The organism is Ruegeria sp. BC1 (assembly GCF_056539305.1).
On sequence record NZ_JBQFUT010000008.1, the window covers coordinates 55,177 to 111,585 of the forward strand.

Sequence of the window (56,409 nt, forward strand, 5' to 3'; positions counted from 1 at the left end):
CGCGTCCACATGGCCCGCCTGCTGAAAGAGGGCGGCAACGTCCTGCTGCTCGACGAACCGACCAATGATCTGGACGTCGAAACCCTGCGCGCGCTGGAAGACGCGCTGGTCGATTTCGCCGGCTGCGCCGTCGTCATCTCACACGACCGCTTCTTCCTCGACCGGATTTGCACGCATATTCTGGCGTTTGAGGGGGATGCCCATGTGGAATGGTTCGAGGGCAACTTCGAGGATTACGAAGAGGACAAAAAGCGCCGACTGGGACCGGATGCGTTGGAACCCAAGCGGTTGAAGCATAAGAAGTTTGCGCGGTGATCAGGCAGAAAGCTCACAGGAAAACCGAGTAAATTGCCGCACCCAAGAACGACTTGTTCAGGTTCTGGAAGGATGTTATGGGTGATTCATTCTCTTGGGCGCCTTTTGGCGCCCTAAATCTATGAGGACGTAATTATGACCGGAAAAACACCTTCTGACTGGGACCAGGTCAAAAAAGCCAGAGACGCTGCGAAATCCAACCCGGAATATAAGCGGATTGGCTCTAACCGTGTGCCCGAAGATGATCCGTTTTACAATGAAAGCCCAGAGGCAATACCAGCGCGCATTTCGTACATCGTACAACATTCCCTAATGTGAATTTTAGATCCAAGAAATATAAGAGTCATTTGTGACCAACGGCCTAAAGACAAGACTCGCGATTTATCTGCGGGAGCCCGATAACCTTCGAGGCGAGCTAGAGATGCGAGCAGAAGAAGTGGCGCATAGTTTCGATTGTGGGCCACTTGTAATCAATGATGACGGGTTCAACCGCGCAATCGCTTCTTTTCAAAGAAATTGCAGAAACTACTGGAAAGGTTTGGGAGTGGACACTCCAAGCCACCTGAAAGTTTTTGGCTCCCTGCTGTTTGCACTGACGCAATCCGATGGCGAATCTGGCGAAAAGCCTTGCTTTTTTGGTTTGTTGCCGGAGGAATCAACCCCTCTCGAGCAACCTAATCAGTTTTTTGTCGATTTCTTTCACGAATATTGCTGTTTCGTTATCGTCTATGAGATGTTGTGTAGCGCGCAGAGGCAGCGAAAAGAAGCACTCAAATTCGATCCGCTGAAACCGCCCACAAATCCAAGATTCTCGCGAAGCATGGTCGACTATATTCGCGATTGGGAAAGCGGCCCGCTATCAGGGCAACGCACACCTTTCGATTTTTACATGGTCTTCAAGGCGATGGACCTTTTCGGAGTCGAAGCATCCTACGCGGACTAAAACATAGGATCGGCTGAAACCGCAAATCCTCTGTTTTGGCGCAAAGTCTACTTTCACTCTACCCTTGCCACGTCCCCAACCGAATGCCATATCTACAGCGCTAACGTTTTTCTATTCGACCTACTGTCTCCTTCACCGGCGCTCAGTCTATCGATCCAGACAACGACGCCAGGCTGCCGCATCCACGTGGGCAGCACCTATCAGGAGACAACGGATATGCCCGCAGGCACCGTAAAATGGTTCAACACCACCAAAGGCTACGGCTTCATCGCACCCGAAGATGGGGGCAAAGACATCTTCGTACACATCTCGGCCGTCGAACGCTCGGGCCTGACCGGTCTGGCCGACAACCAGAAAGTCACGTACGAGCTGCGCTCGGGTCGTGACGGCCGCGAAAGCGCCGACAACATCGAGCTGGCATAAGCTTTTGAAAGGGTGAGGTGATTTCCTCACCCTTTTTCGTTTCACCATCAGGCCCGGTTCGGCCTGTGTGGCACGCAGAATACATCACATTTCAGTTATACATTCCCGACGATTGACCAAATCGGCTATCATTTCGAAACTATAGTCAAAAGTTCATTGGTCTTTGGAAGGGACGCAATATGTTTACTCGCCGCGCTTTTGTGGCCGGGACAGCCGTATGTCTGTTGCCCGGCATAGCCAGCGCCAAGAAAGCGGTCGAATATGACCCGACGCCGCAGTTTGTACGCATCAAGAAGCAGTTTCAGCCGGGTCAGTTGCTGGTCGCGCCGCGCTCATTCTACCTGTACTACGTGACCGAGCCGCGCAAGGCGATCCGCTATGGCGTTGGGGTCGGCAAGGCCGGGTTGGAGTTTACCGGCACCGCAACCATCGACGTCAAGAAAGAATGGCCGACCTGGCGTCCGACTGACGAGATGATCGAACGCGAACCCGTGACCTATGCCCGGTTCAAGGACAATGACTATGTCCAGCCCGGCGGCGGTGACAATCCGTTGGGAGCCCGCGCGCTGTATCTTTTCCAGAATGGCGTCGACACCTATTTCCGCATTCACGGAACCACGCAGCCGCAGACCATCGGTCATGCGGTCTCAAATGGGTGTATCCGAATGCTGAACGCGCATGTGATCGATCTGTATGAACGCGTGCCGATTGGAACCGTCGTGACCGTTGTCTGATCACTGCCGGGTGGCGTTCACAAGCTCCAACACAAGGGGCCCTAGGGATTCGACGATCAACGCCACACCCTCGGCATTCGGATGGATGCCGTCCGGCTGCATGAAGTGTCGGGCTGCATCCGGATCGCTTTCAGCGGTTAAACCGGCAAAGAAGCTCGAGGCGTAGCCCGTTTCATAAGCCGTAGCCAATTCTGGGTATATCGCGTCAAAGGCCGCTTTGTAGTCAGGCCCGTAATTTCCCGGCGCTTGCATCCCAATCAGCAAAACATCAACATCCGAGGCTTCGGCAGCTTTGACTATTGCCTCAAGATTGGCACGCGACACCGTCGGGTCGATCCCCCGCAGCAGGTCGTTTCCACCCAGCGCAACGATCATCCCGTCCACATCGGGTGTCAGCGTCCAATCCACTCGAGCGGCTCCTCCGGCCGTGGTATCGCCGGAAACACCAGCGTTGATCAGGCGCACATCCGCACCCTGCGCTTTCAGCCACCGGTCCAATTGCGGAACGAACCCGTCTTGTTCCGGTAACCCGTAGCCTTGGGTCAGGGAATCCCCCAATGCGGCGATCACAACCTGTTCGGCTGTGGCCGCAAAGCCGCAGCAGACAAACAGCACCGACATCAAAGCCTTGCGCAACATCTGAACCGCTCCATATCCCAAATGACCGCCCTCGTTTGGAAAGACCTATGACAACACCTGTTCTTGCACTCCAAAATGCTGCTTTATCCCTGGAAGGCAATGCCGGGCGGGTAGATATCCTGCACGATATCAACCTGACCGTAACAAAGGGCGAAACGCTAGGGCTGGTTGGGCCGTCGGGATCGGGCAAATCTTCTCTACTGATGCTGATGGGTGGGCTTGAGCAGGCAACAGCGGGCAGAATTACCGCACTTGGCCACGAACTGACCGCCATGGACGAAGACGGGTTGGCCTTGTTCCGGCGCGACGCCATGGGCGTGGTGTTCCAGAACTTCCATCTGATCCCGACAATGACCGCACTGGAAAATGTAGCCACACCATTGGAGCTGGCCGGTCACAGGGACGCGTTTGATCGGGCCGAAGCGGAACTGGCCTCGGTAGGGTTGTCGCATCGAAGGGATCATTACCCGGCACAATTGTCGGGGGGTGAGCAACAAAGGGTGGCACTGGCGCGGGCATCCGCGCCGCGACCTCAGATTCTGCTGGCAGATGAGCCAACCGGAAATCTGGACGAGAAGAACGGCGCCGCCATCATCGAGCTGTTGTTCGGCCTGCGTGACAAACACGGCGCGACATTGGTTCTGGTCACGCACAGCCACTCTCTGGCCCGGAAATGCGACCGGGTCGTGAGGCTGCGGGATGGGCGCATTGCCGAGAACACCCGGCAGGAGGCGGCGGAATGAGCCTGCGCCTGGCCGGCCGTCTGGCCCGCCGAGAACTACGCGGCGGCTTGCGCGGTTTTCGAGTGTTCCTCGCCTGTCTGGCGCTTGGGGTTGCGGCCATTGCTGCCGTCGGATCTGTGCGCATGGCAATTCAGACCGGTCTGGCGCAGGAAGGTGCGGCACTGTTGGGTGGGGACGCGCAACTGGAGTTCACTTACCGTTTCGCCAGCGCCGAGGAACAGGACTGGATGGATCAGATCGCAGCGGAAGTCTCCGAAGTGGTCGATTTCCGCTCGATGGCCGTTGTTCGACTGGGGGAGGAAACCCGGCGCGCATTGACACAGGTGAAATCGGTGGACGCGACCTATCCGTTACTGGGTGTTCCGGTCCTTGAGCCCGAGCAGACGCTTGCCTCAGCTCTGGATGGTCAGGACGGTCTGCCGGGTGCCGTAATGGACCCGTCTCTTGTGGACAGGCTGGGTCTGTCAATAGGAGACCGTTTTGCCCTTGGCACGCAGGATTTCGTCCTGACGGCTGCTTTGATCCATGAACCGGACGGGGCTGCAGATGGATTTGGACTGGGACCGCGCACGTTGGTTCTAACCGAGGACCTGCAAGAATCGGGCCTGTTGGCACCGGGCACATTGTTTTCCACCAAGTACAGGTTGAAACTTCCCGCACATACCGATCTTGAAGCTTTGTCCGCTATGGCAAAGCAGAGTTTTGAGGGCACCGGCATGCGCTGGACCGACGCCCGCAATGGGGCACCGGGAATCGCGGAATTCGTCGCTCGCCTTAGCTCATTTCTGGTTCTGGTTGGGCTGTCCGGTCTGGCGGTCGGTGGCATCGGGGTCTCGGCTGCTGTTCGCGCCTATCTGGCGCAAAAAACAGAAACCATCGCCACTCTGCGGACGTTGGGGGCGGATCGGGCAACGATCTTTCAGACCTATTTGATCCAGATCGGGGTTCTGTCTGGGGTCGGCATCACGCTTGGCATTGTCCTGGGTGGGTTCATTCCCCTGCTTCTGGCTCCGTTGATTGAGGCCCGCCTGCCCGTCCCGGCGGTCTTTTCAATTTATCCCCGCCCCCTTGCCGAGGCCGCGCTGTACGGAATTCTCACCGCGTTCCTTTTCACGCTCTGGCCTCTCGCCCGGACCGAAGAGGTACGTGCCGCAACCCTGTTTCGCGATGCGCTGTCATCAGCCCGCGCCTTTCCGCGACTGGTGTTTGTCGTGGCCACGGGTATTGGGTTGGCGCTGTTGATAGCGTCGGCTGCATTGTTCAGCGGGTCGACCCGTCTGACGCTCTGGACCGCTGGAGGGCTTATCGGCGCGCTGTTCTTGCTGTCCTTCGCAGCCATCGCTATTCGCAAGCTGGCGCGTGTCAGCGTACCCTCTGCCCGCGGTCGCCCCGCATTGCGGTGGACTTTGTCCGCCATCTCGGACCCGCGCGAGGGGGCAGTCTCGGTTGTTTTGTCTCTTGGCCTCGGGCTTTCGGTTTTGGCTGCTGTAGGTCAGATCGACGGTACCCTGCGCAACGCGATCTCCGGTAACTTGCCGGATGTGGCACCTTCCTATTTCTTTGTCGATATCCAGAAAGATCAGATGCCCGGCTTTACTGACCGGTTGGAAAAAGACCCCGCCGTCAGCCGGATCGAAAGCGCCCCGATGCTGCGCGGGATCATCACTCAGATCAACGGCCGCCCTGCGCGTGACGTTGCTGGTGACCATTGGGTGTTGGACGGAGACCGGGGCGTGACCTATTCCGTCAATCCGCCCAAAAACACCCGCATCACGGCAGGCACGTGGTGGGGTGAGGAGTACACCGGTTCGCCACAAATCAGCTTCGCCGCCGAAGAAGCGCAGGAAATGGGTCTGTCCTTGGGCGACGAACTGACCGTGAACATTCTGGGCCGGGACATCACTGCTGAAATCACCTCCCTGCGCGAGGTCGATTTCTCGACCGCCGGGATGGGGTTTATCATGTCGATGAATCCCTCTGCGCTGGCTGGCGCCCCACACAGCTTTATCGCCACCGTCTATGCCGAAGAACAGGCCGAAGCCGCCATTCTGCGCGATCTGGCCGGGCAGTTTCCCAACATCACTGCGATCCGTGTGCGCGATGCGATTGACCGCGTCTCGGGCCTGCTGGCCGGGTTGGCAGCGGCGACGTCCTATGGTGCTGGCGTGTCACTGCTGACCGGTTTTCTGGTTCTGATCGGAGCCGCCGCGGCGGGTGAGACCGCGCGACGATACGAAGCCGCAATTCTCAAGACGCTGGGTGCTGACCGGCGGCGTATTCTGTTCAGTTTTGCCTTACGCTCAGCCCTGTTGGGCGCGGCAGCGGGTGGTGTCGCCCTGCTGACAGGAATTTTGGGCGGTTGGGCCGTCGCCACCTATATCTTTGACACAGGGTTCACGGTCATTTGGGCGTCGGCCCTAAGCATCATTCTGGCCGGAATCCTTGTGACATTGGGCGCGGGCTTAATCTTTGCCCTGCGCCCATTGAACGTACGCCCGGCCCGCATCCTGCGGGCCGCCGACTGATTTCAGCGAACGCAGGCGACCGGTTGCAGTATCTTCAACAACTGGTCGTTGTCGCAAACCAATGCGTCCAGCGTGATCTCATCCAGCGAGGCATAGAACACCTCGGCAGCATCGCGCAGCGCCAATCGCAACCTGCAAGCGTCCGTCAGCGGGCAGGTGTTATCCGCATCGGCAAAGCACTCGGCGATCGGCAGATCCCCCTCGACATGCCGAAACACTGACCCAATGCGGATCTGATCCGCCGAACGGGCCAGTGACATGCCTCCGTTCCGGCCCCTTTGCGTACTGAGGTAATTCAATTGGCTTAGTTGGTTGATTACCTGCGCAAGGTGGTTTTCCGAGATATTGCACACGTCGGCAATCTCGGATTTGGTCACCAGTCTGTCCTGATGCGCAGCACAATACATCAACAACCGCACCGCGATATTTGTCCGTTTGGTAATCCGCATATTGGCCTCCCAAATTTCAAGATGCGATCTTATTGCATGTCGGGCAAAAAAGCGGTTTGACATACATCAATCGTTCAATAGGAACTGTAAGGCGCATGGCAGACCCATATTTCTTTGGCTATGGCAGCCTCGTGAACCTGGCGACCCACGATTTTCCCGATCCTCATCCGGCGCGTTTGAAAGGCTGGCGTCGTGCCTGGCGTCACACCGATCTGCGTCCGGTTGCCTTTCTGACCGCCATCCCGGACGCCGATTCCGAAATCGAGGGCATGATCGCCCACGTCCCCAAGAACGATTGGGCCGCGCTGGACGAACGGGAATGGGCATATGACCGGGTGCTTTCAACACAAGCCGTTACGCACCCATTGACACATGACGTCGAAATCGCCGTCTATGCAGTGCCTCATGGCCGCCACACCGAACCGAGCGACCGACACCCGTTGTTGCTCAGTTACATAGACGTGGTGGTACAGGGGTATCTGCGCGCCTTTGGCGAAGACGGAGCAGACCGGTTCTTCGCCACTACCGATGGATGGGACGCCCCCATTATGAACGACCGGGCCGCCCCGCGGTATCCCCGCCATCAAGAATTGAAGTCCACCGAAACCGAATTTGTAGACGACCGCCTAAACCGGCTGTCCGTGTCGCTTGAACTGCCAGATTAAGAGACACCGGTGCAATCTGCGTAAAAGATCTTATCCAAAGCATCTAACGGCTTTCAGTTTTCCGAGACGTTTTTTTCCACCCGATAACGTATCTGAATGTAGTCACTGGGGCAGACTACAGCGCGCGCATCCGTCAGGTTTACATCTTTGAGTGTCTTACCGAATAGTGGCTTTCCCTCACCGATCAGGATTGGCAATTGCGTGACGAAAATCTCGTCCAGCAAATTTTGATTTATGAAGGCCTGAATGGTGGTGCCTCCGTCAATATAGGCATGCCGATGGCCTGCAGCTTCCAGCTTGCTCAAAAGCGTCTGCAGCTCACCTGAATAGATCTCAACCTTTTCCTTCAGGTTGTCCGGGGGCGTCTTGACGGTTTTGCTCAACGTAATGATCTTTAATTTACCATAGGGCCATTGAGCTGGTGCAAGATTGAAGCTGCTTATCTTCTCCATGGATTTGCGACCCATGATCAAACAATCCACGGAAGCCAAGTAGGAAGGAAAATCGATATAACCTTCACCCACCCCAGCCTCTGGTCTGCCCGCAGTTTCCAGCCAATCGATACTATCGTCCGCCCTGGCGATAAAACCATCGGCACTTGTGGCGATATACGCAGAACACTTCATTCCAGGCTCCTCCTTCCCCAGTAAGTTTCGGGTCAACGATCAGGACGCAACAAGACTGCAGATCTCGGTGCAGTTGGTTTGAACAGCGCCACACTGCGCATAACACACTTGGGCCGTCCGACTATGCGAAAGAAGCTCCCGAACTAACTCGGGAGCTTCAGATTGGCCTTTGCCAAGACTTTGATTTTTTGAACTGGCAATCCCTGGGATCAGCCCCGGGCGCGGATCACCTGCAGCAGCGGCATCAGGGCCGCCATTTCCGGCCCGCGTTCCATGCCGGTCAGTGCCTTGCGCAGCGGCATGAAAAGACCTTTGCCTTTGCGGCCCGTGGCCTCTTTCACCGCTTTGGTCCATGTGCCCCAGGTTTCACCGTCGAACGGGCCTTCCGGCAGCAACGCCACGGCCTCAGCGATGAACGCCTGATCTTCGTCTGCGATCAAAGGCTCGGCCCCGTCGCGGCACAGCTCCCACCAGCCTTTCAGGTCGGCCAGAGTGGTGATGTTCTCGCGCGCCATTGCCCAGAACGGCTCGGCCAGATCAGCGGGCACGCCAGCGTCGGCCACTGCTTCAGCCACATCCGCCAACGGCAGCGACTGCAGATGCTTTGCAGTCAGCGGGAACAGGTCCTGCACGTCAAACTTCGTGGGCGCGGCACCAAAGCGGGTGACATCAAAGCCTTCGATCAACTCGGCCATGTCCGAGCGCAGCTCGACCGGATCAGAGGACCCAAGCCGCGCCATAAGACTCAGCAAGGCAGCGGGCTGAACGCCTTGTTCGCGCAGGTCGCGCAGGGCCAGCGTGCCCAGACGCTTTGACAGCGCCTCACCCTGCGGGCCGGTCAGCAACGAGTGGTGCGCAAAACGCGGGCAGGAGCCACCCAGTGCTTCTATGATCTGAATCTGGGTCGCGGTGTTGGTCACGTGATCTGATCCGCGCACAACATCGGTCACACCCATCTCGGTGTCGTCCACCACAGAAGCGATCGTATAGAGAACCTGACCGTCAGCCTTGATCAGAACCGGATCGGAAACCGAGGCCGCATCAATCGAGATGTCGCCCAGAATGCCATCTGTCCACTCGATCCGCTCGTGATCCAGCTTGAAGCGCCAGACGCCATTGCCACGTTCAGCCCGCAGCGCGTCTTTCTCGGCCTCCGACAGATTCAGCGCCGCCCGGTCATAGACCGGAGGCTTGCCCATGTTCAGTTGCTTCTTGCGCTTGAGGTCCAGTTCAGTCGGCGTCTCGAACGCCTCATAGAACCGGCCCATTTCACGCAGCCTGTCGGCGGCTTCGGCATAGCGGTCCAGACGGTCGGACTGACGCTCGACCCGATCCCAATGCAGGCCCAGCCATTCCAGATCCTGTTTGATGGCATCGACATATTCTTCTTTCGACCGCTCGGGGTCGGTGTCGTCGATACGCAGAATGAACGTGCCGCCAGCCTTGCGGGCGATCAGGTAATTCATCAGGGCGGTGCGCAGGTTGCCCACATGGATGTAACCGGTGGGCGACGGGGCGAAACGGGTGGTGGTCATGGGTGTCTCCTGTTGGCGCGGCTCTTGTCACAGGATTGGCCAATTGTCCAGCCGAACGGATCGCGGCGGACCGGGGTTGCAGAATAATCCAACAGGAGTTTCAGGTCGGCTCGACCTTCCAATACTGGCTAAGATCCTTCAGCCCGGCGAGGATAAGTTCGGACAGGGCATCCTGATCGATATCCGCCAGCTTGTTCACATACAGACAGGACTTGCCAAGCTTGTGCTTGCCCAGGCGGGACAGGATATCCCCAAAATCCGCATACCCAGGCATAATATAGATCGAAAGGGCGGCCTTGCGCGGGGAAAATCCGGTTGCCAGAAAGTCCCCCTCGCGCCCGGATTTATAGCGATAGTGGTAGCGGCCATAGCCAACAATCGACGGCCCCCACATCACCGGCGCAAACCCGGTTGTTTCCCGGAAACGAGCATCCAACACGCGCGCGTCTTCGGCTTTAGCCGCCGGTTCAACGGTGGACAAAAACGCCTCAACGCTTTCACTTGTGGGTACAGTTTTGTTCCCGTATCGCGACATAAACAAAATTTAACACGTAAGTTTTGCTCACGCAGCCCATATCCTTGCAGTCTATACTGGCAAGCAACTCGCGCCGACCTATTTCATCGATTGGAGTTCGGACAGGGAGAACCAAAATGACATTTAAACTTACACGCCGCGCGGTTTTGGGCTCTGCTGCGGCTTTGCCATTCGCCACAGCCGCAACGCCATTGCTGGCCGCAGGCGCTGAATCCAAAGCAAATTCCACCATCGCCAGATCGTTCAAGCTGGGTGATTTCACGGTTACCACGCTGCTCGACGGCAGCGCACCACGCGACGACGTCAAAGAGATGTTTGGCGACGGCGTACCAGATGAAGAATTTGCCCGGGTCTCGTCTGAGAATTTTATCTCGCCGGATAAGGCTTTGTTGCCCTTTACTCCAACGTTGGTCAACACGGGGACGGAACTTGTTCTGTTCGACACCGGACTTGGACAAGGCGGCATTCAGGCTGCGCTCGCGGATGCGGGTGTGAGCCCGGATCAGATCAACGTCGTTGTCATCACCCACATGCATCCCGATCATATTGGCGGAATGACCACAAACGACGCACCGACCTTCCCGAATGCACGCTACGTCACCGCAGCCGCCGAATACGATTTCTGGTCAGCGCAAGAGGCCGGCAATCGAGTGGGTGATATAGTCGCCGCCAAGGTCACCCCACAGGCCGAAAAGATGAGCTTTATTGATGACGGCGGCGAGGTCGCCTCGGGCATTACCGCGATGACCGCCGCTGGGCATACGCCGGGACATACGGTGTATCATCTGGAAAGCAACGGTCAGCGGCTGGTGCTGACTGCAGATTTGGCCAATCACTATGTCTGGTCATTCGCCCATCCAGAATGGGGGTTCAAGTTCGACATGGATAAGGCCGCCGCCACCGCATCAAGGCGCAACGTGCTGGGAATGCTGGCAGCGGATAAGGTACCGATGGTCGGTTACCATATGCCCTTCCCGGCAGCAGGCTTCGTCGAAACTCGTGGCGACGGGTTCCGCTTTGTGCCCGTCAGCTATCAGATGATGGGTTAACCCTAATATCCTGGATCCGGCCGTACCTTGGAGCCATCCGTGAAACGGGACAGGCGAAAGGCGGTCGGATCGACGCAAGGTGTCGTTTCGGCGACCAGATCAGCCATCAGACGACCTGCCGCCGGACCGATTCCAAAGCCGTGACCGGAAAACCCGGTTGCAATATACATCCCCGGCATGTCCTCGACGCCCGAGATGACAGGCAAGGCATCCGGGGTGACATCGATCATCCCCGCCCAGCTTTGAACAATTTCCGCTTGCTCCAACACCGGAAACCCTTTGCGCGCCGCAGCCCAGGCCCGCCGAAGTGCCTTGCGTGACGGCTCGGGGTCGAGCACACGGCATCGTTCAAACGGTGTCACATCGGTCGGCAGCCACTTCCGATCCTGCCGCACCTCGGCTCTCCAGCGATCCGATAGCCGGAACCGAAGGGACCGCCATTCCTGTGCGAAGGCGGGCAGAAACTGCCGGCCCAACCTGAAAATGTCGGGCACGACATCCACGGTGTTTTCCTCGCCCGACGCGATCGAATAGCCACCATCTGCCCGCTTGCGAATCGCAAAGTCATCGGACCAGAGCGCCGTCTCTGGCCCCTTAACCGGTGAAGTCCGCAAAACCGTGCTCAGAACCTTAAGCTGCGGCAGCTCTATCCCCGCATTCCCGGCAAATAGACGCGACCAGGCGCCCCCGGCCAAAACGACATAACGGCAAGCCACACGGCCCCGCTCGGTGATCACTCCTGAAATGCCATCACTTTCGGATTCGACACTCCGCACGGCGCAGTTGGTCATCAAGACCGCGCCCCTGTCTCGGGCGGCCTCGGCGATTGCGGGGGCGGTCCATTGCGGCTCTGCCCGACCGTCTAGCGGCATGTGAAGCGCGCAGTCGAACGGCGTCTGATTGCCTAGTAGCAGGGCATCCAATTCCGCCCCGTTGATCAGCTTTGCACCCGTCTGCAACCCGTCCACATGGCGCATCCATTGTTCCAGATGCCCCCGGTCGCGCTTGCCGGACGCGCCAAACAGAATGCCAGAGCGGGTATAACCGGTTTTGCGCCCGATGCGCTGATCTAGATTCCACCAGATTCGCAGAGCCTCTTGCATAAGCGGGATTTCCCTCGGATCACGCATTCCCAGACGCACCCACCCCCAATTGCGAGAGCTTTGTTCACCGGCAATCTGGCCCTTTTCGCACAACAGAACCGACGCGCCACGCTCGACCAACTCCAACGCGGTTGACGCGCCGATGATCCCTCCGCCAATCACGACGACATCCACGGATTTGGGCAGGTGTAAATCTGGCTCGACAAAGGTTGGCTTTGGGCCTGGCATCAATTGCTCTTACTTCATGGCTTTGATCGCCATGAAGGCGCGAAGCAAGCATGCAGACAACACGTCTTGTACCGCAAGGTTTACAATTTTTAGGAATTGTGGCCATCACGCCAACAGACGCAAAATACGCGCCATCTCACCTGAGAATCTCGGCTGTTTATGCTGCGCCGCGCAACTCGGCCCATTTCTGGCGCAACGTCGCCGCCAAGCCGGAATCTTTCGTTTCGCCCTCTTCATCCATCTCAGCCTGATCAGGCAGTTCAGGAAAAGCCGGAGGAGTTTTCACATAGTCCACAGGGGGCTCGGGCTCTTCGGGCTCCTCATCCCGCAACAGATCGGCAATTGCCGTATCCAGCGTGGTTTCATCCAGAACCTTTGCCTCGGATTCCATAGACTTGTACCTCAGAGGCGGATGAAGCGGTTTATCGTATCCTTCATACATAATAACACCAAACCGTTAACTCAGAATTCGAAATTTAGTAGTGCCACACAACGGCACTGTCGAAATTAGACTGCACCGCCCCACATGGGGCAATAATTAAGCTAAAATGTGTCAAGAAAATGGCACATCTACAAGTCTTTAGCGCCCGAGACGTCGGAATAATTAACAATCCATTTAACTTCTCGAAACAATATACGAAAGATGATGCAACTGGCCCGATACAAGAAACGTGCGACAACCGTACCCGGAAAGGTTCGGCCAGCTCAGCCCTGATCCCGCCAGCGATTCACAATTGGATACCTGCGATCCAGCCAGAAAGCCCGGCTGGTCAGGCGCGTACCCGGAGCCGATTGAAAGCGTTTGTATTCACTGATGTAGATCAGATGCTCGACACGCCGCGCGACGGCTTCATCGAACCCGGCGGCCACGCAATCGGCGATTGATCCGTCCTGATCGACCAGAATATCCAGAATAGCGTCAAGCACCGGGTAGTCCGGCAGGCTGTCGCTGTCTTTCTGGTCCTCGCGCAGCTCGGCACTGGGCGGCTTGTCGATGACGGACGGGCGGATCACTTCACCGTCAGGCCCCATCATCCAGTCGCGGTGATTGGCATTGCGCCAACGGCATGTCTCGAACACGCGTGTCTTGTACAGATCCTTGATTGGATTATAGCCGCCGTTCATGTCGCCATAGATGGTGGCGTATCCGACAGCCACTTCGGATTTATTGCCAGTGGTCAGCAACATCTCACCAAACTTGTTCGAGATCGCCATCAACAGCAAACCCCGCAGACGGGACTGGACGTTTTCTTCGGTCAAATCCGCCTCGCGCCCAGCAAACAATGGGGCCAGAGTCTCCGTCACTGCTGCCCGGCTGTCCGATATCGGAACATAGTCATAATGAACACCCAGTGCCTTGGCGACTGCCTCGGCATCGTCCAGCGAGGCCTGACTGGTGTATTCCGACGGCAGCATCACGCAGCGGACATTCTCGGCCCCAATGGCATCCACGGCAATCGCCGCGACCAAGGCGGAATCGACCCCGCCCGACAAACCCAGCAGAGCCTTTTTGAACCCGGTCTTGCCCATGTAGTCGCGCAGAGATTGCACCATCGCGCGATAGTCCTGCTCCCATTCATCCGGTTGAGGCACGATTTCGACAGGCACGATGCGCCAGCCCTCGTTGCCGCGCTCCAAATCGACATGGGTTACAGCCTCGTCGAAAACGGGCATCCGAAAGGCCAGCTCCCCGCCCGGGTTCAGGCCGAATGTGGCTCCGTCGAACACCTGATCGTCCTGACCGCCCACCATGTTCAGATAAATCAGCGGCAGGCCGGTTTCGACCACACGGGCCACCATGTGGTTCAATCGCACATCGTATTTGTTGCGGAAATAAGGCGAGCCATTGGGGATCAGCAGAAACTCGGCCCCAGTCTCTTCCAGCGTTTCGGCGACGTCGGGATGCCAGCTGTCTTCACAGATCGGGCTGCCGATGCGCGAGTTGCCAACGGAATACGGCCCGCCCAACGGCCCGGCATCGTAAAGGCGCACCTCGTCGAATACGGTTTCATTCGGCAGGTGATGTTTGAGCACTTTGCTGCCGATACGTCCGCCTTTCAAAATCAGGTAGGCGTTGTGCAGGCTGTCGCCTTCTGCCCATGGGCCACCAATGGCCATAGCCGGCCCATCCGCGCATTGGGCCGCCAATTCTTCGACCGCAGCCATTGCCGCGCGGTGAAACGCAGGTTTAACCACCAGATCCTGCGTATTGTAACCGGTTATGAACATTTCCGGGAACGCCACAAGATCAGCCCCGGCCTTGCGCGCCTGTTGCCACGCCGCCAACGCCTTGGCGGCGTTGCCCGCGATATCCCCCACTACGGGGTTGAGTTGCGCCAGAGTGATGCGGAAACGGTCGGCCATTGTGCCCTCTTGCCCTCGTCAGACTTACTGCCATTTAGCAGATCATTGCGCGAGTGAAAGGCAAATGCGGCAAAACCCGTTGCTCTGCCCCCACGGGTACCTTAGTTTTGCGCAAAAGTATGAACACCCGGCAGACAGGACCGATTATGAAAGCTCTCCGCATTACACTTGCCGTATTAGCGATAGCTCTGATCGCCTCGGGGGGTGCCGCACAGAACGGTCAGGTGATCACCAAGAATGACGAAGTCGGCGGCGTATACGAAGGCACGTTTGAAAACGGCCTGCGGCATGGGACAGGCACCTACCGTTTGCCCAACGGGTTTGAATACACGGGCGAGTGGGTGGAAGGCGAAATTCAGGGGCAAGGTGTCACACGCTATCCGGACGGCTCCACCTACGAAGGAACGTTTGCTAAGGGCAAACCTGAAGGGCAAGGCAAAATCATCTACGCCGATGGCAGCACCTATGAAGGCGAATGGTCAGACGGTGCAGTCAACGGCACAGGTGTCGCCCAGTATGCCAACGGTATTCGGTACGAAGGTGGATTCCAGAACGCCCGCCATCACGGCAAAGGCGTGATGACCGACCCCAGCGGGTACAGGTATGACGGAGACTGGGTGGACGGCGTCAAGCAGGGCAAGGGCAAGATCACCTCGACTGACGGCAGAGTATACGAAGGCGATATCAAGGATGGCCAACGCCACGGTCAGGGCAGCGAGACCATGCCAGACGGGATGACCTACGTCGGAGAGTGGAGCGAGAACCGCATTACCGGCAATGGTGTCCTGACTAATGCCGACGGAACCGTCTATGAAGGACCGCTGGTCAATGGGCGGCGTCAGGGCATGGGCAAGGCGATCTATGCCAATGGAAACACATACGAAGGTGAATTCGTAGATGATTTCCGGCATGGAAAGGGCACCTACACGGGCACGGATGGCTATGTTTACACCGGCGAATGGAGCGACGGTCAAATCCACGGTCTGGGCGAGCTGACCTATCCCGACGGATCAGTTTATGTTGGCGATTTCAAAGACGATCTGCCTGAGGGCAAAGGCCGGATCACCTATTCGGACGGTTCGACCTATGACGGCGACTGGATTGCCGGGGTGATGGAAGGCCAGGGTGCGTTGTCCTTCCCCGATGGCACGGTCTACAAAGGTCAGTTCAAGAACGCCAAGAACCACGGCAAAGGCATCCTGACCTTCGCCAACGGCTACAGCTATGATGGTGACTGGAACGACGGCTTGCGGCAGGGCACGGGCACGGCCTCCTACCCAGACGGAACTGTCTATACCGGGGACTTCTTTGAAGGGAAGCGCCACGGGCAGGGTGATATCGAGATGGCAAACGGATTCAGCTATTCCGGTGAATGGACCGAAGGGAAGATCACCGGCGACGGGGTTGCGACATACCCGAGCGGTGATGTCTACGAAGGCAGTTTCGTGGACGCCAAACGTCAGGGCAACGGCACGATGCGCTATGCCAACGGCCAGGAAGAGACCGGTGTTTGGGAAAACGATCAGATCGCGAATCCCAATGACACCTCATCCGAGGCAGCGCCCGAGCCTGCTCCCGCTGACGCTGGCGGTTCGGACGGATAAAGTCGGTAAGTTACCACGACACAGGCTTTCCCGCCCAATCGAAAAACCCTCCGGTATCAGCTGGACTCAGCTGCTGTATCACGTTCATCAGGTTCAAAGCCGCTTGATCTGGCATAACAGCAGGATTCCGGCCCAGGTATTTTCGGGTAAATTCTGTCTGGACAGTACCCGGATGCAGGGCGACGCAGATTGCCTGTTTATGGGTGCGAGCCAGTTCAATGGCCGAGGTGCGGACAATCTGGTTCACTGCCGCCTTTGACGCCCGATAACTGACCCATCCGCCTAGCCGGTTGTCCCCGATCGATCCGACGCGCGCAGAAAGAATGGCGAAAACCGCGCGCCTGTCACGCGGTAGCAGACGCGACGCATGGCTCAGGACCAATGCGGGGCCCACCGCATTCAGCGCGAACTGATCCATCATCGCCCGAGCGGAAATGGCCCGAATGGTCTTTTCCGGTTTTGCCCCGTTGATCTCCAACGCGCCGGACGCAACCAAAATCAGATCAAACGGCCTGTGAACTGCATCCAACGCACTGCGAACACGTTCAGAATCCGTCAGATCAAACCCATCGGCAGAACGCGACAGGGTTGTCACCGCCACCCCCTGTCCGTTCAGCAGTTTGCAGATCGCCCGCCCAATTCCACCGGATGCGCCGATTACCAAAGCCGTTTCCATATCGTTCCACCTAGCCGTCTGGGCTTGCGTATCAATGGGCTGCCGAAATAAAGGTCTCCGCCTCTGTTACGCTGCAAAATGGTCTTTTCATTCGCGGCGCGACCTGTATAACCTCAACCCATGATCAACCGCGCAGATATCCCTTTTGCCGACACCGCTCTTTGCGGTGCGTCGCTGCGTGGCCTACTGATCCTAATCCGCCTCTGAGCGTGCCATCCGGCGCGCCCGCTCAGAGGAGGACGCCCGCGCGCCAAAGGCTTTAGGACAGAAGAAGAAAGAGATTCCCATGACCAACGTGACCGACCAAGACCGCGTCTTGATCTTTGACACAACCTTGCGCGACGGCGAACAAAGCCCCGGCGCCACCATGACCCATGACGAAAAGCTTGAGATTGCCGAGCTGCTGGACGAGATGGGCGTCGATATCATAGAGGCTGGCTTTCCGATTGCGTCGGAAGGTGATTTCAAGGCAGTGTCCGAGATCGCCCAACGATCAAAAAACAGCCGCATCTGCGGTCTGGCCCGTGCGAATTTCGCCGATATCGACCGCTGCTGGGAGGCGGTGAAACACGCCAAAAAGAACCGCATTCACACCTTCATTGGCACCTCGCCACTGCACCGCGCCATTCCGAACCTCACACAGGACGAAATGGCCGAGAAAATCCACGAAACGGTCAGCCACGCTCGCAACCTGTGCGAAAACGTGCAGTGGTCGCCGATGGATGCAACCCGGACCGAGTGGGATTACCTGTGCCGTGTGATCGAGATAGCGATCAAGGCTGGTGCGACCACGATCAACATCCCCGACACTGTTGGATACACCGCGCCATTGGAATCCGCTGATTTGATCAAGCGGCTGATCGAAACCGTGCCGGGCGCGGATGAGGTTGTGTTCGCGACCCACTGCCACAACGACCTTGGCATGGCGACAGCGAACTCGCTGGCGGCTGTTGCCGGCGGCGCACGGCAGATCGAATGCACCATCAACGGTCTGGGCGAACGTGCGGGCAACACTGCTCTGGAAGAGGTCGTAATGGCCCTGCGCACCCGCAACGATATCATGCCGTGGCGCACTGGGATCGACACCACCAAGATCATGCATATCTCGCGCCGTGTGGCGACGGTGTCGGGTTTCAACGTGCAGTTCAACAAGGCCATCGTCGGCAAGAACGCCTTTGCACACGAAAGCGGCATCCACCAGGATGGGATGCTGAAGAACCGCGAAAACTTCGAGATCATGCGACCTGAGGATATCGGCCTGTCAGGCACCTCTTTGCCGCTGGGCAAACACTCGGGCCGGGCAGCGTTGCGCGACAAGCTGGAAACACTGGGCTATGAGGTCGGAGACAACCAGTTAAAAGACATCTTCGTGCGGTTCAAGGACTTGGCAGACCGCAAGAAAGAGGTGTTTGACGACGACCTCATCGCGCTGATGACGATGGATGACGACGAGGCCAACGACCACCTGCAACTGGTGTCGATGAAGGTCACCTGCGGTACCGGCGGCCAGGCGGAATCGACGGTCGAACTGGAGGTGGACAGCAAAGACATCATCGCCACAGAACACGGCGACGGTCCGGTCGATGCAACCTTCAGAGCGATCCGGGCGATCTATCCGAACAAGGCACATCTGCAACTTTATCAGGTCCACGCGGTCACTGCCGGGACCGACGCGCAGGCAACCGTCTCGGTCCGGCTGGAAGAGGATGGCATGATCGCCACGGGCCAGTCTGCCAATACCGATACCGTGGTGGCTTCGGCCAAGGCGTATATCCACGCGCTGAACCGTCTGATCGTGCGCCGCGAAAAAACCGGCCCCGGTGCAGACGCGCGAGAGATCAGCTACAAAGACCTGACCTGACAAACCGAGCGGCCTGCGATTGCGGGCCGCTTTTCCCTTTTTAGGTCAGGACAATCCGGCCTTTTCCACCCCCTGAACAAAATGTTGCAAGTCCTCATCGCGACCGTAATGCAAGGTCGCAACAAGGTCTTCCATTGTGGTGTCGGGCTGCGCGGTATGGATGGCCTCGACATGTTTTCGGGCCTTGGCGTCGTTTCCAAGCCACGCGTGACACGCAGCGACATAAGCGTCCTGAATGGGGTCCAGAATGGGCAAATGGGCAAAGTCGTCTATCGCCTGCTCATAGTGCTTTTCGCCGAAACGCGCCTTTCCCAGATGGCTCCAGAACCGGGGCGGATGATGCGGGTTCAACCGCATCGCTTTCTGAATCCACTCTGCGCCTTCGTCGGGTCGGCCTGACCATGTCAGCAGCTCGCCCATCTGAACGACGACCAGATCGTAGTTAGGGTTCAACGACAAAGCACGCTCCTGATGATACCGCGCCCGCCCAAGGTTGTTTCGCAGGATCAGAACCGCGGCCATCAGACGATGAACATCCGCGTCGTTGTCATCCATCGAAGCGGCCTTTTGGATCGCGTCCTCGCAGGAGGCCAGCATGGCATCGCGATCCTCGCACCACCCGTATCCCCAGGCCTGCCCGCGAATGCAGCCGCTCCAAGCATGGGCATGAGCGTAATCCGGATCAAGTTCGATGGCCCGGTCAATCAGCTTCATCGCCTCGACATTGTCCTCACATGTGCTGCGGTGGTGCAGAACTTTTGCCGCCAGCACGCATTCATAGGCCGCAAAACTCGATGGCTTTCTGCGTGTCAGCCCCTCTTGCTGCGAGGCCTCGATCCGTCCCGGCAGTGTGGCGACCACCGCCGAAGTCACCTCGTCCTGAATGGTAAAGATATCGTCCAGGTCGCGATCATATTTCTCGGCCCAGATGTGGCCATCACTCTGGCTGTCGATCAGCTGGACGGTGACACGCACCCGGTTTCCGGCTTTGCGTACGCTGCCTTCGACAATGTACTGAGCACCCAACTGCTCGCCCACCTCGCGCACATTTACCGCCTGCCCCTTGTAAACAAAACTCGAGTTGCGCGAGATCACGAACAGCTCATGCCGTCGGCTGAGTTCCGTCAGCAAATCCTCGGTCAGCCCATCTGCGAAGAATTCCTGCTCTGAGTCTCCGCTCATGTTTTCGAACGGCAAAACCGCAATTGACGGTTTGACGACCTTTGTTGTTTCCTGTCCCACCGCGCCCTGCTCAGGCTCACCGGCGGGCTGGTCCAGCCCGACCCGGTAGGCATGCACGGGCTGCGACAGGTTCTTGAGCGTCAAATCTCCCAAATCATGAAATTGCAACTCCAACCGGCTGGAGACCTGTTCATGCACAGCGCCGGAAATCAACACGTCGCCCGCTTCGGCGGCCTGCTCCAGACGGGCGGCAATGTTGACGCCGCTGCCAAAGATATCGCCGTCTTCGAAAATGATTTCATCCAGGTTAATGCCAATGCGAAACTGGATGCGCTGATTGCGCGGAACATCCGTGTTTCTACGCACCATACGGTTTTGAATCTCCGCAGCGCAGGTAACGGCATCGCAGGCGCTTGGAAATTCGACCAGCATCCCGTCTCCGGTGGTCTTGATGATCGTTCCGTGGTTCTTCTCGATCGATGGGTCGATCAGTTCGATCCGATGCGTGCGCAACCGCGCCAGTGTCCCCTGTTCATCGGCTTCCATCAAGCGGCTGTAACCCACCATGTCGGCGGCCAGAACCGTTGCGAGTCGGCGAGTCATGGCGCCCCTCCTTGCGACAATTCTAGGACTGCACATCATATTCTAACAAGGGATTTTGTTGACTCACTCGTGGCGTGTAATTGATCATCGACATTGCGCGCTCTGCCTGTGCTCAGGCTCGATCAAGCCGGGCGAATATTGCATCCAGTTTCGCGGTCTCTTCGGTCAATCCGAACGGAGCGTTCACGAAGAACATCCCTGAACCAATCATACGGTGACCTTCGCGTGCGGCCGGAAACCGAACCTCATGGCACACAGCCTTGGTCAGATTCTGTTTCTTCAGCGCATCTAACATGGGTTTGTGCCGCCCGTCCGTAAGTATCGGATACCACAGAGCAATCACTCCGACATTCCACTTGCGATGCACCTTGCCGATTATACCCGGCAGGCGATCGTATTCCGATTTCACCTCATAACTCGGGTCGATCAACAACATCCCGCGCCGGGGGGTAGGTGGCAGCAAAGAATGCGCCAGTTCGTAGCCGTCTTTTTTATAGACCTTGGCCCCATAGGACGACAGCACATTGGCCAGGGCCCCATGTTCCTGCGGATGTAGTTCGGCAAAATGCAGACTGTCCTGATCCCTTAGCAAGTTGGCTGCAATCAATGGCGAGCCCGCATAAGCCTGTGCTCCATAGCGCGCCTGCACCTTTTGCAAGGCAACCGAAAGTGGATGCTCCGGACTGAACCACCCTTCACGCTGCGCGCGTCCGATACCGGCTGACGCCTCGCCCGTGCGCACCGCCTCGGCTGCGTCCAACTGGTACAGCCCGCGCCCCGAATGCGTTTCAAGGTAGGTCAGCGGCTTGTCTTTGCGGGTCAGATAGTCCAGCACATATGCCAATAAAGCGTGCTTTTGTACGTCAGCCAGATTCCCAGCGTGGTAAATGTGTTGATAAGAGAGCATTTTGCCTTCTAAAGTCCCTTTCAATAAGGCGGAAAGGTGCTGATTGTCGCGGAATCAGCCCTTTTACCGGGCGAGATGGCACCCTATAAGACATGCGTCCCGGAACCGTCGAGTCGCGGGCAGTGGAAATTCTGACGAACGGGATCATTGAAAACATGGGAATCTTTGGCAATCTGGGCGGCCTGTTCACAGCGGACATGGCCATCGACCTTGGGACAGCGAACACGCTGGTTTATGTCAAAGGGCGCGGCGTGATCCTGTCGGAACCTTCGGTGGTGGCCTACCACGTCAAGGACGGCGTCAAAAAAGTGCTGGCCGTTGGCGAGGACGCCAAGCTGATGCTGGGCCGAACCCCCGGCTCGATCGAGGCGATCCGCCCGATGCGCGAAGGCGTCATTGCCGATTTCGACACCGCCGAAGAAATGATCAAGCACTTCATCCGTAAAGTACATAAACGCTCGACCTTCTCGAAACCCAAGATCATCGTTTGCGTCCCCCACGGCGCGACACCCGTAGAAAAACGAGCGATCCGTCAGTCGGTTCTGTCCGCAGGCGCCCGCCGCGCTGGTCTGATTGCCGAGCCGATTGCCGCCGCGATTGGCGCAGGCATGCCAATAACCGATCCGACCGGCAACATGGTTGTCGATATCGGTGGCGGCACAACCGAAGTTGCGGTTCTGTCGCTGGGCGACATCGTCTATGCGCGCTCGGTCCGTGTCGGCGGCGACCGCATGGACGAAGCCATCATCTCCTATCTGCGTCGTCAGCAGAACCTGCTGGTCGGTGAATCCACCGCCGAACGCATCAAGACCACCATCGGCACCGCCCGCATGCCTGACGACGGGCGCGGCCAGTCGATGCATATCCGTGGCCGTGACCTGCTGAACGGCGTGCCGAAGGAAATTGAAATCAGCCAGGCGCAAGTGGCCGAGGCGCTTTCGGAGCCCGTGCAGCAGATTTGCGAAGCGGTGATGACCGCGCTGGAAACCACCCCACCCGATCTGGCCGCCGACATTGTGGACCGGGGCGTGATGCTGACCGGCGGCGGTGCGTTGCTGGGCGATCTGGATCTGGCGCTGCGCGAACAGACCGGTCTGGCCGTATCGATCGCCGATGAAAGCTTGAATTGCGTGGCCTTGGGCACCGGCAAGGCGCTGGAATACGAAAAACAACTGCGCCACGCGATTGACTACGAAAGCTAAGGCGCGCACCCTTTAGGGGGCAACACTCGGGCACGAGCAGCACGGGAAGGTAACCTGTGGCAAAGGACCGATCACAGCGCGATGAATACACCACCCCCCTGCGCCGCTTGCTGTTGGGGATCGTGGTTCTGTGCCTGCTGGCGATCTTTCTGGTTTGGCGCATCGACAGCCCGCGCGTCGAACGGTTCCGCGCACAGGTGGTGGACAGGGTCGTCCCCTCGATGGAATGGGCCATGGTTCCGGTCACGGCCGTCGTAAATCTGGTGCGCGATTTTCAAAGCTACCAACGCCTGAGCGAACAGAATCAGGAATTGCGCAGCGAACTGCGCCTGATGCGGGCCTGGAAAGAGGCCGCCTTGCAGCTGGAGCAGGAAAATGCCCGGTTGCTGGACCTGAACAACGTGCGCCTGGATCCACGCCTGACCTATATTACCGGGGTCGTGATGGCTGACAGTGGGTCCCCCTTCCGTCAGTCGGTCCTGCTGAACGTGGGCGAACGGGACGGTATCACCGATGGCTGGGCTACCATGGATGGGATCGGTGTCGTCGGACGCATCTCGGGCGTAGGACCTGATACGGCGCGCGTGATTCTAATGACCGACGCATCCAGTGCCATACCAGCGACCATTCAACCATCGGGTCAAACAGCCCTGATCACCGGCGACAACACTCCGGCGCCAGTGGTAGAGTTTCTTGAGAACCGCGAACTGGTACGTCCCGGTGACCGCGTTGTGACATCGGGTGACGGGGGCGTCTTCCCCGCCGGTCTGCTGATCGGCCAGATCACCGCCGATCCGGGCGGCCGCCTGAGGGTACGCTTATCGGCGGATTTTGAACGGCTCGAATTCCTTAGGGTTCTGCGCTATCAGTCAGCCCCACCCATTCAGGACCCCGGCGGCATTGTGGGACCAAGACAGCCCGAAACCGTCCTGAACCCGATGGAGGTTGGCGATGGATAGCCAAACCTCACAGCTTTGGTCCAAGCGGGCCCTTTACCTGTTTCTGGCGGCTTTGGTCCTGTTTCTGCACCTGCTGCCGCTGGACACAAAACCGGATCGCTGGCCTTTCCCCGATCTGCTGATCGTTCTGACATTTGCATGGGTGCTGCGCCGATCCGACTATGTCCCGACATTGCTTGTGGCCATTGTCATGCTGATGGCTGATCTGTTGTTGCAACGTCCGCCCGGTTTGCTGGCGGCTTTGGTGGTATTGGGCTCAGAGTACCTCAGGACTGCCGCACCGGGTATGCGCGATACGGGCTTTTTCGGTGAATGGTCGACGGTCGCAGTGGTGATCACGGCAGTTTTTGTGTTGAACCGCGTCATTCTTGCTATTCTCTCCGTGCAACAGGCAGCCCTGGGCCCGGTGGTGATACAAGTGGTTCTGACAATTGCGGTTTATCCTCTGATCGTTCTGCTCAGCCAGAATGGGTTTGGCGTGCGACGCAAATCCGTCGCCGAAACCAACGCATTGGGTGCGCGATGATGAAGCAACGCAAACCCAAAGCCCAAGGCCTTGCCTACAAACGCCTTCCCCGCCGGGCGCTGATTCTGGGTGGGCTGCAGGCCGCCTTCATCGGCGGGCTTGCTGCACGGATGCGGTTCATGCAGGTGGATCAGGCCGACGAATACCGCCTTCTGGCCGAGGAAAACCGGATCAACATCCGCCTGATTCCGCCCACCCGTGGCCGCATCTATGATCGCCATGGGCAGGTCATCGGCCAAAACTCACCCTCTTACCGGATCGTCATGGTGCGCGAAGACGCAGGTGATGTTGACAAGGTCATCGCCAAACTGTCGGAACTGATCCCGTTGACCGAAGATGAGATCGAACGCGCAAAGACGGAAATGCGCCGCTCGGCTCCGTTTCTGCCGGTGACACTGGCCGATCAGGTCACGTGGGAAGATATTTCGAAGGTGGCCGTCAACGCACCGGCCCTGCCGGGCGTGATCCCCGAGGTGGGTCAGACCCGGCAATATCCCCGCTATGAAGATTTCGCCCATGTGGTCGGCTATGTCGGCCCGGTCAGCGACTATGACCTCAGCCAGATCGAAGACCCGGAACCGGTCCTGCGCATCCCCCGCTTTCAGATCGGCAAGGTTGGGCTGGAAGCCAAGCAGGAAATCAGCCTGCGCGGCAAGGCCGGTGCAAAACGGGTCGAGGTCAACGCCACCGGTCGAGTGATGCGCGAGTTAGACCGGCAGGAAGGAGAGGCCGGTTCCGACCTGCAGCTCTCAGTCGATGCAGATCTTCAGCAATATGCTCAGGCCCGGCTGGCCGGGGAAAGTGCCGCAGCGGTGGTGATTGACTGTGAGACCGGAGATATCCGGGCCATCAGCTCCGCCCCCAGCTTCGACCCAAACCTGTTTGTGCGGGGCATATCGGTTGCCGACTATCGGGCACTGACGCAGGACAATTACCGGCCACTGGCGAACAAAACCGTTCAGGGCACCTATCCGCCAGGCTCGACTTTCAAGATGATAACAGCGATGGCCGCGCTAGAGGCTGGTGTGGTCGGACCTGGTAACACCGTTTACTGCCCCGGCCACCTCAAGGTCGGTAGTCGCAGGTTCCACTGCTGGAAGCGCGGCGGGCACGGCACCGTGGACCTGAACCTTTCGCTGAAGCGCAGCTGCGACGTCTACTATTACGACGTGGCCCTGCGCACGGGGATCGACAGAATTTCCGACATGGCGCGCCTCTTTGGGCTGGGCGTGAAACACGACATCCCGATGTCAGCCGTGGCGGCGGGACTTGCACCAAATCAGGAATGGAAGCAGCGCGTTCACGGCGAGGACTGGCTGGTAGGCGACACCGCAAATGCCTCAATCGGACAGGGTTTTATGCTGGCCTCACCCTTGCAGCTGGCCATCATGACCGCGCGGATTGCCACCGGGCGATCGGTGACCCCGCGTCTGGTCCGATCGGTGAACGGGGTCGAGCAGCCCTCGGGCGCGGGTGAGCCGCTGCCGGTTAATCCGAACAATCTGGAACAGGTGCGCAAGGCCATGTTCTCGGTGTCGAATGATCGGCGCGGCACGGCCTATCGCAGCCGCATCATTGCCGATGAATTCCGCATGGCAGGCAAAACCGGCACCAGTCAGGTGCGCAACATCACCAAGGCCGAACGCGCTGCCGGTGTGATCCGCAACGAAGATCTGCCATGGGAACGTCGCGACCACGCGCTGTTTGTCAGCTTTGCCCCGTATGACAACCCGAAATACGCAGTCGCTGTGGTGGTCGAGCATGGCGGTGGCGGGTCCAAGGCGGCGGCTCCGGTTGCACGGGACATCATGCTGCAAGCGCTATACAACGGCACCCCGCCGCTTGAGGCCTATCCGACTGGTGATCGCGAACGCATCAAGGAACAACAAATAAAGCTCGAAGGTGACCGACGGCCCAAAGCGCGTCCTGATGAAAAGGACCGCGCATGAGCTATCTTGAATACGCCGTCAAATCCACGCCATCGGGTTTCCGCAAATTCCTGTTTATGAACTGGCCCCTGACTCTCCTGCTGATCAGCGTGGCCTGCACCGGGTTCCTGATGCTGTATTCGGTGGCCGGCGGGTCATGGACCCCATGGGCCGAACCACAACTTGAACGGTTCGGGTTGGGCATGACGGTCATGTTTATCGTTGCACTGGTGCCGATCTGGTTCTGGCGCAATATGTCAGTCGTTGCCTATCTCGGCTCAATCGGATTGCTGATTTTCGTCGAGCTTTTCGGCACTGTCGGCATGGGAGCACAGCGCTGGATTGACTTAGGCTTTATGCGATTGCAGCCTTCGGAGCTGATGAAAGTGACGTTGGTGATGCTGCTGGCGGCCTATTACGACTGGTTGCCCTCGCACAAGACGTCCCGGCCGCTCTGGGTCATAATTCCGGTCCTGCTGATCCTGATCCCAACCTTCATGGTCTTGAAACAACCTGACCTTGGCACCTCGATCCTGCTGTTGGCAGCGGGTGGCGGTCTGATGTTTCTGGCCGGTGTCCATTGGGCCTATTTCGCGGCCGTCATTGCGGCAGGTGTCGGGCTAGTCGCAACCGTGTTCAATAGCCGTGGGACGGATTGGCAGTTGCTGAAGGACTACCAGTTTCGACGGATCGACACCTTTCTTGACCCCTCTACCGACCCGCTGGGGGCGGGCTACCACATCACCCAATCCAAGATCGCGCTGGGATCGGGTGGATGGAACGGACGCGGGTTCATGCAGGGCACTCAGTCGCGGCTGAACTTCCTGCCCGAGAAACACACCGACTTTATCTTCACCACGCTGGCCGAGGAATTCGGCTTTGTCGGCGGCATCACCCTGCTCACCCTTTATGGCCTGATCCTGATCTTCTGTCTGGTCACCGCTCTGTCGACCAAAGACCGGTTTTCCTCGTTGGTCACGCTGGGCATTGCGCTGAACTTCTTCCTGTTCTTCGCGGTCAACATGTCGATGGTCATGGGACTGGCTCCGGTTGTGGGCGTACCGCTGCCAATGGTCAGCTATGGTGGCTCGGCCATGCTGGTTCTTTTGGCCGCTTTCGGTATTGTTCAAAGCGCCCATATTCATCGCCCAAGATAAACTGAAAGGCTGCCCATGCCCGTGAACGTCTTGTTTTCCGCGCGCCCTGCTCTGTGGCCCGTGTACGAACCCTTGTTGACCAAGGGCCTGACAGACGCCGCGGTAGATTTTCATCTGACCAATGATCTCCAACCGGATCAGGTGGATTACGTCGTTTATGCCCCGGATGGTGGGCTACTGGACTTCACGCCTTATACACAGTTGAAGGCGGTACTCAGCCTGTGGGCAGGAGTTGAGAAGATTGCAGGCAATGAAACCCTGACCGCACCACTGGCGCGGATGGTCGATCACGGGTTGACGCAGGGTATGATCGAATGGGTGGTAGGCCACGTGCTGCGCTATCATCTTGGGATAGACCGCCACATCACCGTTCAGGACGGTATCTGGACCCCTGACGCCCCGCCGCTTGCGCCCGAGCGTCGGGTTTGCGTGCTGGGACTGGGTGCATTGGGCGAAGCTTGCGCCCGTGCTTTGGCATCCTTGGGTTTTGCGGTCACCGGCTGGAGCCGCACGGCCAAAGACATTCCAGATGTGACCTGCCTGCATGGTGAAGACGGGCTGCGCCAGGCGTTGTCGCAGGCAGATATTCTGGTTCTTCTGCTGCCAAATACACCGGCGACGGAAAACACTCTGAACACCGAAACGCTGGCGCTGCTGACCAAAGGTGCCTGCATCATCAATCCTGGGCGCGGGCCTCTGATTGACGACGATGCCCTGCTGACCGCGTTGAATTCTGGTCAGGTCGGCCACGCTACACTGGATGTGTTCCGGGTAGAGCCATTGCCGCCCGAGCACCCATATTGGGCGCACCCGAATGTGACGGTAACCCCGCATATCGCCTCAGAAACCCGCCCCGAAACAGCAGCACAGGTGGTTTGCGACAACATCCGCCGAGGTGAGGCGGGCGAACCCTTCCTGCACCTCGTCGATCGGGGTTTGGGCTACTGACCGCTCAGGCAGCGATCAGCCCGCGCCCTTTCAGCAATGCCTCAACCCCCGGCAACCGACCCCGGAATGCCAGGTAAAGCTCCTCGGCCTCACGCGAGCCGCCGGTGGACAGGATGTTGTCCTCCAGCGCTTTGGCACGCTCCGGATCAAATGCACCCCCCGCTTCTTCGAAGGCGGCGAAGGCATCAGCATCCATGACCTCGGACCACATGTAGCTGTAGTAGGCTGAGCTATAGCCGTCGCCCGCAAACACATGGGCGAAATGTGGGGTTGCATGACGCATGCCGATGGCCTGCGGCATTCCGATTTCCGCCAAGACCTCAGCCTGTTTGACCATCGGATCGGACGGAGCTGCACCATCGTGAAACGCCAAATCAACCAAAGCCGAGGCAACGTATTCGACCGTCTGGAACCCTTGGTCGAAATTTGCCGCTTTTAGAACCTTCTCAAGCATGTTCTGCGGCATTGGCTCATCGGTATCGGCATGCGTTGCAAACTCGGCCAGAACTTCGGGCACTTCCAGCCAGTGCTCGTACAGTTGGCTGGGCAATTCCACGAAATCACGCGCCACGCTGGTGCCCGAGATACTCTCATACGTCACGTTGGACAGCATCTGATGTAGGGCATGGCCGAATTCATGAAACAGGGTCCGCGCGTCGTCATAAGACAAAAGTGCCGGATCGCCCTTGGCAAAATTGCAGACATTGATCACGACCGGGGCCTGCACCTTGGGAAACTTGGCCTGCGACCGCATTGCGCTGCACCATGCGCCCGACCGCTTGGAACCGCGTGCGAAGTAGTCGCCGATGAACACTGCAATGTGTTGCCCGTTTCGCGTCACCTCCCACGCCCTGCAGTCAGGATGATAGAGCGGTACATCCAACGGAGCGAACTCCAACCCGAACAGCCGGTTTGCACAGGCAAATGACGCCTCGATCATACGATCCAGTTGCAGGTAGGGCTTCAGCGCGGCCTCATCCAGATCGTGTTCGGCCTTGCGGCGTTTTTCTGCATAATAGCGCCAGTCCCACGCTTCCAGAGGCCCGTTGACTCCGTCCTCTTGCATCATTTGCGTCAGAATTTCAGCATCCGCATCCGCCCGTGTTTTAGCCGGTTCCCAGACCTGCATCAGCAGATCGCGTACCTTGTCAGGGGTGCGGGCCATTTCGGTTTCCAGTTTATAATCGGCAAAGCTGTCGTATCCCAACAGGCGTGCACGTTCCTCGCGCAATTTTAGGATTTCAGCGGCAATTTCGCGATTATCCGTCTCGCCCCCGTTAGCACCGCGCGCTGTCCAGGCGCGGTACGCCGTTTCCCGCAGGTCCCGACGTGGCGAGAATTGAAGGAATGGCACAATAAGCGAGCGCGACAGAGTTACGACAGGCCCGTCCGCCCCCTTTTCCGCACCCGCTGCCCGTGCGGACGCCACCACGAATTCTGGCAGCCCCTCCAGATCGTTCTCGGACAGGTCCATGAACCAATCGCGTTCATCCGCCAGCAGGTTCTGGGTGAACGATGTACCCAACGAGGCCAGCCGAGCCTTGATCGCCTGCATACGCGTGTCATCGCCGCCTTCAAGCGCAGCACCTGCACGAACAAAGCCGCGATGGGACAGCATCAGCACGCGAGCCTGTTCCTCGGTCAGGTTAAGTTCGTCCTTGCGGGTCCAAAGATCGGCAACCCTGCGAAACAGCGCTTTGTTCGACGAAATGCCCGAAAAATGCGTCGACAGTTTGGGCGAGAAGTCACGTTGCAATTCCTCGCGCGCCGGGTTGCTGTCTGCTCCGGCGACAGTAAAGAAGACTGACAACACCTTGTCCAACTGCTCTCCGGCAGCCTCCAAAGCCTCGATCGTATTGGCAAAGGTGGGTGCGTCTGGATTGGAAGCAATCGCGTCAATCTCGGCGTTATGGGCCTGCATCGCCTGTTCCAATGCAGGTGAGAAATCGTCGTCCGATATATTAGCAAAAGGGGCGATTTCGAAAGGCGTGGTCCAGGGGGACAGGATCGGATTTGTCATTACGGTCTCCTTTGACCACTGAACTAGGAATGGCGGTCGAAATGATCCAGTGCCATTGGCGGTTTTACTGCTGGTTTCCGCAAACGGGGCAATCCGAACGCCTGGACAGCGCAATCTTGCGGCTTTCGCCATATAGCGCGTCGTAGATCAGCATCTCGCCGCGCAGGGCTTGTCCAGCCCCGGTGATCACCTTGATCGCCTCAACCGCCATCATCGAACCAACCACACCGGGCAGAGGGCCGATAACTCCCGCCTCGGCGCAGGACGGGGCCAATCCGGGGGCGGGGGCCTCGGGGAAGATACACTGGTAACACGGCGCTTCATTGACTGGGTCGAAAACGCTCAGCTGGCCTTCCCACTGTGACAATGCCCCCGAGATCAGCGGTTTGCCCAGCGCGACCGCCGTCCTGTTGGCCAGATAGCGGGTGTCGAAATTGTCTGTACCATCGAGGATCAAATCAAAATCGGCAAACAGGTCAGTGGCGATCTCGTCGGTCAGGCGTCGGTGGTAAGGCAAAACGGTGACGTTGGGGTTCTGCGCCTGCATGGCCTGTTGCGCCGAAAAGACCTTGGGCATTCCGATATCGGCGTCGCGGTGGATCACTTGACGTTGCAGGTTGGCATTCTCCACGTCATCGTCATCGATCACACCAATGGTGCCGACACCTGCAGCGGCCAGATACTGTAACGCCGGGGCACCCAGCCCGCCTGCCCCAACGACCAGAACCCGCGCCCGCTTCATCTTTTTCTGTCCCGGTCCGCCCAGCTCACGCAGGACGATGTGTCGGGCGTAGCGGTCAAGTTCTGTCTCGGAAAACTGGTCGGACGGCATCGCGGGCTCCTCGGGGGTGGCTGGTGCGGCGCGATTTCGCAACGCCTTGAGCATGCGCCCATAAACCAAAACCACCACTACTGAGCCAGCCAATATCAGCCACACCGCAGCAGAGCCGCCGGTCGCCTCACGCAAGGGATGCCCATCGGGTAGGAGGAGTTGCGCAATGATAACGCCCAACAGCAGCACCGCAACCGAGGTCATGCGTGCCGATCTGGAAACCCCGGCTAGATAACCGATGCCCCACAGGCCCGCGGCAAGGATCAGAATCAGCAGCATCAGCCGCGCCCGGTCGAGCCGAACCCACCGGCGCCACGCGCCGTATCGCTAAGCGCATCTACCTGTTCGAACTTGGCCTGCACAACCGGGGCAACAACCAACTGGGCGATGCGTTCACCATGGGTGACCTCGAACGGTTCTTGCCCGGCGTTCAACACAATCACGCCCAGCGGACCGCGATAATCACTGTCAATTGTGCCCGGCGTATTCGGCAGGGTGATCCCGTGTTTCAGGGCCAGGCCCGAGCGGGGCCGCACCTGTACCTCGAACCCATGCGGAATTTCGATACGCAATCCGGTGGGCACCAAAGCGCGCTGACCGGGTTCGAGCGTGATCGGTTCGCCACCCGGCAGGTTCGCACGTACATCCGCACCGGCAGCCCCGGCTGTTTCGTAGGATGGCATCGGAATCGACGGGTCGAAACCATCCTCACGGATCACACGAATTGCAACCATCATTGTTCCTCTTGTTCAGCTGGTCAGCGCGGCGGCAATCTTTGAGGCCAGACGATCGGCCACCGCATCCTTACCCATGCGCGGCCATTCCTCGGCCCCCGCCTCCGTGATCAGGATCACTGCATTCTCGGATCCGCCCATGATGCCAGTCGCCGGGCTGACGTCATTGGCCACGATCCAATCGCAGCCCTTTCGCCCCCTTTTGGCAGTGGCGTGTTCGATCACGTTATCCGTCTCGGCGGCAAAGCCGACAACCAAAGCCGGGCGTCCGGTTTCCATTTGCGAGACGCGTTTCAGGATGTCGGGATTTTCGGCAAATTCCAGCGCCGGCATCCCGTCACGGCTTTTCTTCAGCTTCTTGTTTGACGCACTGGTCACCCGCCAATCGGCCACTGCCGCGGCAAAGACACCTGCATCAACAGGCAATGCCGCATCCACAGCATCGGACATTTGTTGGGCGGTTTCGACGGGCACAACATTCACCCCGCCCGGCGGCGACACTTCTGCCGGTCCTGTCACGAACACCACCTCGGCCCCCAGCGCCGCCAGCGCTCGTGCCACTGCGGCCCCCTGCGCCCCGGACGAGCGGTTGGCGATGTACCGCACGGGATCAATCGGTTCGTGGGTCGGCCCGGAGGTTACAAGAATTCGCTTGCCTTTGAGCGGACCGTCGCTCAGGTCCGCCTCGATGGCTGCGACAATCTCAAGCGGTTCGGACATGCGGCCCGGACCGAATTCGCCACAGGCCATATCGCCTTCGTTGGGGCCGACAAAGTGGATACCATCGGCTTGCAATTGTTTCAGGTTGCGCTGTGTTGCCGGATGATCCCACATACGAACATTCATCGCGGGCGCGCACAGAACCGGCGTATCCGTCGCCATCAGCAGAGTCGAGGCCAGATCGTTGGCCAGCCCGCCGGCCATTTTGCCAATCATGTCGGCAGTGGCAGGCGCCACGACAACCAGATCAGCAGACCGTGATAGCTGGATATGACCCATCTCGGCCTCGTCTGTCAGATCGAACATATCACGATATACTTTCTCGCCAGCCAGGGCCGACACCGACAGCGGGGTCACGAATTCCTCGGCCGCGCGGGTCAGAACCGGTGTCACGGTCGCGCCGCGTTCCTTCAGGCGCCGGATCAGATCCAGTGATTTATAGGCCGCAATTCCACCGCCAATGATCAGCAGAATGCGTTTCGATGCCAGCATGATGTGCCCTTCCCGTCCCGGTCGGTCCCGACATTAGGCAAGCGGGCCGGACAGTTCCAGCAGTTAATTCTGCGTTTCAAAAGCCAAGCATGGGTCTTCGCGCTCGATCGAAGGACTATCGACCACGGCATCGAACTCTCCTTCGACAATGCCATCTTCGGATTGCCCCAGTGCGAATACTTTCAGCCCCGGGCTCAGCCTCGACAGAAAGGTTGGAATCCCTCGGTCCTTGCGCGCATGGCCATTACCGGTGATGACGGCAACCGGCCCGCCCGTTTCCTTCTGGGCCCGCAGAATGGCCCGCGCCAGAACCGCATCGCGCAGGCGTTGAATGGCCACCAGCTGAGGCAGGGCGCTTTCGGGGATCGCATTGCAATGCGCGGCCAGTTGATCGGCTTCGCGTGCGGCTTGCTCGTCGGTGGGCAATGGCACGGTCAACCCGAAGCGTGCGGCATCCGCGCCCATAACCGTCGCCGCCCCGCGCTCCATCGCGGCGCGGGCAGCTTTACGCGGAACCATGGCTCCGTAAACCGGCGCATCCGAAGCCTCAAAAACTGGGTAGTACATGCTGAGTGGCGGCCAGCCTGATTCAAGCCATTCCAGAATGCGCGCCAATTCTTCGGGATCGGATACAGCCTTGTCGGCAAGGCGCTGCGCGCCTTCCTCGGTCACCATTTCCCACACGACAGCCGAGGGTTTGATGGATTCCAATGCCTCAGCCTGAATGACATGGTGCTGAGGGTTGTCATGGACTTCCCCCAAAATGACGACATCCGCAGAGGTCATCGCATCGGTTATGTCACCAGATATCAGGTCATCCGCCCAACCGGGCCTGACCGTAACCGCAAGTGCACACAGCAGAATCGCAATCTGTCTCATGCGATGAAGTGTTGCACCTCTCGCGATTGGGCTTCAAGGTTCTTACGCATTTTCACAAAGGCCGCTGCCTCAAGCTGGCGCACGCGCTCCTTGGACAGGCCAAGTTCCTGCCCCAGGCTTTCAAGCGTCCGCGCCGGTTCGCGAAGCTTTCGTTCGCGCACGATAAAGCGCTCGCGGTCGTTCAACGCCCGCATAGCCGTAACCAGCCATTCGCGCAGCTGCTCAGTGTCATGACTGTTTTCGACCATTTCAGCGGCCTGTTCCCGCTCGTCTTCCAGCGCATCAATCCACTCGCGCCCGTCTTCGTCCGCCGACTGGATCGCGTTCAGAGAGAAATCAGACCCCGAGAGGCGACCCTCCATCATTTCCACGTCGCGCAGGGGCACACCAATTTCAGCGGCAATCATTTGGTGAAGTTGGTGGCGATCCAAATCCATTCCGTCTGTCGCAGCTTCACGTTCCAGCCGTGCTTGAACTCGGCGCATGTTGAAAAACAGCGATTTTTGCGAAGACGTCGACCCGGTTCGTACCATCGACCAGTTGCGCATGACGTAGTCCTGAATGCTGGCCTTGATCCACCAGACCGCATAGGTGGAAAAGCGCACCCCACGGTCGGGATCGAACTTATCCGCCGCTTTCATCAGGCCTAGCCCAGCCTCCTGGATCAGGTCGTTCATAGACGCGCCATAGCGTTTGAATTTGGCCGCCATCGAAATCGCCAGCCGCATATAAGCCGTGATCAGCCGGTGCAGAGCCTGTTCGTCACGGTCGTCGCGCCAGGCATATGCCAGTTTCAATTCGGTTTCCGCGTCCAGCAATTCGGCTTTCATAGCTTGCCGGGACATCGAAAAATCACTCGCATTGTCCAGTGCCATGGAAATCTCCCCTTTTCACAGGCGCGGCCCGGTCTTGCCATGCCGTCCTGAGGTCGATACGCAGAACAAAACCGGGTGGATCACCAGAAAGGTAATTATCGTGTGGCCGGATTTAACCTTTGTGCTGGGCGGCGCGGCCTCGGGGAAGTCAGCATTTGCTGAACAACTTGTTGTTTCATCAGGAAAAAATCGAACATATATCGCCACATCACAAGTGTTTGATGATGAGATGCGCAACAAGGTTGATCGGCATTTATCCCAACGCGGAGAAGGCTGGACTACGATCGAAGCCCCCTTTGATCTTCACCCTGCATTGGGTGGTTTGACACCGGATGATATCTGCCTGATCGACTGCGCAACCATGTGGCTGACCAACCATCTGCTGGCCGAAGACGATTTGGAACAGGCTCAGACCGCCTTGTTGAACGCGCTGCAATCCTGCCGCGCGCCGGTTATCATTGTCTCGAACGAGGTCGGCCATGGGATCGTTCCTGACAATGTCCTGTCCCGTCGGTTCCGCGAGGCGCAGGGGCGCTTGAACATCGCGCTGGCAGCGCAGGCCGATCTGGTTGTACAGGTCACCGCCGGGCTGCCGGTAGTGTTGAAAGGGCAGTTGCCGTGACCCGCCTGCACCTTGTCCGCCACGGGCCGACTCATGCCAAAACCATGGTCGGCTGGTCCGATCTGCCTGCGGACCTCAGCGATCACGCCGCGATTGCGCGGCTGCACGAACACCTGCCAACAGAGGCATTGGTTATTTCATCTGATTTATCCCGCGCGGTCGATACTGCCTCGGCTATTCAGGGTACGCGTCAACGCCTGCCCCATCATCCGAACCTGCGCGAAATTCACTTCGGCACATGGGAACTTCGAGCTCACCAAGAGATTGAGGCCGAAGACCCCGAATTGGCGTTCGCCTATTGGGACAATCCCGGTGACGTGCGCCCGCCCAACGGCGAAAGCTGGAACGATGTCCGGACCCGTGTCGATACCGTAATTGACGAGTTGATTGCTGAGCATACAGGCTGCGATCTGGTCATCGTGGCACATTTCGGTGTGATCCTGACACAGGTCCAGCGTGCGCTCGGCGTTGATGCGCAAGAAGCGCTGAGCCATCGGATCGATAACCTCTCGGTCACTGATATCACCCATCACGCAGACCGCTGGTCGGTGGGTCAGATCAATCACCGTCCGTGATTATACCCCGCACAAATAACTGATTTACTGAACGGTTCCGTCGCGCCATCGTAGTGGCATGACCTATGATCTGTTTATCGGTGACCGCCTGTTTTCCAGCTGGTCCATGCGCGGCTCGCTGATGCTGGAAAAGTTCGGCCTGCCCTATCGAACTCACATGATCGGCCTCTATTCCGGGACGATGGCGGAGGATATGAAACCTCTGGCTCCGGCACGTCTTGTACCGGCCTTGCGCCTGCCCGATGGCACCGTTGTCGGCGAAAGTCTGGCTATGGCAGAGACGCTCGCCGAGCTACATCCCGACGCCGGGTTGTGGCCCGCAGATGCCTCCGCCCGCGCAACCGCACGGTGGTTATGCGCGGAAATGGTGGCCGGGTTCACGGCGCTGCGCGCGCAATGCCCTATGCAGTTGAAATACTGTTGGAAGGGCTTTGATCCGTCCTCCGAGACCCGTGCTGATCTGCAACGAATCGAGGATCTGTGGGCCCATGCCCGCGCCATTTCCGATGCATCATCCGGCCCGTTGTTCGGGACCTATTCCTTGGCGGACGTATTCTATACTCCGGTTGCCGCGCGGATCATCGGATATGGATTGCCGGTATCCGATGCAAGCCGGGATTACTGCCTTCAATTGCTTTCAGATACACCAGTGCGGCAATGGCGCGCGATGGGGCTGACCACTCAGTATGAGCCGTTTCCATACGCATTGGATTTGCCGCCAGACCCCTGGCCCATCGGCGGCGCAACCAAGGCCAGACCCGTCGAAGGCACCGCTTCGGTCAACGACTTCTGCCCGTATTCCGGCGAACCGGTTTCGCACGTTTTGGAACTGGAGGGTCAACGCTGGGGGTTCTGCAACCCATTCTGCCGCGACAAAACCGTCGCAGACCCGGGCGCATGGCCAAAATTCTCTGCAATGATTGATGCCGTTAACGAATCTTAAACCGCAACCGTGGCAGCAACGACCTGTTAACCAAAAAGGTCGTTCATGGTCGCCCGCGCCCACACTGTTGCATTCCAAGGGGTTGATGCCCGCCCGGTCGAGGTGCAATGCGCCGTATCGCCGGGTCTGCCCGCCTTTTCCATCGTCGGCCTGCCCGACAAGGCCGTGTCCGAAGCGCGCGACCGTGTCCGCAGCGCACTGAGTTCGATGGCTATCGCTCTGCCGTCGAAACGGATCACCATCAATCTGTCCCCTGCCGACTTGCCGAAAGAGGGCAGCCATTTTGATCTGCCCATCGCCGTCGCATTGCTGACCGCGCTTGAAATCATCCCGCCGGATGCTGCCGAAGGTGTGGTATCGCTGGGGGAGTTGTCTCTGGACGGGTCACTGGTGCCGGTGGTCGGTGCGCTGCCAGCCGCCATGACCGCAGCCGCCGAGGATCGCGCACTGCTCTGCCCCCACGCCTCGAGCGCCGAGGCTGCGTGGGTCGACGCTACGCAGGTGATAGGCGCTGGGTCTTTGGGCGATGTGGTGCGCCATTTCTCGGGCCAATCACCCCTGCCAGCTGCGCAGCCGGGCGAGGTCAATCTTGCTCCCAGCGCGCGCGATCTGCGTGACGTGAAAGGACAGGAACGAGCGAAACGCGCGTTAGAGATCGCGGCGGCCGGTCGCCATCACCTGATCATGATCGGCACGCCCGGGTCGGGCAAATCCATGCTCGCCGCGCGCTTGCCCGGAATCCTGCCGCCGCTCACGCCAACCGAAGCACTTGAAACATCGATGATACAATCCCTGTGTGGCTTGCTGGACGAAGGCGGCATCAGCCGCAATCGCCCATTTCGTGAACCGCACCACACGGCTTCGATGGCGGCAATCGTCGGCGGCGGAAAGGGGGCCAAACCAGGTGAGATTTCGCTGGCCCATAACGGCGTTCTTTTTATGGACGAGTTCCCCGAGTTTCCGCGCACGGTTCTGGAAACTTTACGTCAGCCCATCGAGACCGGAGAGGTTATGGTCGCCCGCGCCAACGCCCACGTTAAATACCCCTGCCGCTTCATGCTGGTGGCCGCCGCCAACCCGTGCAAATGTGGGTATCTGACCGATCCCGCCCGCGCCTGTTCCCGCGCACCTGTCTGCGGTGAAGATTATCTGGGCCGCATCTCGGGGCCGTTGATGGACCGGTTCGATTTGCGAATCGAGGTGCCACCGGTCGGGTTCACCGACCTTGACCTGCCGCCATCGGGCGACAGTTCCGCCACTGTCGCAGCCCGCGTCGAGCAGGCCCGCGCCATTCAGGCTGACCGGTTTCGCGACACGCCTGCAACCCGCCAGAATGCCGACGTCGAAGGCAATATGCTGGAGGAAATCGCCGCGCCGGACACGGAAGGGCGGGAATTGCTGTTAAAAGCAGCCGAGCGTTTTGGCCTGTCGGCGCGCGCCTTTCACCGGATCCTGCGGGTAGCGCGTACGATTGCCGATTTGGAGGACACACCGGATGTCCGGCGGCACCACGTGGCCGAGGCGCTGAGCTTTCGCATCAGTGCCAAAGCTGCCTCTTAAAACTTGGCCTCAATCGCCTGCCAAATTTTTTCAGCGATATTCACTCCGTCGAACCGCTCCAATTCCTGAATGCCCGTTGGTGAAGTGACATTAATTTCAGTCAGATAGTCGCCGATCACGTCGATCCCGACAAAAATCTGACCCTTTTCCTTCAACAGAGGGCCAATAGCAGCGCAAATCTCCATGTCACGATCCGACAGGCCTATTTTCTCTGGCCGCCCACCGACATGCATGTTTGAACGCGTCTCACCCTTGGCCGGCACGCGATTGATCGCACCCACGGCTTCTCCGTCGACCAGAATCACGCGCTTGTCGCCATTACTGACATCGGGCAGGAATTTCTGAACGATGAGAGGCTCACGAGAGAATCCGGTGAACAGCTCGTGCAGCGACGTCAGGTTGCGGTCATTTGCATCCAAACGGAACACACCTGCGCCGCCATTGCCGTAGAGCGGTTTCAGAATGACGTCGCCATGCTTTTCCTTGAAGGCTTTGATGGTCTGCAAATCGCGCGCAATGGTCGTAGGCGGCGTCAGGTCGGGGAAATCCAGCACCAGCAGCTTTTCTGGATAGTTCCGCACCCAGAACGGGTCGTTAACCACCAAAACCTGCCCGTTGAGACGGTCCAGCAGATGAGTCGATGTGATGTAGTGCATGTCGAACGGTGGGTCCTGACGCAGCCAGATCACATCAAATTCTGACAGATCAACTTCGCGTTCTGGGCCCAGTTCCGCCGGGTTACCCGCCACGCGCTGCACTGTCATATCGTGGCCCCGTGCCGTGATCCGCCCTTCCTGATAGGCCAGTTGGTCGGGGCTGTAGAAAAACAGCGCGTGCCCACGCGCCTGAGCCTCTTCGGCCAGACGGAACGAGCTGTCAGCATTGATATCCACGGCCCCGATCGGGTCCATCTGAAAGGCGATTTTCATGGCGTGTCCCTCAGTTTCATGCCCGATACATGGCCCAGCAAGACCAAGGGTTCAATGGGGATCAGCCCTGACCAAAAGCGTTTTCGATGATTTGAACTGCCCCTGTTGCATCGACCAGCGCCGCGTCAAACCGCGCATTGGTCAATTGACCGTTCGGCTCTGTTTCCAGAAATTGTGCAGCAGAGGTGTAAATCCTGTCCATCTGCCGACGATTGATCCGGGCTGCCGCACGTTCGAAACTGGTGCTTTTCTTGACCTCGATAAAGACGACCCCGTCCGCGCCGCGCACGATCAGATCGATTTCACCCCCTGCCGCACGCCAGCGTCGATGCGCGATTGAATACCCTCGCTTTTCATACTCAACCGCAACCTGCTGTTCCGCCGCTTGCCCGGCATGATAAGAAACCGAACTTCGGACGGATCGCGCTGACATGTTATTCCTTTCCCAGCTTCAGAGCCTTTTGGTAGATCGGTCGGCGCGGCAGCTTGTACATCTGAGACACCAGATCCGCCGCGTCCCGCACCGAATGGGTTTCCAATGCCCGTTTCAATGCCTCTTCTATGTCAGAATCGTTAACGGTTTCCGAATGGCCGCGGTCCACCAGCAGCACGATCTCACCTTTGACGGTCTGCCCTTGCAAATTGGTGGCCAGTTCACCCAAAGGCCCGCGCCGAACCTCTTCGAATTTCTTAGTCAATTCGCGGCACATCGCGGCTTGCCGGTCCGCGCCCAGAACCTCGGCCAGATCCGCCAGGCAGGCCGCCACGCGTTTTGGCGATTCGTAGAACACCAATGTGCCGGGTACGTCCCGCAACGCTTCGATCCGCGACCGGCGTGCCCCCTTTGCGTTGGGCAGAAAGCCTGCAAAAAAGAAGGCATCCGTCGGCAGGCCCGCCAGGGTCAGTGCCATCAGTGCGGCTGACGGACCCGGCGCACAGGTCACGATATGCCCAGCCTCCGCCGCCTGACGCCCCAGGTCATAACCCGGATCAGCGATCAGAGGCATTCCGGCCTCGGACGCATAAGCAACCGACTTGCCTTCGGCCAAGGCATCCAGAATCTTTCCGCGTGCACCCGCTCCGCTATGATCGTGATAGGCTAGTATGCGCCGCCCCTCGAGCGGGACGCCATGAATCTCCATCAACCGGCGCAGGCTGCGGGTATCTTCAGCGGCGATCACGTCGGCCGAGGCCAACACATCCAGCGCCCTGAGCGTAATATCGCGTGCCGTGCCGATCGGAGTGGCAACAAAATACAGGCCGGCGCCCAATCTGACTTTTTGGAAATTCAAAGCTGGACCCTCACAGCATGACGTTTATTATCGCGGCCTAATAGATTGGCGGTATCCCAAGCCGCTGGGACAGGGAGTTTTCATTTAGATGTTTACTGTTTGCAAGCCCGTTCGCAAACTGGCGAAATCCGCCGCCGTACTGGCCACTGCGGCCTTTTTGGCAGCCTGTGAAACTGGTGGCATTGGCGGAGGGCCGTCGATCAACACCTCGGAACCTGTTCCTGTCGCGCTGCTGGTGCCTGCGGGCTCGGGTAATTCCGGCGACGCCGAGTTGGCGCGAAGCCTGGAAAACGCCGCCCGTCTGGCTATGGCCGACCTGCAAAACGTGCAGATTGATCTACGTGTGTACGACACCCGAGGCAATTCGAACACAGCCACAGCGGTCGCACAGCAGGCTGTTGCAGATGGGGCGAAGATCATTCTTGGTCCGGTTTATGCCCAGGCAGCAAATTCCGCAGGTCTGGCCGTGCTGAGCAACAACGTCAATGTCCTCTCGTTTTCCAACAACACCAGCATCGCGGGTGGCAACGTGTTTGTGCTTGGCCCCACTTTCGACAACACCGCCAACCGGCTGGTGAACTTCGCGGGATCGCGGGGCAAGACCAACATGGTTATCGTCCACAGCAACGACGCCGCCGGGCAGCTGGGTCAGTCCGCCATTGCCAATGCACTAAACAGCAGCCGGGTGAACAATGCCGGTACGGTCGGGTATGACCGCTCGCAACAAGGCGTCATCAATTCGGTTCCGACGATCAAGGCAACCGTGGATGCGTCGGGCGCAGATTCCCTTTTCCTGACCGCCACCACCGCCGGAGCGCTGCCGCTGTATACACAATTGCTGCCCGAGGCAGGCGTGTCACCGTCAACCACGCAGTTTATCGGCCTCACACGCTGGGACATCCCGCCCCAAACGCTTGATCTGCCAGGTGTGCAGGGTGGGTGGTTCGCATTACCCGATCCCTCCAAAGCGCAGGCGTATCGTCAGCGGTACAACAATACCTATGGGGAAGCCCCGCACCCGATCAGCGGTTTGGCTTATGACGGTATTGCTGCGATTGCTGCGCTGGTCAGCCAAGGTAAAGCCAATGCACTGACGGCTTCGGCACTGACCCAGAACGCCGGTTTCCAGGGTGTTGGCGGCATCTTCCGCCTGCGCTCGAACGGCACGAATGAACGCGGTCTGGCTGTGGCCACGATCCAGAATAAACAGGTAGTAGTGATTGACCCTGCCCCACAAAGCTTCGCCGGTGCCGGTTTCTGATCTACCGGCGCTGACGCTTGCCCCCAAGGGTGAGCTGATCTGCCCGGCCGATGAAATATTCGACAGCGCTGCTGTCATGGCACAGCTGGCGGCGGCCTTCGACGAGACCTCGGACAATGCCGCGCGGCGGCATGAAACCGTTCGGATTTTGCGTGATGTCCAAAAAGCAGGTCGAAAGGCCATTGCTGACGCTTTTGCCAAGCGCCCATTTGACGCGCGACCGCTGACCCATTCTTACACCTTTTTGACCGACGGGCTGGTCCAAACCGCGATGAAAGTGGCCAGCGAAGATTTGCACCCGCTGGCAACGCCGACGCAGGGCGAAAAGATCGCGGTTCTGGCGGTGGGTGGATACGGGCGCGGGGAAATGGCACCTTCTTCGGATGTCGATCTGCTGTTCCTGACCCCCTATAAGATCACTGCCTGGGCCGAGAGCGTCATCGAATCCATGCTGTATATGCTGTGGGATTTGCGGCTGAAGGTCGGTCATTCCTCACGTACCATCAAGGATTGCCTGCGCCTTGGGGCCGAAGATTTCACCATCCGTACCGCAATGATGGAGCAACGTTATCTGGCAGGTGATACAGATCTAGCGGCCGAGCTGGAGGGGCGGCTCAAGGCCGATCTGTTCAAAGGCAGTGAACGGCAGTTTATCGAAGCCAAGCTACAGGAACGCGACGAGCGTCACCACAAACAGGGTGAACGCTATATGGTCGAGCCCAACGTCAAAGAGGGCAAAGGTGGGTTGCGCGATCTGCAGTCGCTCTACTGGATCGCAAAATACATCTACAGCGTTCAGGATGTGGCAGAGCTGGTGCCACTAGGGCTGTTCACGCAGGAAGAGTTCAACACGTTCAAACAGGCCGAGGATTTCCTCTGGGCGGTCCGCTCGCACCTGCATCTGGTGACAGGACGCGCGACCGAACAATTGACCTTTGACCTTCAGGTCGAGGTGGCCGACCGCATGGGCTATGAGGATCGGGCCGGTCGTCGCGCCGTAGAAGTGTTCATGCAGCGCTATTTCCGCGAGGCAACCCGCGTCGGAGAGCTGACCCGCATTTTTCTGACCAAGCTGGAAGCCTCGCATATGAAGGGCGAGGCCCTGCTTGAACGGATATTCCGCCGCCGTCCCAAGGTTAAACCGGGCTACAAGGTCGTGCATGGCCGTCTGGATGTGGCCGACTCGGACAAGTTCCTGGCTGACAAACTGAATCTGCTGCGCCTGTTCGAAGAAGGGCTGCGCACCGGCATGCTGATCCATCCCGACGCCATGCTGCTGGTCACTGCCAATCTGGATTTGATCGACGATGACATGCGCGACAACAAAGAAGCCCGCCGTATCTTCCTTGATCTGATGTTGAAACACGGCAACCCCGAACGCGCCCTGCGCCGGATGAACGAATTGGGTGTTCTCTCGGCCTTTCTGCCCGAGTTCGAACACATCGTCGCGATGATGCAGTTCAACATGTACCACAGCTATACGGTGGACGAGCATACCATCCAGTGCATCGTCAATCTGGCGCAGATTGAGCGCGGCGAACTGGTTGAATCGCTGCCTCTGGCGTCGTCGATCCTGAAACGCGGGGTCAATCGCAAGGTGTTGTATGTCGCCCTGTTGATCCATGACATCGCCAAGGGACGGCCCGAGGATCACTCGATCTTAGGCGCACAGATGGCCCGCAAGATCGCGCCTCGGCTGGGCTTGAACAAATCGGATTCGGAAACCGTGGAATGGCTGGTGCGCTATCACCTGCTGATGTCCGATATGGCGCAGAAACGCGATATTTCGGACCCGCGTACGGTGCGCGATTTCGCCAAGGCGGTGAAAACGGTCAAGCGGCTGGACCTGCTGACGGTCCTGACGGTCTGCGACATTCGCGGGGTAGGTCCGAATACGTGGAACAACTGGAAAGCCACCCTGCTGCGCGCCTTGCACGCCGAAACCAAACGCGCTCTGGAAACCGGTATGGAAGACCTCAACCGCGCCAATCGTGGTGCCGAGGCAAAAAAGGCGTTGCGGGCCGAGTTGTCGGATTGGTCCAAATCTGACCTCAAGGCCGAAACCGGGCGGCACTATGCCCCCTATTGGCAGGGCCTGAACCTATCGACCCATGTGGAATTTGCGGAAATGTTGCAGACGCTGGAAAATAGCGGCGATCCGGGCGGGATGGAAATTCGCCTGCACCCGGACGAGGACCGCGATGCCACCCGCGCCTGTTTCGCGATGGGCGACCATCCCGGAATCTTTGCGCGCATCGCAGGCGCTCTGGCGCTGGTCGGGGCCAACGTGGTGGACGCGCGCAGCTACACCACTAAAGACGGCTTCGTGACCGATGCTTTCTGGATACAGGACGCCGAGGGCCACCCGTTCGAAGCCAGCCGCCTACCGCGCCTGACTCAGATGATCCACAAAACGCTCAAGGGCGAAGTTGTGGCCCGCGACGCGCTGAAGTCCCGCGACAAAATCAAGAAACGCGAACGCGCATTCAACGTGCCGACGCATATCACCTTCGATAATGACGGGTCTGAGATTTACACGATCATCGAGGTTGATACCCGCGACCGGCCAGGGCTGCTTTATGATCTGACCCGTACTCTGGCTGCAGCGAATGTCTATATCGCCAATGCAGTGATTGCGACCTATGGCGAACAGGTGGTCGACACGTTCTATGTCAAGGACATGTTCGGCCTGAAGTACTATTCGGAAAGCAAGCAGCGCACGCTTGAAACCAAGTTGCGCAGTGCGATCACCGAAGGCGCAGAGCGCGCGGCCTCATGAAGCAGATCCGGTTGTTTTCAGGCCTGTTCACGGTCGGGTTCTGGACTCTGACCAGCCGGATATTAGGCTTTTTGCGGGAAATCCTGCTGACCGCCTATATCGGGCCGGGCCCGGTGATGGATGCGTTTGTTGCCGCATTTCGCCTGCCCAACATGTTCCGCCGGTTCTTCGCAGAAGGCGCGTTCAACGCCGCCTTTGTGCCGATGTTCTCGAAACGTCTTGAGGGTGAGGAAAACGCCGTCGGCTTCGCACAAGATGCGTTTAACCTTTTGGCTGTGGCCGTGCTGGCTTTGGTCGGGCTGGCGATGGTGTTTATGCCCGGACTGGTCTGGATCACCGCCGAAGGGTTCTATGGCGATGAACGGTTCGATCTGGCAGTGGATTACGGGTACGTTGTCTTTCCCTATATCCTGTTCATGTCGCTGGCAGCGCTGTTTTCCGGTGTTCTGAACGCCACCGGACGCTTTGCCGCAGCCGCAGCCGCGCCTGTTTTGCTGAACATCTTTGCCTGCACGGCCCTCATCGCAGGGGCAATAGCAGGCGGTGAGGTCATCCGTTGGCTGATCGCCGTGATCCCGCTGGCCGGTGTGGCGCAGCTTGCGTTGGTCTGGATCGCGACCGAGCGAGCCGGCATTCGTATTCGCCCCGGTCTGCCCAAACTCAGCCCCGAGATGCGCCATATGGTCCGCATCGCCGTTCCGGCTGCGTTGGCTATGGGGGTCACGCAGGTCAATCTGGTGGTGGGGCAATTGGTAGCCTCGAAAACCGAAAAAGCTGTCAGCTGGCTTTTTGCCGCAGACCGGCTGTACCAACTGCCCTTGGGCGTAGTGGGTATTGCCGTTGGCATAGTGTTACTGCCCGATCTGTCACGGCGTCTGCGCGCGGGCGACAAGAACGGCGCCCGCAACGCCTTTTCCCGTGCCGGAGAGTTCACGCTGTTGCTGACCATCCCATCAACCGTTGCCTTTGTCGTCCTGCCCAACCCTCTGGTCTCGGTTCTGTTCGAACGCGGCCAATTCAGTGCCGAGGATACGGCAGCCACCGCTCTAGCCGTGGCGATCTACGGCATCGGTCTGCCTGCTTTTATGTTGCAGAAACTGCTGCAACCGCTGTTTTTCGCCCGCGAAAATACCCGCTCTCCCTTCCACTATGCTGTGGTTGCGATGATCGTGAATGCCGGGTTGGCCTTTGGCCTATTTCCGCTGGTAGGATGGATCGCACCTGCCATTGCGGCCTCGGTCGCGGGCTGGGTCATGGTTGGGCTGCTGGTCCTTGGCGCGCGGCGCATGGGAGAAGAAGCCCGCTTTGACGATCGGTTCAAGCGGCGGGCATGGCGCATTGTGGCGGCCTCGCTGGGAATGGGGGTCGTCCTTTATGCCGCCATTCACTTGTTTGGCTGGGCGTTCCAGATGTCCGGCTGGCGCTATCTGGCGCTGATCATTCTGATCAAGGTTGCGGCGGCCACCTATTTCTTCCTTGGTCACCTGTTCGGGGCGTTTGAGGTCTCTGAGTTCAAAAAGGCCCTGCGGCGGTCGTGATCAGTCGCGACGAATGCGCCCGACAATCCGCGCCCATCCACCCGGAGCCACAATAAAGGAAAGCCCGAACCCGGTGGCAAAACCGCCCAGATCGGCCACCCAGTCGGACGTGCCGCCAAACAACAGGCCAAACACCAGCTGGATGCCCATTAGAACTGCGATTAGACTGAAGGCGCGGGATTGATTTTCACCGACCAAAGACAATTTGCGCCACAGCAACCAAGTGAAGGCCCCGATCAGACCGTAGACCGGCGGAAACCCTCCGACCAACGGATAGTTCGGGTTCAGCAGTAACGCATAGGCGAGCGCGCCCCCGATGCCAGACAGCACAAAGATCACCAGCATCTGAAACCCGCCAAAGACCTCGGCCACCATCTTGCCCATGGCCAGCACAAAGACACTGACAAAGACAGCCTGTGTAAAACTGCCCGAGACAAACGGATAGGTCACGAAACGAACGACCTGCTCGAACGGCCAGCGCCCGTTCTGTATCATCCAATCGAAGATGTCGGGTGAAAAGGAATAGGTCTGCAACGCATCCAGTCGCCAGCCAATCGCCGACGGCCCGCCGATCAGCCCGCGTGCGCCCAGGGTAAAGGCCAGTTCCACCCCCATTAGGAACAGCACCAACGCCACCACGACGGGCGGCAAAGGGTTCACTGCGGGTGTATAATTCTCACTGCTCATTGGGCTGGCCTTTCGCGGCTGTTGACGTCCCTTGGCCTCATGGGTAAGCGACGGGGGCTGATTTTTCCAGACGGGAGTTCCCTTCGATGACCGAGACCCAGTTCACACCGCGCGTGTTTTCCGGCATCCAGCCGTCGGGAAACCTGCACCTTGGCAACTATCTGGGTGCACTCAAACGGTTTGTGGATATGCAGGGGCCGGATTTCGAGACCATCTATTGCATGGTCGACCTGCACGCGATCACCGTCTGGCAAGACCCGGATCGTCTGCGAGAGAAAACGCGTGAGGTCTGTGCCGGCTTCATCGCCGCCGGCCTGGATCCGGAAAAATCTATCCTGTTCAATCAAAGCCAGGTTGCTGAGCATTCGCAACTGGCCTGGATATTCAACTGTGTCGCCCGGATGGGTTGGATGCAGCGGATGACTCAGTTCAAGGACAAGGCGGGAAAAAACGCACAGAACGCCTCGCTGGGCCTGTTTGCCTACCCGGCTCTGATGGCCGCCGACATCCTGACATATCACGCGACCCACGTGCCGGTGGGCGAGGACCAGAAACAGCATCTGGAACTGACTCGCGACATCGCGATCAAGTTCAACCATGACTATGGCGTGGATTTCTTCCCGGTCACCGAACCGGTGATTGGCGGCCCCGCGCCGCGCGTAATGAACCTGCGTGACGGGACACGCAAAATGTCATCCTCGGACCCGTCGGACATGACCCGGATCAACATGACCGACGATGCCGACGCCATCGCAAAAAAGATTCGCAAGGCCAAGACCGACCCGGATGCCCTGCCTTCGGAAATCGACGGTCTGTCCGAACGTCCCGAAGCCCGCAATTTGGTGAACATTTACGCCGCGCTCAGTGATCAGACCGCCGAGCAGGTTCTGGCCGAAGTCGGTGGCAAACAGTTCGGGGAATTCAAACCTATGCTGGCTGAACTGGCCGTATCGAAACTGTCCCCAATCTCGACCGAGATGGCCCGCCTGATGGGTGAGGAGGCCGAGATTGATCGGATTCTAGCCAAAGGTGCGGAAAAGGCCCGTGCCATTGCCGCCCCGATCCTGCAACAGACCTATGAGATTGTAGGTATGGTCGGCGCGAAACAGGGCTGATTGAGCTGGACGTCACGTCAACGCCTTCCTAGGTTTGCCGAAAGCTTGGGAGGGCATCATGGCAGTCGGCAAGAATATCCGCACCTATTTCGAAGGTCAGTGGCACAACGGGGATGCCCCGATCATGCGCGCGGCCGATCACGGTGCGTGGCTGGGATCGTCCGTTTTCGATGGCGCACGATACTTCAGCGGAATGACCCCCGATCTTACTGCCCATTGCGCCCGCGTGAACCGCTCGGCCGAGGCGCTGATGCTGACCCCGACTGTCACCACCGAACAGATGATCGAGATCATCCGCGAGGGGCTCACCTTTTACGGACCGGACGCTGCCGTCTATATCCGCCCGATGTACTGGGGAATCGACAGCGACGCGACCGCTATTGTCCCGCAGGAAAACAGCACTGGGTTTGCGATCTGTCTGGAAGAGATTCCAATGGCGCCCGAGGCCGCCTCGGTCACGCTGGGCACAACGCGGTTCCGCCGCCCGGTTCTTGAATCCGCTGTGGTCAATGCCAAGGCCGGATGCCTGTACCCCAACAACGCGCGGATGTTGCAAGAGGTGCGCGCCAAGGGGTTTTCGAATGCTCTGGTCGCGGATGCTCTGGGTCATGTGGCGGAAACCGCGACCGCCAATATCTTCATGGTTCGCGACGGAGAGGTCTTCACTCCGACCCCCAATGGCACCTTTCTAGCTGGCATCACCCGCGCGCGTCACATCGAAAACCTGCGCGCCGATGGCGTGACTGTGCACGAATCCATCCTGAGTTTCGAGGATTTCCACAAGGCGGATGAGGTTTTCATGACCGGCAACATGAACAAGATCACGCCGGTCACCGCGCTGGAAGACACACAATTTCAGGTCGGTCCAATCGCCCGTCGTGCGCGCGAGCTGTATTGGGACTGGGCCGCCAGCACCGGCTGATCACTACTCGTGTTGCCAGCGCGCAATTGGTCGGGCATGATCGCCGGAAATGAATGAGGATCCTCCATGCGCAAATTTCTTGTCGTTCTGGATGACAGTCGCGAATGCCTGAACGCTATGCGCTTTGCGGCGATGCGCGCGGCCCATACCGGGGGTGGCGTCACAATCCTGTCGGTCATTCCGCCAGATGAGTTCAACCACTGGATCGGCGTGGCCGAAGTGATGCGTGAAGAAGCGCGCGAACGTATCCATGCCCATTACGAGGTTTTCGCCAAGTGGATGCGCGACAAGCAAGGCGTCGATCCGGAACTGGCGATCCGCGAAGGCGACCCGGTTCCGCAGATCATCGAACATGTTCAGTCCGACCCCGAGATCGGTGTTCTTGTGTTGGGCGCGGGCGTTGAAAAGAAAGGCCCCGGGCCGCTAGTGACGCAGCTGACCAAGAACTCGGGCAGCCTGCCGATCCCGATCACCATCGTTCCCGGCGATCTGAGCAAGGAAAAACTAGAAGAAATAACCTGAGACCCGGCCATGCTCCGCAGCATCCAGTTCTGGTTCGAATTTGCTTCAACGTATTCCTATCTGAGCGCGATGCGAATCGAGGATCTGGCTGCCCAGAACGGTGTCGCAGTTGAGTGGCATCCCTTTTTGCTCGGTCCAATTTTTGCAGCGCAGGGCTGGGACAATTCTCCGTTCAATATCTACCCCGCCAAAGGGCGTTATATGTGGCGCGATATGGAACGGTTGTCCGAACGAAGGGGCCTGCGGTTCAAGCGGCCCGATCCCTTTCCGCAGAATGGCCTAAAAGCCGCACGGCTTGTGCTGGCGATTGATTCCCACCCGCAAAGAGCCGTTTTTGTTCGCGCGGTCTATGCGGCCCAGTTTGTCGATGGCTTGAACATTTCGGATGAAAAGGTTCTGACCGATTGTTTGGATCAGGCCAGCCTGCCCGCAGAGACCCTCGGTCGAATTCAGGACCCTGAGATCAAGTCGGCGCTGATGAATCAGACGAAAACCGCTGAGTCCATGGGGATTTTCGGTGCCCCCAGCTTTCTGGTGGGAAACGAACTGTTTTGGGGGGATGATCGGCTGGATGAGGCAGTGCAACTAGCGGCTGAAATTTAGAATGGTTCCAAATCTTGACTTCCCCGGCACGTACCCGCATATCAGAGACAACTGAAACGGAGCCGTGACATGTTCATCCAGACCGAATCCACGCCGAACCCTGCAACGCTGAAATTCCTGCCCGGTCAAACTGTGCTGGAGGCCGGCACGGCGGACTTTCCATCGGCAGAAGCTGGCGAGAAATCGCCCTTGGCGAAACGGATTTTCTCGGTCAGCGGTGTGACCGGTGTGTTCTTTGGCAACGACTTTGTCACCGTAACCAAATCGGACGACGTTCAGTGGGATCACATCAAACCCGCGATTCTGGGTGCGGTGATGGAGCATTATCAGTCCGGCCAGCCGGTCATGGGCGCAGATGCCTCAACCGCTTCGGGCCATGCAGAGCATACCGGTGAAGATGCGGATATCGTCAACCAAATCAAGGACCTGCTGGACAGCCGCGTGCGCCCGGCAGTGGCTCAGGACGGCGGCGACATCACGTTTCACGGCTTCGACCGCGGCATCGTATATCTGCACATGCAAGGGGCCTGCGCGGGCTGCCCATCTTCAACCCTGACCCTGAAAATGGGAATTGAGAACCTGCTGCGCCACTACATCCCCGAAGTGACCGAGGTTCGACCCGTTGCCGTCTGACCCGATCATTCTGGCATTTGACACATCGGCCGCGCATTGCGCGGCCGCTTTGTTACGCGGTGACGCCATTATCATGTCCCGCATCGAACCCATGTCGCGGGGTCAGGCCGAACGGTTGATGCCCCTGCTGGAGGAGGTTTTGGCCGAAGCCGGATTCACTTGGCGCGATCTCTCAGCGATTGGCGTGGGCATAGGGCCAGGAAATTTCACCGGCATCCGCATTTCGGTCTCGGCCGCGCGTGGCCTGGCGCTGGGGCTGGGTATACCCGCCGTCGGGGTCTCCGGCTTTGATGCTTTGGCAGAAACCGGAGAAGGAGTGCCCGCCATTCGCGCCCCACGCGATCAGGTCTATGTTGCCTTTCCGGATCACGACCCAGAGTTGATGTCCCTTGAAAAGGCAGAATCACTTGGGCCTCTGGCCCTCAATGACGACCCTGACTTGCAGGTTCAGGCCATTGCCCGATTGGCACGACGGCGATGGCAGACCGTTACCACCCCTCCGGCCCCTCTGTATATCCGGCCCGCAGACGCAGCCCCGTCAAAGGATACCCCGCCGGTATTGTTGGACGGATGACACCGCAGGACCTTGCGCACACCCACGCGGCAGCCTTCACGCAAGCGCGCCCTTGGACCGCCGAGGAATTCGCTGATCTGCTGGCCAATCCTTTTACGCATCTTGTTGGAAAGGCAGAGTCTTTTGCACTTTTTCGCGCCGTCGCGGACGAAGCCGAGCTGCTAACAATCGCAACCCATCCCGACGTCCAACAGCAGGGACTGGCCTGGCGCTGCATGCAGGATTGGCACGAACAGGCCCGGCGATTGGGCGCAATCCGTGCCTTTCTGGACGTTGCCGCAGACAACCACCCCGCCATTGCTTTGTATAAGCGGTGCGGTTACGTGGCCTGCGGCCGACGCAAAGGCTACTATCCACGCGAAAGTGCTGAGAAAATTGACGCGATTGTCATGGAATGCAGCCTGAATTGAGACTCTGTCTCAATTTTTTTCTACCAGTTGGTCAAATTTCTGTTGACCACACCTGTTGCAAACAGCCTTAATTCCCGCCATCACAACAGTTATGCTCGCTCACAGTGGGTAAACGGGGCTATCTTGGCCCCGACCGATAATAACAAACGGGAGTATCAAATGACCCTGATGAAATCTTTGATGGGTGCTGCCGCCGCCGTCGCGCTGTCCGCGGGCGCGGCTCTGGCAGAACCGGCCCTGATCTTCGATCTGGGCGGTAAGTTCGACAAGTCGTTCAACGAAGCCGCACATAACGGCGCCGCGCGTTGGGCCGAAGAAACCGGTGGAACTTACCGTGAAATCGAGCTGCAGTCCGAAGCACAGCGCGAGCAAGCCCTGCGCCGCTTTGCCGAGGCCGGCGCTAACCCAATCGTTACCGTTGGTTTCGCAATGGCTGACCCGCTGTCCGCCGTTGCAGGTGACTATCCGGACACCAATTTCGTCGCGATTGACGTGAACTGGCTGGACGCTCCGAACATCCGTCAGGTCAGCTTTGCAGAGCATGAGGGCTCCTACCTGGTCGGCATGATGGCCGCGATGGCGTCTGAATCGGGCACCGTTGGATTTATCGGCGGCATGGATATCCCATTGATTCGCCACTTCGGCTGTGGCTACGCTCAGGGTGCGAAGGCCGTAAACCCCGACATCAATATTGTCGCCAACATGACCGGCACTACCCCTGCGGCATGGAACGATCCGGTTAAAGGTTCGGAATTGACCAAGGCGCAGATCAGCCAGGGTGCTGACGTGATCTATGCTGCCGCTGGCGGCACCGGTGTGGGTGTTTTGCAAACTGCAGCCGATGAAGGCATCCTGTCCATCGGCGTTGACAGCAACCAGAACCACCTGCATCCGGGTAAGGTTTTGACCTCGATGCTGAAACGCGTGGATGTCGCTGTCTACGAAGCGATGAGCGCAGGTGACAACCTGGAAACCGGCGTTTTTGCAATGGGCCTGGCCGAAGATGGCGTGGGCTATGCTTTGGATGAAAACAACGCACCACTGGTGTCGGATGAGATGAAAGGCGCTGTCGACAAAGCGCGCCAGGACATCATTGACGGCAACGTGGCCGTTGTCAGCTATTACGAGAACGACAGCTGCCCGGCACTGCAGTTCTAATATCGCGCGGGACGGGAGATGTACCTTCCGTCCCGCATCCATTTTGCCGCAACATGCGATTGCGGCCTTTCGGCAATTGAGGACAAGACATGACCGTCCCCGCCATTGAGCTCAAAGGGATTTCCAAAGCCTTTGGGCCGGTTCAGGCCAACAAAGACATTTCCATCAGCGTTGCCCCCGGCACGATCCACGGGATCATCGGTGAAAACGGTGCGGGCAAATCCACGCTGATGAGCATTCTCTACGGCTTCTACAAGGCCGACAAAGGTGAGATCTGGATCAACGGGTCCAAAACCGACATCCCAGACAGTCAGGCGGCGATTGCCGCGGGCATTGGCATGGTCTTTCAACATTTCAAACTGGTCGAGAACTTCACCGTTCTGGAAAATATCGTTCTGGGTGCCGAAGATGGCGGGCTGCTGGCCCCGTCTCTGGCCAAGGCGCGCAAGGAACTGAAAGAGCTGGAGGAAGAGTACGAGCTGTTCGTCGACCCCGACAAACGCATCGACGAGATCGGTGTTGGCATGCAGCAGCGGGTCGAAATCCTCAAGGCGCTGTACCGCAAGGCCGAAATATTGATTCTGGACGAACCGACCGGCGTTCTGACCCCGGCCGAGGCCGACCAGCTGTTCCGCATCCTCGACCGCCTGCGGGCCGAGGGCAAGACGATCATCGTTATCACTCACAAGCTGCGCGAGATCATGGAGAACACCGATACCGTCTCGGTGATGCGCCGTGGTCAGATGACGGCAACCGTGAAAACCGCCGAGACCAACCCGCAGGAATTGGCCGAGCTGATGGTGGGTCGCAAGGTGCTGTTACAGGTCGACAAGGTGCCTGCCCAGCCCGGCAAACCCATTTTGGAAATTGAAAACCTGCGCGTATTTGACTCGGCCGGTGTCGAACGTGTCAAAGGCATCGACCTGACCGTCCGCGCCGGAGAAATCGTCGGCATTGCCGGTGTTGCGGGTAATGGGCAATCTGAATTGCTGGAAGTGTTGGGCGGCATGAGACCCGGTCAGGGACAGATCAAGTTGAACGGAACGCCTTTGGCGCTGAGCGGTCATGGTTCGGACGGGCAGGCCCGACGGGCGCAACACATTGCCCACGTGCCAGAGGACCGGCAGCGTGAAGGTCTGATTATGGACTTCCATGCCTGGGAAAACGTGGCTTTCGGCTATCACCGTGACCCGGCCTATAAACGCGGCATCTTCATGGATAACGCCGCCCTGCGCGCCGACACCGAAGCCAAGATCGAAAAGTTCGACGTGCGCCCGCCCGACGCGTGGCTTGCCGCCAAGAGTTTTTCGGGTGGCAACCAGCAGAAAATCGTTGTCGCGCGCGAAATCGAGCGTAACCCCGACTTGTTGCTGGTCGGTCAGCCCACACGCGGAGTGGACATCGGCGCGATTGAATTCATTCACAAACAGATCGTTGCCCTGCGCGATCAGGGTAAGGCGATCCTGCTTGTCTCGGTCGAGCTGGAAGAAATCTTCTCGCTGTCCGACCGGATCGCAGTGATGTTTGACGGACATATCATGGGCGAGCGTCTGCCCCATGAAACTGATGAAAAAGAATTGGGCCTGTTGATGGCCGGTGTTGCGGGAGAGGCCGCGTAAGATGGAAAAGATGCCCAAATGGGCCGACGTCGTTCTGATCCCGTTGATCAGTCTGATACTGGCCGCAATTCTTTCGGCGCTGGTCATCCTCGCCATTGGTGAAAACCCTGTCGAAGCGGTGAATCTGATGGTCACCGGCGCGCTGGGGTCGACGTATGGCTGGGGCTATACGCTTTATTACGCAACCAACTTCATGTTCACCGGTCTTGCGGTAGCCGTGGCCTTTCACGCTCGTCTGTTCAACATCGGGGGGGAAGGACAAGCTATGTTGGGCGGGCTTGGTGTTGCCATCGTCTGCCTGTATGTGCCCTGGCCACATTGGAGCATTGCCCTGTTGGCCGCCTGTGCAGCGTCGATGCTGTTTGGTGCAGCATGGGCTGCGATCCCGGCCTATCTACAGGCCAAGCGCGGCAGCCATATCGTTATCACCACGATCATGTTCAACTTTATCGCGGCTGCAGTGCTGAACTATATGCTGGTGAACGTGATGCGCCCGCAGGGCTCGCAAGATCCGGCCACGGCCCGTTTCCCCGAGGCGGTGCATCTGCCGACATTCCAGTCCATGTTCTCAACCGCCGAAAATGTCGTTTTCCGGGGTGCGCCCGCGAATATTTCGTTCTTTGTGGCGCTGCTTGCCTGTATGGTTGTTTGGGCCCTGATCTGGCGTACAAGGCTGGGCTATGAAATCCGGGCCTATGGCCATTCGGAAACCGGCGCGGTCTATGCCGGGATTTCCCCCGTGCGGATCACCATCATCGCCATGCTGATCTCGGGCGCGCTTGCCGGGCTCATGGCTATCAACAACGTGATGGGCGAGGCTGAGCGGTTGGTTCTCAACTCGACCGAAGGTGCCGGTTTCATCGGGATCGCCGTGGCGCTGATGGGCCGCTCGCACCCGTTCGGCGTTTTTCTGGCGGCGATTTTATTCGGATTTCTGTATCAGGGCGGCGCTGAGCTGGCGCTGTGGACCTCGATTCCACGCGAGTTGATCGTGGTTATTCAGGCCCTCGTGATCCTGTTTACGGGGGCGCTGGACAATATGGTCCGGATGCCGCTTGAAAAGCTGTTCCTCAGCTTGCGGGGTATGCGGTGATGGAGTTCTTCGTAACACTCATTCAAGTTCTGGATTCAACCATCCGTCTGGCTACGCCACTGCTACTGGCCTGTCTGGCGGGACTCTATTCCGAGCGCGCGGGCATTTTCGACATCGGGCTGGAGGGCAAGATGTTGATGTCGGCATTTTTCTCAGCGGCGGTTGCTGCTGTCACCGGATCGGTCTGGCTGGGTCTATTGGCGGGCATCGCGTCCTCACTGGTCTTGTCGGCCCTGCACGGGGTGGCCTCGATCACCTTCCGGGGAAACCAGCTGATCTCGGGCGTTGCTATCAACTTTCTGGCGTCGGGTCTGACGGTTCTGATCGCGCAAAGCTGGTTCCAGCAAGGTGGCCGCACGCCCTCTCTGTTTGGTGGAGGTCGTTTTGAGCCGATCAATTTCCCCTTTGCCGATGGAATCAGCGGGGTTCCAATCATCGGGCCAATCTATTCTGAGTTGCTCTCGGGTCATTCGATACTGGTTTATGTGGCGTTCCTGATGGTCCCGCTGACATGGTGGGTTTTGTATCGCACCCGGTTCGGCCTGCGCCTGCGCGCTGTTGGGGAAAACCCTGCGGCGGTGGACACCGCCGGG

56 protein-coding genes (2 of these 56 cut by a window edge) are annotated in these 56,409 nt (G+C 58.6%); 35 read left to right on the forward strand and 21 right to left on the reverse strand.

Annotated features, from left to right (window positions below):
* From ettA to ACR0IY_RS16540, 5 genes are all read left to right on the forward strand, one after another.
* Positions 1 to 315 carry the final stretch of an energy-dependent translational throttle protein EttA gene (gene ettA, locus ACR0IY_RS16520; protein WP_480675174.1) on the forward strand. The gene continues 1,353 nt to the left of window position 1, outside the view, so only the last 315 of its 1,668 coding nucleotides appear in the window; its start codon lies off the left edge, out of view; its stop codon occupies positions 313 to 315.
* Between the two features lie 135 nt (positions 316 to 450).
* Positions 451 to 633, forward strand: coding sequence for a hypothetical protein (locus tag ACR0IY_RS16525; protein ID WP_480675176.1), 183 nt, complete (start codon positions 451 to 453; stop codon positions 631 to 633).
* Positions 634 to 664: 31 nt separating this feature from the next.
* Positions 665 to 1,258: a hypothetical protein gene (locus ACR0IY_RS16530; RefSeq protein WP_480675177.1), complete on the forward strand. Its 594-nt coding sequence runs from the start codon at positions 665 to 667 to the stop codon at positions 1,256 to 1,258.
* Positions 1,259 to 1,474: 216 nt separating this feature from the next.
* Positions 1,475 to 1,681 carry a cold-shock protein gene (locus ACR0IY_RS16535; protein ID WP_170378838.1) on the forward strand — a complete coding sequence of 69 codons (207 nt, stop codon included), beginning with the start codon at positions 1,475 to 1,477 and terminating at the stop codon, positions 1,679 to 1,681.
* A 179-nt stretch (positions 1,682 to 1,860) separates the two neighbouring features.
* On the forward strand, positions 1,861 to 2,415 hold the full coding sequence (locus tag ACR0IY_RS16540; RefSeq protein ID WP_480675179.1) for a L,D-transpeptidase: 555 nt from the start codon (positions 1,861 to 1,863) through the stop codon (positions 2,413 to 2,415).
* On the opposite strand, the gene ACR0IY_RS16545 is transcribed toward ACR0IY_RS16540, so the two are convergent.
* A complete protein-coding gene (locus ACR0IY_RS16545) occupies positions 2,416 to 3,054 on the reverse strand; it encodes an arylesterase (protein WP_480675181.1) in 639 nt (212 codons plus the stop codon). It lies immediately after the preceding gene.
* A gap of 47 nt (positions 3,055 to 3,101) precedes the next feature.
* Between ACR0IY_RS16545 and ACR0IY_RS16550 the strand changes: the two genes are divergently transcribed.
* Complete coding sequence (locus ACR0IY_RS16550) at positions 3,102 to 3,797, forward strand: ABC transporter ATP-binding protein (protein WP_480675183.1); 696 nt, start codon at positions 3,102 to 3,104, stop codon at positions 3,795 to 3,797.
* Positions 3,794 to 6,322: an ABC transporter permease gene (locus ACR0IY_RS16555; protein WP_480675185.1), complete on the forward strand. Its 2,529-nt coding sequence runs from the start codon at positions 3,794 to 3,796 to the stop codon at positions 6,320 to 6,322. Before ACR0IY_RS16550 ends, ACR0IY_RS16555 begins: the two co-directional genes overlap by 4 nt.
* Before the next feature lie 2 nt (positions 6,323 to 6,324).
* Here ACR0IY_RS16555 and ACR0IY_RS16560 read toward each other — a convergent pair whose 3' ends face one another.
* Positions 6,325 to 6,771, reverse strand: a complete 447-nt coding sequence (locus tag ACR0IY_RS16560; RefSeq protein WP_480675188.1) for an RrF2 family transcriptional regulator — start codon at positions 6,769 to 6,771, stop codon at positions 6,325 to 6,327.
* A gap of 95 nt (positions 6,772 to 6,866) precedes the next feature.
* Here ACR0IY_RS16560 and ACR0IY_RS16565 point away from each other — a divergent pair, with 95 nt between their 5' ends.
* Complete coding sequence (locus ACR0IY_RS16565) at positions 6,867 to 7,436, forward strand: gamma-glutamylcyclotransferase family protein (RefSeq protein ID WP_480675190.1); 570 nt, start codon at positions 6,867 to 6,869, stop codon at positions 7,434 to 7,436.
* A 53-nt stretch (positions 7,437 to 7,489) separates the two neighbouring features.
* Here the strand turns inward: ACR0IY_RS16565 and ACR0IY_RS16570 are convergent, their stop codons facing one another.
* From ACR0IY_RS16570 to ACR0IY_RS16580, 3 genes are all read right to left on the reverse strand, one after another.
* Complete coding sequence (locus ACR0IY_RS16570) at positions 7,490 to 8,062, reverse strand: dihydrofolate reductase family protein (RefSeq protein ID WP_480675192.1); 573 nt, start codon at positions 8,060 to 8,062, stop codon at positions 7,490 to 7,492.
* A 209-nt stretch (positions 8,063 to 8,271) separates the two neighbouring features.
* A complete protein-coding gene (gltX, locus tag ACR0IY_RS16575; RefSeq protein WP_480675194.1) occupies positions 8,272 to 9,597 on the reverse strand; it encodes a glutamate--tRNA ligase in 1,326 nt (441 codons plus the stop codon).
* Positions 9,598 to 9,697: 100 nt separating this feature from the next.
* Positions 9,698 to 10,132 (reverse strand): DUF1801 domain-containing protein, encoded by a 435-nt coding sequence (locus ACR0IY_RS16580; protein ID WP_480675196.1) that lies wholly within the window; start codon positions 10,130 to 10,132, stop codon positions 9,698 to 9,700.
* Between the two features lie 116 nt (positions 10,133 to 10,248).
* Between ACR0IY_RS16580 and ACR0IY_RS16585 the strand changes: the two genes are divergently transcribed.
* Positions 10,249 to 11,181: an MBL fold metallo-hydrolase gene (locus ACR0IY_RS16585; RefSeq protein WP_480675198.1), complete on the forward strand. Its 933-nt coding sequence runs from the start codon at positions 10,249 to 10,251 to the stop codon at positions 11,179 to 11,181.
* 2 nt (positions 11,182 to 11,183) lie between these two features.
* Here ACR0IY_RS16585 and ACR0IY_RS16590 read toward each other — a convergent pair whose 3' ends face one another.
* The 3 genes from ACR0IY_RS16590 to ACR0IY_RS16600 all read right to left on the reverse strand — a co-directional run bounded on the left by ACR0IY_RS16590 (position 11,184) and on the right by ACR0IY_RS16600 (position 14,876).
* A complete protein-coding gene (locus ACR0IY_RS16590; protein ID WP_480675200.1) occupies positions 11,184 to 12,512 on the reverse strand; it encodes an NAD(P)/FAD-dependent oxidoreductase in 1,329 nt (442 codons plus the stop codon).
* A gap of 157 nt (positions 12,513 to 12,669) precedes the next feature.
* Entirely contained in the window at positions 12,670 to 12,903 is a 234-nt protein-coding gene (locus ACR0IY_RS16595) for a hypothetical protein (protein ID WP_480675202.1), read from the reverse strand.
* Positions 12,904 to 13,217: 314 nt separating this feature from the next.
* A complete protein-coding gene (locus ACR0IY_RS16600) occupies positions 13,218 to 14,876 on the reverse strand; it encodes an NAD+ synthase (protein ID WP_480675204.1) in 1,659 nt (552 codons plus the stop codon).
* 146 nt (positions 14,877 to 15,022) lie between these two features.
* Here ACR0IY_RS16600 and ACR0IY_RS16605 point away from each other — a divergent pair, with 146 nt between their 5' ends.
* Entirely contained in the window at positions 15,023 to 16,480 is a 1,458-nt protein-coding gene (locus ACR0IY_RS16605) for an MORN repeat-containing protein (protein WP_480675205.1), read from the forward strand.
* 10 nt (positions 16,481 to 16,490) lie between these two features.
* Here the strand turns inward: ACR0IY_RS16605 and ACR0IY_RS16610 are convergent, their stop codons facing one another.
* Positions 16,491 to 17,156 carry an SDR family NAD(P)-dependent oxidoreductase gene (locus tag ACR0IY_RS16610; protein ID WP_480675207.1) on the reverse strand — a complete coding sequence of 222 codons (666 nt, stop codon included), beginning with the start codon at positions 17,154 to 17,156 and terminating at the stop codon, positions 16,491 to 16,493.
* Positions 17,157 to 17,442: 286 nt separating this feature from the next.
* Between ACR0IY_RS16610 and ACR0IY_RS16615 the strand changes: the two genes are divergently transcribed.
* Positions 17,443 to 19,017 carry a 2-isopropylmalate synthase gene (locus ACR0IY_RS16615; RefSeq protein ID WP_480675209.1) on the forward strand — a complete coding sequence of 525 codons (1,575 nt, stop codon included), beginning with the start codon at positions 17,443 to 17,445 and terminating at the stop codon, positions 19,015 to 19,017.
* Positions 19,018 to 19,062: 45 nt separating this feature from the next.
* Here ACR0IY_RS16615 and ACR0IY_RS16620 read toward each other — a convergent pair whose 3' ends face one another.
* Both ACR0IY_RS16620 and ACR0IY_RS16625 read right to left on the reverse strand, forming a co-directional pair.
* On the reverse strand, positions 19,063 to 20,802 hold the full coding sequence (locus tag ACR0IY_RS16620; protein WP_480675211.1) for an adenylate/guanylate cyclase domain-containing protein: 1,740 nt from the start codon (positions 20,800 to 20,802) through the stop codon (positions 19,063 to 19,065).
* 112 nt (positions 20,803 to 20,914) lie between these two features.
* A complete protein-coding gene (locus ACR0IY_RS16625) occupies positions 20,915 to 21,709 on the reverse strand; it encodes a 23S rRNA (adenine(2030)-N(6))-methyltransferase RlmJ (protein ID WP_480675213.1) in 795 nt (264 codons plus the stop codon).
* Positions 21,710 to 21,864: 155 nt separating this feature from the next.
* Between ACR0IY_RS16625 and ACR0IY_RS16630 the strand changes: the two genes are divergently transcribed.
* The 6 genes from ACR0IY_RS16630 to ACR0IY_RS16655 are packed head-to-tail and all read left to right on the forward strand — an operon-like array spanning position 21,865 to position 28,429.
* Positions 21,865 to 22,911 (forward strand): rod shape-determining protein, encoded by a 1,047-nt coding sequence (locus tag ACR0IY_RS16630; RefSeq protein WP_039523195.1) that lies wholly within the window; start codon positions 21,865 to 21,867, stop codon positions 22,909 to 22,911.
* 56 nt (positions 22,912 to 22,967) lie between these two features.
* A complete protein-coding gene (gene mreC / locus ACR0IY_RS16635) occupies positions 22,968 to 23,870 on the forward strand; it encodes a rod shape-determining protein MreC (RefSeq protein ID WP_480675215.1) in 903 nt (300 codons plus the stop codon).
* On the forward strand, positions 23,863 to 24,396 hold the full coding sequence (locus ACR0IY_RS16640) for a rod shape-determining protein MreD (RefSeq protein ID WP_480675217.1): 534 nt from the start codon (positions 23,863 to 23,865) through the stop codon (positions 24,394 to 24,396). The genes mreC and ACR0IY_RS16640 overlap by 8 nt, the downstream gene beginning before the upstream one ends.
* Positions 24,396 to 26,345, forward strand: coding sequence for a penicillin-binding protein 2 (gene mrdA, locus ACR0IY_RS16645; RefSeq protein ID WP_480675219.1), 1,950 nt, complete (start codon positions 24,396 to 24,398; stop codon positions 26,343 to 26,345). Before ACR0IY_RS16640 ends, mrdA begins: the two co-directional genes overlap by 1 nt.
* Entirely contained in the window at positions 26,342 to 27,481 is a 1,140-nt protein-coding gene (gene rodA, locus ACR0IY_RS16650) for a rod shape-determining protein RodA (RefSeq protein ID WP_480675221.1), read from the forward strand. Before mrdA ends, rodA begins: the two co-directional genes overlap by 4 nt.
* 15 nt (positions 27,482 to 27,496) lie before the next feature.
* Complete coding sequence (locus ACR0IY_RS16655; RefSeq protein WP_480675223.1) at positions 27,497 to 28,429, forward strand: 2-hydroxyacid dehydrogenase; 933 nt, start codon at positions 27,497 to 27,499, stop codon at positions 28,427 to 28,429.
* A gap of 4 nt (positions 28,430 to 28,433) precedes the next feature.
* On the opposite strand, the gene ACR0IY_RS16660 is transcribed toward ACR0IY_RS16655, so the two are convergent.
* The 6 genes from ACR0IY_RS16660 to ACR0IY_RS16685 all read right to left on the reverse strand — a co-directional run bounded on the left by ACR0IY_RS16660 (position 28,434) and on the right by ACR0IY_RS16685 (position 34,981).
* Positions 28,434 to 30,449: a M3 family metallopeptidase gene (locus tag ACR0IY_RS16660; protein ID WP_480675225.1), complete on the reverse strand. Its 2,016-nt coding sequence runs from the start codon at positions 30,447 to 30,449 to the stop codon at positions 28,434 to 28,436.
* A 64-nt stretch (positions 30,450 to 30,513) separates the two neighbouring features.
* Complete coding sequence (locus tag ACR0IY_RS16665; RefSeq protein ID WP_480675227.1) at positions 30,514 to 31,560, reverse strand: HesA/MoeB/ThiF family protein; 1,047 nt, start codon at positions 31,558 to 31,560, stop codon at positions 30,514 to 30,516.
* Positions 31,560 to 32,018, reverse strand: coding sequence for a dUTP diphosphatase (dut, locus tag ACR0IY_RS16670; RefSeq protein ID WP_480675228.1), 459 nt, complete (start codon positions 32,016 to 32,018; stop codon positions 31,560 to 31,562). Before dut ends, ACR0IY_RS16665 begins: the two co-directional genes overlap by 1 nt.
* A 12-nt stretch (positions 32,019 to 32,030) precedes the next feature.
* On the reverse strand, positions 32,031 to 33,227 hold the full coding sequence (coaBC, locus tag ACR0IY_RS16675) for a bifunctional phosphopantothenoylcysteine decarboxylase/phosphopantothenate--cysteine ligase CoaBC (RefSeq protein ID WP_480675230.1): 1,197 nt from the start codon (positions 33,225 to 33,227) through the stop codon (positions 32,031 to 32,033).
* Positions 33,228 to 33,290: 63 nt separating this feature from the next.
* Positions 33,291 to 34,106: a ChaN family lipoprotein gene (locus tag ACR0IY_RS16680; protein WP_480675232.1), complete on the reverse strand. Its 816-nt coding sequence runs from the start codon at positions 34,104 to 34,106 to the stop codon at positions 33,291 to 33,293.
* Complete coding sequence (locus ACR0IY_RS16685) at positions 34,103 to 34,981, reverse strand: RNA polymerase factor sigma-32 (RefSeq protein WP_480675233.1); 879 nt, start codon at positions 34,979 to 34,981, stop codon at positions 34,103 to 34,105. The genes ACR0IY_RS16680 and ACR0IY_RS16685 overlap by 4 nt, the downstream gene beginning before the upstream one ends.
* Positions 34,982 to 35,081: 100 nt before the next feature.
* Between ACR0IY_RS16685 and cobU the strand changes: the two genes are divergently transcribed.
* Genes cobU through ACR0IY_RS16705 form a run of 4 tightly spaced genes read left to right on the forward strand, consistent with a single transcriptional unit; the run spans position 35,082 to position 38,681 of the window.
* Entirely contained in the window at positions 35,082 to 35,603 is a 522-nt protein-coding gene (cobU, locus tag ACR0IY_RS16690) for a bifunctional adenosylcobinamide kinase/adenosylcobinamide-phosphate guanylyltransferase (protein WP_480675235.1), read from the forward strand.
* Positions 35,600 to 36,178: a histidine phosphatase family protein gene (locus tag ACR0IY_RS16695; protein WP_480675237.1), complete on the forward strand. Its 579-nt coding sequence runs from the start codon at positions 35,600 to 35,602 to the stop codon at positions 36,176 to 36,178. Before cobU ends, ACR0IY_RS16695 begins: the two co-directional genes overlap by 4 nt.
* Positions 36,179 to 36,236: 58 nt before the next feature.
* Positions 36,237 to 37,121, forward strand: a complete 885-nt coding sequence (locus ACR0IY_RS16700) for a glutathione S-transferase N-terminal domain-containing protein (RefSeq protein WP_480675239.1) — start codon at positions 36,237 to 36,239, stop codon at positions 37,119 to 37,121.
* Positions 37,122 to 37,166: 45 nt separating this feature from the next.
* Positions 37,167 to 38,681 (forward strand): YifB family Mg chelatase-like AAA ATPase, encoded by a 1,515-nt coding sequence (locus ACR0IY_RS16705; protein ID WP_480675241.1) that lies wholly within the window; start codon positions 37,167 to 37,169, stop codon positions 38,679 to 38,681.
* Here ACR0IY_RS16705 and gshB read toward each other — a convergent pair.
* The 3 genes from gshB to rsmI all read right to left on the reverse strand — a co-directional run bounded on the left by gshB (position 38,678) and on the right by rsmI (position 40,902).
* Positions 38,678 to 39,610 carry a glutathione synthase gene (gshB, locus tag ACR0IY_RS16710; RefSeq protein ID WP_480675243.1) on the reverse strand — a complete coding sequence of 311 codons (933 nt, stop codon included), beginning with the start codon at positions 39,608 to 39,610 and terminating at the stop codon, positions 38,678 to 38,680. The genes ACR0IY_RS16705 and gshB overlap by 4 nt on opposite strands.
* Before the next feature lie 61 nt (positions 39,611 to 39,671).
* On the reverse strand, positions 39,672 to 40,043 hold the full coding sequence (locus ACR0IY_RS16715; RefSeq protein WP_480675245.1) for a YraN family protein: 372 nt from the start codon (positions 40,041 to 40,043) through the stop codon (positions 39,672 to 39,674).
* A 1-nt stretch (position 40,044) separates the two neighbouring features.
* On the reverse strand, positions 40,045 to 40,902 hold the full coding sequence (gene rsmI, locus ACR0IY_RS16720) for a 16S rRNA (cytidine(1402)-2'-O)-methyltransferase (protein WP_480675247.1): 858 nt from the start codon (positions 40,900 to 40,902) through the stop codon (positions 40,045 to 40,047).
* 88 nt (positions 40,903 to 40,990) lie between these two features.
* Between rsmI and ACR0IY_RS16725 the strand changes: the two genes are divergently transcribed.
* From ACR0IY_RS16725 to murJ, 3 genes are read left to right on the forward strand one after another with little or no spacing between them, the layout of a single operon-like run.
* Complete coding sequence (locus ACR0IY_RS16725; RefSeq protein ID WP_480675249.1) at positions 40,991 to 42,163, forward strand: penicillin-binding protein activator; 1,173 nt, start codon at positions 40,991 to 40,993, stop codon at positions 42,161 to 42,163.
* Positions 42,123 to 44,942 (forward strand): [protein-PII] uridylyltransferase, encoded by a 2,820-nt coding sequence (locus ACR0IY_RS16730; RefSeq protein ID WP_480675251.1) that lies wholly within the window; start codon positions 42,123 to 42,125, stop codon positions 44,940 to 44,942. Before ACR0IY_RS16725 ends, ACR0IY_RS16730 begins: the two co-directional genes overlap by 41 nt.
* Entirely contained in the window at positions 44,939 to 46,480 is a 1,542-nt protein-coding gene (murJ, locus tag ACR0IY_RS16735; protein ID WP_480675253.1) for a murein biosynthesis integral membrane protein MurJ, read from the forward strand. Before ACR0IY_RS16730 ends, murJ begins: the two co-directional genes overlap by 4 nt.
* On the opposite strand, the gene ACR0IY_RS16740 is transcribed toward murJ, so the two are convergent.
* On the reverse strand, positions 46,481 to 47,167 hold the full coding sequence (locus ACR0IY_RS16740; RefSeq protein WP_480675255.1) for a rhomboid family intramembrane serine protease: 687 nt from the start codon (positions 47,165 to 47,167) through the stop codon (positions 46,481 to 46,483).
* Positions 47,168 to 47,253: 86 nt separating this feature from the next.
* On the opposite strand from ACR0IY_RS16740, the gene trpS reads away from it, so the two are divergent.
* The 11 genes from trpS to ACR0IY_RS16795 all read left to right on the forward strand — a co-directional run.
* Complete coding sequence (trpS, locus tag ACR0IY_RS16745) at positions 47,254 to 48,282, forward strand: tryptophan--tRNA ligase (RefSeq protein WP_480675257.1); 1,029 nt, start codon at positions 47,254 to 47,256, stop codon at positions 48,280 to 48,282.
* Between the two features lie 58 nt (positions 48,283 to 48,340).
* Positions 48,341 to 49,204 (forward strand): branched-chain amino acid aminotransferase, encoded by an 864-nt coding sequence (locus ACR0IY_RS16750; protein ID WP_480675259.1) that lies wholly within the window; start codon positions 48,341 to 48,343, stop codon positions 49,202 to 49,204.
* Positions 49,205 to 49,270: 66 nt separating this feature from the next.
* Complete coding sequence (locus ACR0IY_RS16755) at positions 49,271 to 49,726, forward strand: universal stress protein (RefSeq protein ID WP_209195306.1); 456 nt, start codon at positions 49,271 to 49,273, stop codon at positions 49,724 to 49,726.
* A 9-nt stretch (positions 49,727 to 49,735) separates the two neighbouring features.
* Complete coding sequence (locus ACR0IY_RS16760) at positions 49,736 to 50,329, forward strand: DsbA family protein (protein ID WP_480675262.1); 594 nt, start codon at positions 49,736 to 49,738, stop codon at positions 50,327 to 50,329.
* A 69-nt stretch (positions 50,330 to 50,398) separates the two neighbouring features.
* A complete protein-coding gene (locus tag ACR0IY_RS16765; RefSeq protein ID WP_480675264.1) occupies positions 50,399 to 50,962 on the forward strand; it encodes a NifU family protein in 564 nt (187 codons plus the stop codon).
* Entirely contained in the window at positions 50,952 to 51,536 is a 585-nt protein-coding gene (gene tsaB, locus ACR0IY_RS16770; protein ID WP_480675266.1) for a tRNA (adenosine(37)-N6)-threonylcarbamoyltransferase complex dimerization subunit type 1 TsaB, read from the forward strand. Before ACR0IY_RS16765 ends, tsaB begins: the two co-directional genes overlap by 11 nt.
* The gene (locus tag ACR0IY_RS16775) at positions 51,533 to 51,946 is read left to right on the forward strand and encodes a GNAT family N-acetyltransferase (protein ID WP_480675268.1); all 414 of its coding nucleotides are present in this window, start codon (positions 51,533 to 51,535) and stop codon (positions 51,944 to 51,946) included. Before tsaB ends, ACR0IY_RS16775 begins: the two co-directional genes overlap by 4 nt.
* A 159-nt stretch (positions 51,947 to 52,105) precedes the next feature.
* Positions 52,106 to 53,104 (forward strand): BMP family lipoprotein, encoded by a 999-nt coding sequence (locus ACR0IY_RS16780; RefSeq protein WP_480675270.1) that lies wholly within the window; start codon positions 52,106 to 52,108, stop codon positions 53,102 to 53,104.
* Between the two features lie 89 nt (positions 53,105 to 53,193).
* Positions 53,194 to 54,723 (forward strand): ABC transporter ATP-binding protein, encoded by a 1,530-nt coding sequence (locus tag ACR0IY_RS16785; protein WP_480675272.1) that lies wholly within the window; start codon positions 53,194 to 53,196, stop codon positions 54,721 to 54,723.
* 1 nt (position 54,724) lies between these two features.
* On the forward strand, positions 54,725 to 55,816 hold the full coding sequence (locus ACR0IY_RS16790; protein ID WP_480675274.1) for an ABC transporter permease: 1,092 nt from the start codon (positions 54,725 to 54,727) through the stop codon (positions 55,814 to 55,816).
* A protein-coding gene (locus ACR0IY_RS16795) for an ABC transporter permease (protein ID WP_480675276.1) crosses the window boundary here: on the forward strand, positions 55,816 to 56,409 show its 5' portion. It continues 375 nt past the right edge of the window; the window shows 594 of its 969 coding nt (coding positions 1-594); the start codon lies at positions 55,816 to 55,818; the stop codon falls past the right edge of the window. The genes ACR0IY_RS16790 and ACR0IY_RS16795 overlap by 1 nt, the downstream gene beginning before the upstream one ends.

Excerpts from the sequence above, each read along its gene's own strand:
- ACR0IY_RS16525 (WP_480675176.1), top strand. The coding sequence starts at position 451 with ATGACCGGAAAAACACCTTCTGACTGGGACCAGGTCAAAAAAGCCAGA.
- ACR0IY_RS16535 (WP_170378838.1), top strand. The coding sequence starts at position 1,475 with ATGCCCGCAGGCACCGTAAAATGGTTCAACACCACCAAAGGCTACGGC.
- ACR0IY_RS16540 (WP_480675179.1), top strand. The coding sequence starts at position 1,861 with ATGTTTACTCGCCGCGCTTTTGTGGCCGGGACAGCCGTATGTCTGTTG.
- ACR0IY_RS16545 (WP_480675181.1), bottom strand. The coding sequence starts at position 3,054 with ATGTTGCGCAAGGCTTTGATGTCGGTGCTGTTTGTCTGCTGCGGCTTT.
- ACR0IY_RS16550 (WP_480675183.1), top strand. The coding sequence starts at position 3,102 with ATGACAACACCTGTTCTTGCACTCCAAAATGCTGCTTTATCCCTGGAA.
- ACR0IY_RS16555 (WP_480675185.1), top strand. The coding sequence starts at position 3,794 with ATGAGCCTGCGCCTGGCCGGCCGTCTGGCCCGCCGAGAACTACGCGGC.
- ACR0IY_RS16560 (WP_480675188.1), bottom strand. The coding sequence starts at position 6,771 with ATGCGGATTACCAAACGGACAAATATCGCGGTGCGGTTGTTGATGTAT.
- ACR0IY_RS16565 (WP_480675190.1), top strand. The coding sequence starts at position 6,867 with ATGGCAGACCCATATTTCTTTGGCTATGGCAGCCTCGTGAACCTGGCG.
- ACR0IY_RS16570 (WP_480675192.1), bottom strand. The coding sequence starts at position 8,062 with ATGAAGTGTTCTGCGTATATCGCCACAAGTGCCGATGGTTTTATCGCC.
- gltX (WP_480675194.1), bottom strand. The coding sequence starts at position 9,597 with ATGACCACCACCCGTTTCGCCCCGTCGCCCACCGGTTACATCCATGTG.
- ACR0IY_RS16580 (WP_480675196.1), bottom strand. The coding sequence starts at position 10,132 with ATGTCGCGATACGGGAACAAAACTGTACCCACAAGTGAAAGCGTTGAG.
- ACR0IY_RS16585 (WP_480675198.1), top strand. The coding sequence starts at position 10,249 with ATGACATTTAAACTTACACGCCGCGCGGTTTTGGGCTCTGCTGCGGCT.
- ACR0IY_RS16590 (WP_480675200.1), bottom strand. The coding sequence starts at position 12,512 with ATGCCAGGCCCAAAGCCAACCTTTGTCGAGCCAGATTTACACCTGCCC.
- ACR0IY_RS16595 (WP_480675202.1), bottom strand. The coding sequence starts at position 12,903 with ATGGAATCCGAGGCAAAGGTTCTGGATGAAACCACGCTGGATACGGCA.
- ACR0IY_RS16600 (WP_480675204.1), bottom strand. The coding sequence starts at position 14,876 with ATGGCCGACCGTTTCCGCATCACTCTGGCGCAACTCAACCCCGTAGTG.
- ACR0IY_RS16605 (WP_480675205.1), top strand. The coding sequence starts at position 15,023 with ATGAAAGCTCTCCGCATTACACTTGCCGTATTAGCGATAGCTCTGATC.
- ACR0IY_RS16610 (WP_480675207.1), bottom strand. The coding sequence starts at position 17,156 with ATGGAAACGGCTTTGGTAATCGGCGCATCCGGTGGAATTGGGCGGGCG.
- ACR0IY_RS16615 (WP_480675209.1), top strand. The coding sequence starts at position 17,443 with ATGACCAACGTGACCGACCAAGACCGCGTCTTGATCTTTGACACAACC.
- ACR0IY_RS16620 (WP_480675211.1), bottom strand. The coding sequence starts at position 20,802 with ATGACTCGCCGACTCGCAACGGTTCTGGCCGCCGACATGGTGGGTTAC.
- ACR0IY_RS16625 (WP_480675213.1), bottom strand. The coding sequence starts at position 21,709 with ATGCTCTCTTATCAACACATTTACCACGCTGGGAATCTGGCTGACGTA.
- ACR0IY_RS16630 (WP_039523195.1), top strand. The coding sequence starts at position 21,865 with ATGGGAATCTTTGGCAATCTGGGCGGCCTGTTCACAGCGGACATGGCC.
- ACR0IY_RS16640 (WP_480675217.1), top strand. The coding sequence starts at position 23,863 with ATGGATAGCCAAACCTCACAGCTTTGGTCCAAGCGGGCCCTTTACCTG.
- mrdA (WP_480675219.1), top strand. The coding sequence starts at position 24,396 with ATGAAGCAACGCAAACCCAAAGCCCAAGGCCTTGCCTACAAACGCCTT.
- rodA (WP_480675221.1), top strand. The coding sequence starts at position 26,342 with ATGAGCTATCTTGAATACGCCGTCAAATCCACGCCATCGGGTTTCCGC.
- ACR0IY_RS16655 (WP_480675223.1), top strand. The coding sequence starts at position 27,497 with ATGCCCGTGAACGTCTTGTTTTCCGCGCGCCCTGCTCTGTGGCCCGTG.
- ACR0IY_RS16660 (WP_480675225.1), bottom strand. The coding sequence starts at position 30,449 with ATGACAAATCCGATCCTGTCCCCCTGGACCACGCCTTTCGAAATCGCC.
- ACR0IY_RS16665 (WP_480675227.1), bottom strand. The coding sequence starts at position 31,560 with ATGCTGCTGATTCTGATCCTTGCCGCGGGCCTGTGGGGCATCGGTTAT.
- dut (WP_480675228.1), bottom strand. The coding sequence starts at position 32,018 with ATGATGGTTGCAATTCGTGTGATCCGTGAGGATGGTTTCGACCCGTCG.
- coaBC (WP_480675230.1), bottom strand. The coding sequence starts at position 33,227 with ATGCTGGCATCGAAACGCATTCTGCTGATCATTGGCGGTGGAATTGCG.
- ACR0IY_RS16680 (WP_480675232.1), bottom strand. The coding sequence starts at position 34,106 with ATGAGACAGATTGCGATTCTGCTGTGTGCACTTGCGGTTACGGTCAGG.
- ACR0IY_RS16685 (WP_480675233.1), bottom strand. The coding sequence starts at position 34,981 with ATGGCACTGGACAATGCGAGTGATTTTTCGATGTCCCGGCAAGCTATG.
- ACR0IY_RS16700 (WP_480675239.1), top strand. The coding sequence starts at position 36,237 with ATGACCTATGATCTGTTTATCGGTGACCGCCTGTTTTCCAGCTGGTCC.
- ACR0IY_RS16705 (WP_480675241.1), top strand. The coding sequence starts at position 37,167 with ATGGTCGCCCGCGCCCACACTGTTGCATTCCAAGGGGTTGATGCCCGC.
- gshB (WP_480675243.1), bottom strand. The coding sequence starts at position 39,610 with ATGAAAATCGCCTTTCAGATGGACCCGATCGGGGCCGTGGATATCAAT.
- ACR0IY_RS16715 (WP_480675245.1), bottom strand. The coding sequence starts at position 40,043 with ATGTCAGCGCGATCCGTCCGAAGTTCGGTTTCTTATCATGCCGGGCAA.
- ACR0IY_RS16725 (WP_480675249.1), top strand. The coding sequence starts at position 40,991 with ATGTTTACTGTTTGCAAGCCCGTTCGCAAACTGGCGAAATCCGCCGCC.
- murJ (WP_480675253.1), top strand. The coding sequence starts at position 44,939 with ATGAAGCAGATCCGGTTGTTTTCAGGCCTGTTCACGGTCGGGTTCTGG.
- ACR0IY_RS16740 (WP_480675255.1), bottom strand. The coding sequence starts at position 47,167 with ATGAGCAGTGAGAATTATACACCCGCAGTGAACCCTTTGCCGCCCGTC.
- trpS (WP_480675257.1), top strand. The coding sequence starts at position 47,254 with ATGACCGAGACCCAGTTCACACCGCGCGTGTTTTCCGGCATCCAGCCG.
- ACR0IY_RS16750 (WP_480675259.1), top strand. The coding sequence starts at position 48,341 with ATGGCAGTCGGCAAGAATATCCGCACCTATTTCGAAGGTCAGTGGCAC.
- ACR0IY_RS16755 (WP_209195306.1), top strand. The coding sequence starts at position 49,271 with ATGCGCAAATTTCTTGTCGTTCTGGATGACAGTCGCGAATGCCTGAAC.
- ACR0IY_RS16760 (WP_480675262.1), top strand. The coding sequence starts at position 49,736 with ATGCTCCGCAGCATCCAGTTCTGGTTCGAATTTGCTTCAACGTATTCC.
- ACR0IY_RS16765 (WP_480675264.1), top strand. The coding sequence starts at position 50,399 with ATGTTCATCCAGACCGAATCCACGCCGAACCCTGCAACGCTGAAATTC.
- ACR0IY_RS16775 (WP_480675268.1), top strand. The coding sequence starts at position 51,533 with ATGACACCGCAGGACCTTGCGCACACCCACGCGGCAGCCTTCACGCAA.
- ACR0IY_RS16780 (WP_480675270.1), top strand. The coding sequence starts at position 52,106 with ATGACCCTGATGAAATCTTTGATGGGTGCTGCCGCCGCCGTCGCGCTG.
- ACR0IY_RS16785 (WP_480675272.1), top strand. The coding sequence starts at position 53,194 with ATGACCGTCCCCGCCATTGAGCTCAAAGGGATTTCCAAAGCCTTTGGG.
- ACR0IY_RS16790 (WP_480675274.1), top strand. The coding sequence starts at position 54,725 with ATGGAAAAGATGCCCAAATGGGCCGACGTCGTTCTGATCCCGTTGATC.